Below are 50,321 nucleotides of genomic sequence, written 5' to 3'. Positions count from 1 at the left end.
CTATCAAAGAGTCGCAACCCCTTTTTATCAAAAACCACTCCCTTTTTCAAAAAATATCAATAATCAAACAATATCAACATGTTAGAGATAATTAACCTGAGGGTGAAGGCAATTGCCCGCCTGATCTCTTCGAACTTGCCTGCCTCCAAGCCCTGCAACACGTCAAGAAAGTAGCCCTCTTAAGATATGTCCAAGTTAGCGCCACCGTTTCCTGTCAAAAGCGAGGGGGGACCAGCCCTGCTTGAAACCAGTTCAGGAAACTGACGATGGAATAGACCGGCCGCCCGGTGATAGCGGATATGTCCGCAGCATAGGGTGCCAGATTCGTGCATTCCAACACGATGGCCCCAACATCCTTGTGTCTCGTGACCAGTTGGCGTGCTGTTTCACAGATCTCAGTGCGGCAGGCCTCTGGGTTCATCTCTGACCTGTCGCCAAATATGGCTTCTGCAAAGGCCCCCACCTTGGGGAGGCCGATAATCGCTGTGTCTTCTCGGGCGCCCGCGGCACGCAAATGCGCCTTGCTCAGACTGTCTTGGGATATTGTCAAAACACCTGCACGCTGATGCGAGGGCAGTGTCGCCTCGACCATTGGCAATTGCATCAAGGGGGAACTGGCAAAGGGCGCCCCCAGGGCGTCTTTCAGTTCTGCCTGCACCAAAGACAAAAATCCACAAGACGTGGTCAATCCTACGCAACCTTGTGCAATCAGATCCTGCCCGGCCTTGATGAACAGGTCCAACAGGGCACGAGGGTCTTCGTGAACAACCTTTTGGGCGCTTGCCCCGTTCACGCGGCGCATATGCACGGGAAAGGCCCAAGTCCCTTCGTTCCCAATATCACCAAGAGGACGTGGGAAACTCGTATCCAGCATAAGGATACCAACAGCCGCTTGTGTCATAAGGTGCCCCTATTTTCCGCGCACGATCGGTTTGTCGTCAGCAGTGTATGGTTGCAGCTCTGCCAGCAACAGCGCAAGAAATTCTTGGCCGAGCTGTGACAACGGGCGCGTGCCAGACGTGATCACGGCCATTTCCATCATGATTGTCGGTTCGAACCGGCGCGCAACAAAACGGTTGTCGTAATCAAATTCCAGACCAAACCGGTCGAGCAAGGCAACGCCCATGCCTTCTTTGACGAAGGCGAGAAGGTTCTTGAACAGATGCGAATGCACCTTGGCATTGAGGGGAATGTTCGCCCTTTCAAATGCGTCGCGCAAACGGCGTTGGGTGATGTGGTCCGGCCCCATCACCAAAAAGGGTTCGTTGCGCAACAGGTCGGGCGTCAACACTTCGTGCCCCGCCAATGGATTGTCTTTGTGCAGCGCAATCCGCGTTTCGACATTGATCGGATAGCTGTGCAACGTGTCGTACAACATAGGCATTTCGCAAATGCCGATTTCGAACAGACCTGACAGCACCCACTCCTGGATCTTGGTGCTGTACTGCGATTGAAAGGAAATATTCATATCCGGACGCGACTTTGCAAATTCAGCAATAAGCTTTGGCATAAAGCCAAAAGACATCGAGTGTTGTGAGGCAACCTGCAATTGCCCGGCTTGTTTGTTCTGTAAATCCACGACGGTTTGCGTGACGTGGTCCAAGCCACGAACAACCGTGTCGATTTCACGGTGCATCAGCTCGGCTTCGGGGGTGGGCACCAGCCGACCGTGCAGGCGCTCGAACAGCTTCAGTCCGGTTTGGCGTTCTAGCTCCGCCAAGAGGTTCGAAATCCCCGGTTGGGAAATGCCCAAAGCTTCGGCGGCCCCTGTCACGGTGCCGACTTCAACGATGGCGTGAAACGCCTGCAATTGTCTAAAACGTAATCTCATGTGGCCCATGTATCAGTTTGACTTATGGAATTGCTACAAATTTGTATTGGAAATGATGATGCGAGCCTGACAAGCTGTGAGTCGCGAACAAGGCGCTTTTCTTTTTAGGGACCCACAGAATGAAATCAGATCATGTCATTGTCATCGGCGCAGGCATTGTCGGCGCGGCATCTGCGATCTGGTTGCGCCGTGCGGGGTTTGAGGTCACGCTGTTGGATAAGGGCACGCCGGGCATGGGCGCGTCCTATGGCAATGGCTGTATTCTGGCGAGCGCATCCGTCGTGCCCGTCACGGGACCCGGTCTTTTGTCGAAAAGTCCTGCATACCTTGCCGATCCGAACTTTCCCTTGTTCTTGCGCTGGAGTTACCTGCCCAAACTGGTGCCATGGCTTGTCAAATACATGTCGCACGCAAACGAGGCTGATACCCGCCGGATCAGCCGGGGACTCTCAACGATTGTCGGCGACAGCCTTGAGCAACACCAAGCCCTGACATCGGGCACATCCGCGGCCAAGTGGGTGCAGGAAAGCAGCTATAGCTTCGCCTATACAGACAAGGCGGCCTTTGATGCTGATTCCTTTGGCTGGCAATTGCGCAAGGAGGCCGGCTTTGTACCCGAAGTGATCGAAGGCCGCGCCGTGCGCGAAGCGGAGCCGATCCTGTCACCAAATGTTGGATTGCTGGCGGTCCTGAAAAACCACGGTTTTATTCTTAATCCCGGCTCATATGTGCAGGACCTCGTTAAGGTGCTCGAAGAACTGGGGGGCACCTTCCGACAAGCCGAAGTCAAAGACTTTGAATTGAGCGGTGGGCAGGTCACCGCAGTAGACACGTCGAAGGGTCGCATTCATTGCGATAAAGTGGTCGTTTCCTCGGGTGTGTGGTCAAAGCCGCTTATGCAAAAGCTCGGGCTTCATGTCCCGCTCGAGGCCGAGCGCGGCTATCACATTGTGTTCAAAGAACCGAGCCAAAGGCCCAGAAATCCAATGATGCTGGCCGCTGGAAAATTTGTTGCCACTGCAATGGATCAGGGCTTGCGGTGCGCCGGAATTGTCGAATTCGGCGGATTGACCGAAAAGCGTTCAAAAGCCCCGCTCAAACTGTTGCACAAAAAGGTCGCCGAGTTTTTCCCCGAGCTGACTTACGACTCTCACGAAGAGTGGCTGGGCTATCGTCCTGCACCAACGGACAGCCTGCCCCTTGTTGGTGAATTAAGCAGCAGTGGAGTCTATGCTGCATTTGGACACCACCACATTGGATTGACCGGTGGCCCGAAAACGGGTCGTCTTGTCGCCGAAATGATTGCTGGCAACCACTCTAATCATGACATGACCCCGTTTGCGCCTTCGCGCTTTGCGGCAAGAAAATAATCAAGAACCCAAAAACAACACAGGGAAAAGCAAAATGAAGACACTATCCATACAGTTAAGCACAGCTGCCGCAACGGTGGCGATCGCAATCGCGGGCTCAGCTGCATCTGCCGAAAAATGGGACATGCCCATGGCCTATGCCGCCACGAATTTCCATTCCGAAATGGGAGTGGTGTTTGCTGACAAGGTTCGCGACTACACCGGCGGCGAAATTGACATCACCGTGCATCCGGGCGGGTCTCTTTTCAAAGGCGGCGAAATCAAACGTGCCGTTCAGACCGGTCAGGCGCCCATCGGAGAGCGCTTCATGTCTGCGCATGCAAACGAAGCACCGCTTCTGGGTTGGGACAACCTTCCCTTCATCGCCACCACCTATGAAGACAATGACAAGCTTTGGGATGCGGCCAAAGACAAGGTCAACGCACAGCTCGCCGATCTCAACCTGGTTGCGCTCTATACATGTCCGTGGCCCGGTCAGGGGTTCTATTTCAAAAAGGAAATCGGCTCGTCCAGCGACACACAAGGGATAAAGTTCCGGTCGTACAACACGGCAACAGCCACCTTTGCCGAAGAATTAGGCATGGTGCCGGTTCAGGTTGAAGCCGCAGAACTTAGTCAGGCCCTTGCGACAGGCGTTGCCGAAGCCTTCATTTCCTCAGGTTCGACAGGTTATGACCGCAAGGTCTGGGAACACCTGACACACTATTACAAAGTGAATGCCTGGCTGCCGCGCAACTATGTGATGGTCAACAAAGGGATCTGGGACGGGCTAAGCAGCGACATGCAGTCCAACGTTCAAAAAGCCGCTGACGAAACCGGCTCAGCATGCGCGGCCAAATCGGCCGAGCTCGCGAATTGGTATTTCGAGCAACTCGAAGCCAACGGCATGCAAGTCGCAGATGCCGGTCCCGAATTCCTGACCGAGCTTCAGGCCATCGGTGCGAAAATGACCGCTGACTGGTTGGCCAGTGTCGGCGAGGATGGTCAGGCCATTCTTGACGCATACAAAGCGAACTAAACCGCACGGTGGTGGCCGATGCTTTGACATCTGGCCACCGCTCACATTCCTAAGGATACCGAATGCGAGATTGGCAACCCTTTCTGGGGCTCCCTTTATGGGTTTGGCTCTTTGTTTTTCCGACGCTTCTGGCGCTGTATTGCCTTTGGCAGGGCCCTAAAGCTGCACAGTTTTTGAGACCCGTTTGGCGTTTTCTGGACAAGGTATACAACGCAGCTGGCGTGATTGCGGCATGTTTCATGGTCCTGATCTTGCTGTTGATTATCGGACAGATGATTGCACGCTGGTCCAACCTGACGTTTCCCGGATCAACCGAATATGCGGGGTATTCCATGGCGGCGACCTCGTTCTTTGCGCTCGCCTATACGCTCACTCATGGTGGACACATTCGGGTTTCTGTTCTGCTCAATCTCAATGACCACACCAAGTTCTGGCTTGATGCGCTGGCCATGTTTATCGCAGCCATCACGGCAACCTACTTTGCCCGATATGCGATCAAAACCAACGTGATGTCCGAAATGCTGAATGACCGCACCCAAGGACAGGATTTTGTTCCCGAGTGGTTACTGACTTTCTTTGGCATGTTCGCAAATGCCCCGTCCAAGTGGGGTGACATGTGGGCCCAAACCGCATCCGAGTGGGTTTATACCCCCGTCTGGTTGCCGCAACTGCCCATGTCGATCGGCACCGTCCTTCTTGCGATTGCCATCTGGGATTACCTCACGCGCTTGCTTGCTCTTCGTGAAACCCAAATCAAAGGGGAGATTCTCGAATGAGCGAGATCTACGCCATTGTCGTCTTTCTTTTTGTCCTGTTCGCCCTACTTGGCGGCTCGGTCTGGATCGGCCTTGCCCTTATGGGCGTTGCCTGGGCTGGCATGGAACTGTTCACTGTACGTCCGGCAGGTGATGCGATGATCACCACCATCTGGAGCGGCGCTTCCAGTTGGACTCTGACCGCCCTGCCCCTGTTTATCTGGATGGGAGAAATCCTCTACCGCACGCGATTATCCGAAGACATGTTTCGAGGGCTGGCCCCTTGGATGCGGTTTCTACCGGGGGGATTGCTTCATACCAATATTGCGGGCTGCACGATCTTTGCCGCGGTTTCCGGCTCGTCTGCGGCGACCCTGAATATGGTTGGCAAAATGTCGATCCCCGAACTGCGCAAGCGTGGCTATCCCGAATTCATGATTATCGGCACACTCGCCGGGGCGGCGACGCTTGGGCTGATGATTCCGCCTTCGCTCACCTTGATTGTCTATGGAGTGACGATAAACGAGAGCATTACCAAACTGTTTATGGCTGGTGTGTTCCCCGGTCTCGTACTGGCCGGTCTCTTCATGCTCTACATCATGGCATGGCACGTTTTGTACAAAGGCCAGCGCCCCGAGCCGGAACCCGCAATGCCGCTGCGCGAACGCATAGCAGAAAGTCGCTTTCTCCTGCCTTTGTTTGGGCTTGTGTTTGTCGTCATCGGATCAATGTATCTCGGCTATGCCACAGCCACCGAGGCCGCAGCCGTTGGTGTATTTGGCGCACTGGCCCTGTCCGCGATGCAGGGATCGCTTGATTGGACGACGTTTAAACAGGCTCTCATGGGGGCAACCAAAACCTCGGCAATGATTGCATTTATCCTCATGGGCGCTGCGTTCCTGTCGCTTTCCATGGGTTTCACAGGCCTGCCTCGTGCTCTGGCTGCACTGATCGACAGCTACAACCTGTCGCCCGTAGCCTTGATCGCGGTGCTTACCGTTTTCTACCTGATCCTCGGCATGTTTATGGATGGTTTGTCCTCGGTCGTTTTGACCATGGCAATTGTCGAGCCGATGATCCGCAGCGCTGGCATCGATGTCATCTGGTTCGGCATATTCCTTGTTGTCGTGATCGAAACAGCACAGGTCACCCCGCCCATCGGCTTCAATCTCTTTGTTCTCCAGGGCATGACCCGGCATGAAATTGGCTACATCGCGAAAACAGCAATCCCGATGGTGGGCCTGATGTTGTTGATGGTCGTGATCCTGGTGGTCTGGCCAGAACTCGCCACGTGGCTTCCCGATAACATCAGGCAAGGACCCGGCGGCTAAGTCACTGATCCAAGTGGCGTGATGGCCGCATAATCACGCCACTTGGTTTAGTATCATGCAGGTAAACCGTCTTTAATATAGCGTTTGTAACTGTTTGTGATGACGAAAATCGACGAAACGAGATCCCATTGGAGCTTCGCCTAATGGAAAAGTAAATGTGGTGCGGGTTTTCAGTCAACGGTTCCACATAGAAGCACCTTAGAACATCTTGAACGGCTCAGCACAGGCACCAACTATGTTCTGGGATGCCTCGAACCAAAACCTTCAATGCTTGAGCAACAACCGCTAGATTTGCTCTCTTTTCCCAAACTGGGCGCGTTGGTTTTTCTTCTTGTAAGTCCAGGCAATGAAGCGACTTGTTTTTTGCCCCTGTGCCATTTCGATGACTTTGTAGTCAGCAACCCGCGCTCTTTTTAGAATGCGCGCAAGGGGCTGCAGATTGTCTTTTTTCGACACCAACGAGGTAAACCAAAGGCACTGGTTGGCAAACTCCACGCTCTGTTCAACCATGCGGGCAATAAACTTAATCTCACCGCCGGGGCACCAAAGCTCAGCGTTTTGGCCACCAAAATTGAGTTTTGTTGAACGCCCTTTGCCAAGGCTCGCCCATTTACGTTGGGTACCCTTGCTCGCCTTCTCGATAGACCCATGAAAAGGCGGGTTGCACATGGTCAGGTGAAAGGCATCGCCAGACCGGATCACTCCGCGAAAAATGTTCTCGGGTTTGCTTTGTCGCCTAAGGCTAATTGTCAACTTGTTGAGGTCACGAATTTTCTTTGCCGATTTGATCGCGCCCGCGTCGATATCGACGCCCGTGAAATGCCAACCGTACTCGCTCTGACCCGTAAGGGGATAGACCAGACTTGAACCCGTGCCGATATCCAGCACCCTGACATGACGGCCACGCGGGATTTTCTGGTTGTTGCTGTCTGCAAGCAAGTCCGCGAGATAGTGGATGTAATCGACGCGGCCGGGAATTGGCGGGCATAGATATCCGGCGGGAATATCCCAAAACTCAATGTCGTAATGCACCTTGAGCAAAGCCCGATTAAGCATACGAACGGCGCGCGCGTCTTGAAAATCGATCGTCGTTTGACCGACAGGATTACTCATCGTGAACGGCTCAAGCTCGGGTAACTCCGCCACTAGACGTTCGAAATCATAACCTAGTGAATGTTGATTACGGGGGTGCAGTTTCGTTTTTTTGGCCATGGGGACGCCTTCATTATAGTACTACAAGCGTCTCTCGCCGGACGGATCTGTGCTTTTAGGCACTGATGCTTACATCATAAAACAAGGAGCGGGATGGAACCATCGCTGTAGCGATGCTTGGACCGTTCGTCCAGAATGCGCTCGCGGTCATCATAAACTTGGAGCTTATGTATCTAACCTGCAGCAAGTGTATCTATCAACTTCCCATGGTTGACAAGGCTCTTGCCGCTCCTTCTGAGGGCGAATATGTCATAGAGTTGCATGGGGACCGTGCTCGCCTCTGGACTTATCATCTGATACAAATCTGTTCATCCCAAAACAAACAAAGCCGCCCTTAGGCGGCTAGGAGACGAGTGTATTTGATTTGGTTGCGGGGGCAGGATTTGGCTTATACCGAACAGCGACGCATTTACCTTCGCTCAACGAGAACTTTGTGAACTTGCCCCTATTTCGACCAGACACCTTGTAGTCCTCGACTTCTCGCGGTCAGGCAAACCTATGAATATCCCCTCACGGTGGCACAGTTCCGCTATACTGTCTTCACCGTGCAGGCCGTCCAGCACGACCCGTACCTTCTCTTTAGAGGAATACTGTTTGCGGGTCGCCCGTTTGATATCTTTGACTATCTTCTCGCCAGGGCTTTTTGCGGTATTTCTCATCTTTTACTCCTGGGTGGTCAGGATGCGCCAGAAACACTCTCTTATCGAATTGCCCTATTAGGACCCATAAGCGCTGACGTCAGGCAGGATAAAATCTGGTGGTTTATCACGGGAACAAATTGGCGTTTTACTGATGCCATAACGTCAGAAAATCGGGCTTCTTCACGGCGGTTTCAGTTGCCTTACTCCCTTCTTGCTCTTGCGCGTAACCTGATACACACTTCCTTAGACAAGTGAGAGGTCCGTTTGCGGCTGGGCCAGCTGATAAACGGATCAACGCGGCACCAATCACACAGAGGAGCGCGTCATGACATCCGAGACCACAGGGACACCACCAACCAACCCGACGCCCCGTCCACAGGGCATGCCCGAGACCAACATCGTGACTGTCGATGACATCACCGCATCGCTCAAGGCCGGGTTTTCCGACTTTTTGGCGCGTCCTGTTATGAGCGGCTTTTTTGGCCTGTTTTATGCAGTGTTCGGAATAGTGTTTGTGTGGTGCCTGGTCTCGCTTGGTAAAATCTGGATGATCATCCCCGCAATTGTCGGGTTCCCGCTGGTCGCGCCGTTTGCTGCAGCGGGGCTTTATAAAATGTCGCGGCGGTTGCAGACAGGAGAGAGCTTCGGCTGGTCTGAAATCCTCTCGGTCATGGTCTAACAGCGAAAGCGCGAAATGGGCTGGATGGCCTTTACCACCCTGTTCATCTTCTGGGTCTGGGTCTACCAGGTTCGGCTTTGGCTGGCGATTATCCTGCAGGATGCATCCTTCTCGGATTTTGACGGGTTCATGCACACTGTCTTCTTTACGCAAGAGGGCTGGATATTCCTGACCATTGGCACTTGCGCAGGAGCCTTTCTGTCAGCCGTTCTGTTCTCGGTAACAGTTGTCGCGATGCCGATGTTGCTCGAACGGGACGTCGATTTCGTTACCGCAATGCTCACATCCATCCGCGTTGTCAGGGACAATCCGGTGGTCATGCTCACTTGGGCGGCCATCATTTCGGCCACAATCCTCTTGTCATTGGTTCCGGCCTTTTTAGGTCTGATCTTTACCCTGCCAATCCTTGGTCATACGACTTGGCACCTCTATCAGCGGGCCGTTCAGCCATTGGAAGATGAGCCAATCTCGGCTTCTTGAAAAAGTCCCAAAATCAGGGGGGTGCCGCCTGAACAAAAAGGTCCGAACGGCCCATTCCTGCCGTTCACCGACCAGTCAAGATGCTGCATCCGCAGCCCACTTACCGGACATTCGCGACGCGTGCGAAAACAGGAGATGCTCGAAATCACAGTCTGCGGGACAATCTTTCCGTTGACCCTCCGAAATCGAACGGCCGCTTCTTGCACATTGCAACCGCAGCGAATAGCCCCACGGGCGGATTTCAGTCATTTGCTGCAAACGCGAGCGATGCAGGAAGCTTGGCAATAACCGGTCATAGCTCGCCCAAGCAATTTCCTATCTTGAATGAAGCGCCGCATTTCTCTTCTGGGCCAATAGCTCCTGAAATTGTGTCGCGGGTAACTCGTGATGGCCGGTAGTTTCCTGACCGTCACTGTAGCGGCGTTGTGTTTTTATCAAGAAGTTCAGGAACAGCTGTCTTGACAAGGTCTGTCAGCGGAGTGCGTCGCCATGAGCGCCGCGCAAGACAAGATAGGCAGCCTAGTGTCTGCGACATGCGCATTGTTCTTTGAGTGATACGAGGTTTTGAGGCCTGGCTAATGGCCGACGATTTTCTTTCGTGGCTTACTGGGCCTTTAACCAATCGAGAATCGCTTTGGGTTGTACGTCGAGAAGTGCCAGGAGTTTGAGAGCGGGACCGCCGGGGCGACGGTTGCCCATTTCCCAGTTGTGATACCCGAATTCGCTCATGCCAATGAGCTCGGCCATATCTGCCATACTAAGCCCCAACTTTTTCCGAACAATCCCCGGCAGGAGTTCCCGCGCACAATCAGAGGTTTCGGTGCCCTCTGTGGAAGGGTGGCTGATGGCTCGCTGGGGTTTGGGATTAGTCATAAGTTCTGCTCTTTCCTTTTCTTTGTTGCGATGGTCTTGGGGCAAGGTTGTAAGCTTAGCGCTATTCAGAGAACCCTCCGCAGCCGTTTCTCAATCGCGCCAAGCTGACGCACAGATTGTGAGAGCTCTACCTTCAACTTGCGAATGTCGCGCAGAGCCGAGGACAAGTCCGTACCCAGTTCAGGTGTTTCGACAGGTTCAGGCACACCCGCACCCTCTCCGCTCAGAAGCCATGACAACGAGACGCCGAGAACGCCAGACATCATTTGTGCCTTGTTTGCACGTGGCTCGGTCCTGTCGTCTTCCCAGCCTTGTACGGTCTTGAGCTTGACGCCCAACTGCCGGGCAAGATCCTTTTGTGTCATGCCCATCGCTTCTCGCGCCGCGACGACGCGGTCTCCCAAGGTGGCAGCTTCCTCAGCGTAGTAGGCGGTGTCATTATCATTCATCATATGGGGCAATCTTCGTTGGCTTCGGGTGATTTATGTTTGCACGTCGCGTGTGTGTTGACATGCGACAGGGACTCAGGCGGCGTTTTCCGCTTCGTCTGAAAGCTGAATGGTGACTTGGTTGTCATTTTCGTGCCGGCGATGTGGTTGCAGCGCCTGCGTGAAAAAGGGCTTGATGTCCAAGCGCCTGCGCTGCCATTGCGCAAATCGGCGAAATAGGGCCCAGGTGACCTCGTCACTCGCGCTGATCGTGGTCTCCACACGGGTGATTCCAGCACAGACCTCTCGGCGCATCAATTGCCCCAACATAAGAGAGCCAAGCCCCTTGTTTTCTTCGTTCTCGTGGATCACCACATGCAGGATGTTCAGGGTTTCAGGGTCATAGGGTGGAACATAGGCCAAGACGGCGCCAACGACTTCCCCCTCCACTTCGGCAACGATCGAAGTATTCATGAACTGCTCAAAATCCGAGAGTTCACCGAGCAGCTCTCCAAAGACCTGTTTGCGGTCATCTTTCGCCAGCAATGCAACACGTTCCCCGTCTTCTGGCCGAGGTGAACGCAGGATTGGTATTGGCTGTTCAAACAACTCGAGTGAATGTTTCATTGTTGCTCCTAAACTTTGACTTTCAAACTATCACGTGAGACAGGAAAATTCAATTATCAAAGCAATTTTCCGAATTTCCTGGCGAGCTTTAGCTTTTGACGGCTGATTTTCCTTCATTATACAAAGTAAACAGCTTCAAAATTACTTGTGATCCCAATGTAAACTTGGCAATCTCAATCCACCCTCATTCTCGGAGCTTCACATGGATCGTATCGACAGCAGCCTGGTTGCATTGCGCCAGATCCTTCGAGCCACGGAAATTGCAGGGCGCGAACTGGCGCAACAGGCCGGGCTGACATCGGTACAATTCCGGGCCCTGCAAATGGTCGGAGAAACCGGTCAGACCACGGCGAAAGCCATTGCGACCCGCATGCATGTAAGCCAGGCAACCGTAACCGCATTGGTCGACAGACTGGTCACCCGCGAATGTGTCGTCCGTGAAAAGTCACTGGAAGACCGGCGCCAGACCCATATCGTCATTACTGAATTCGGGCGGCAGACCATCGAAAATGCCCCCGATCCGCTTCAGCAACGGTTTGTTCGGCGCTTCAAGGACCTCGAAGATTGGGAGCAAGCCATGCTTGTCGCGTCGCTGGAACGGGTTGCGTCAATGCTAGATGCCGAAGACCTGCCAGCAGGTGCTGTGCTGACGACGGGCGAACTGAGCAGATCCTGAGTTCCCTTTGACGAGGTGGATCAAATACAGGTTACACTAGGGAGGGCGGCACCCTGCGGCTGGCTCTTCGGTGAGGTGAAATGTTTCAGCGATAGACCCGATGATTGCGCCGCCCCCAGTCCGTGTAGAGGTCTGCCATGATGGTTCGGAACTGGGTTTCAGCCAGTTCGGACAGGATGGATGCGACATCCCCTTCGCCGAACACCCCGACGGTATCGCCAACAACGACATCTTCGATGCCAGTCACATCCGCCACGATCGCATTCATTGAAATTTTTCCCAGAACCGGCGCCAGTGTATTTCTGATCTTAACAGCACTACCCTCGTGAGCAACGCGCCTGAACCCGTTTTCATAGCCGATCGAAATGCAGGCCAGACGGCAATCTCTTTCCAGAGGGCACGCGCGGTCATAGCCGACTGTCATCCCTCGCGGATAGTCCTGTAGGCTGACGACACGGGCCTCAAGATCCATTGCCGGCCGAAATCCCAGATCTGGTTTCAATATCCCATAGAGGATCGCACCACAGCGGTACATGTCGGTGTCGATATTGAGGTCCGAAATCAACGTCAGTGAGCTGCCCGCATGTACCAGAGTTTTAGAGCGTTCCAGATCACTGTTCTCAAATACCCAGGCAGCTTGTTGCTGAAACTGGTCCGCGCTTTGCCTGAGTTGTATTGGTTCGTTGGATGGAAAATGCGAACAGATCCCATGAATGTCAGACCCCAGAGTGGCAAGAATTTCGCGGCATGTGTCCTGCCCGGCCGCCGTGGAAATTTCCAGCGCGTCGCGCGACATACCAGCAGCATTCAGTGCCAGGTGCATACCGGTCCGAAATTTCCCTGCATCCAGAAGGGCACGAAGCTGCCGCGCAGTGGCGACCGAGGCGACTTGCTCTTCTACGCGATCATCCAGTGCGCCTTCGACTTCCTGCAGTGTGGCTGCGCGCAAACGGATCAGCGCGCCGTCGAACCCTGCGCCGCGAACAGCACGCGCTTCGGCATTTGATGTGATGCCAACGGTCTCGACCCCCTGTTCCCGGATCAAGGGCACGACTTGCGCAATGCCATGCCCGTAGGCATCCGCCTTCAGCACGGCACAAAACTTGCGTCCGTCAGGGACAAGACCCCGCGCGAGTTCCAGATTTCGCGAAATCCGGTCGCGGTGAATGGTGCACCAGGATGTTGCGCTCCCTTCTCGCATCTTTACTGCGTCTCAGGGCTCAGGATGCCCCGCAAAATCTGGCAGAACAGATCGACTGCGACAGGGATGAGGGCATCGGGGAAATCATAGTCGGGGTTGTGAAGCTGGGGATGACTTTCACCAGCCCCAAGATAGAGCAAAGCAGCTTTGGCCCCATCGTCACCAAACCGCCCGAAATCCTCGGACCAGCGCATAGGGGATGGCATCTCGAGGCATTTCTGGCCCAAGGCTCTGACTGCGTTGCGGGCAATGCCGGTGGCTTCGACGTCATTAACCACGGCGCGAAACACGTCGTGCCACAGGATATCGACGGCGAGCCCCTGAGTGTATTTTTCGACCCTGTGCAGTGCCTCTTGCATGAGCGTGTCCATACGCTCGTTGGTCATCGACCTAAGTGTCACGCGCAATTCACCATCAGCCGGGGCGATGCCAAACGTCGGCTCGCCCAGGCACGCATGGGTCAAGGTCGCGAGCGAAAACGCCTCATCCCCGATGGTGCCGAAGCTCAGATCAGGCAGGCGGGTCATCAGAGCCGCCATCGCAGGTCCCGGCGACAGGCCATCCTCGGGTGCAGCGGCGTGCGAGCTTTTGCCCTCGAGCAGAATTTGCATTCCGCGTGATGCACAATTTCCCGGCCCTTCACGCAGGCCAACCTCTCCCAGAGGACGGCCGGGGACGTTGTGATAGGCAAATGCAAAGTCGGGGCGGATTTCAGGCCAGCGTGGATCATCAATGACTGCCTGAGCGCCGGCGCCGGTTTCTTCGGCGGGCTGGAACAGCAGGATGACACGTCCCTTTTGCGGACGCGTGGCCAATCGCGTCGCGACCCCCAACATTGAAACCATATGGCCATCATGGCCGCACAAGTGTCCCTTGTCCGGGATGGTCGACTTATACGGCAGGTCCGAAATCTCGCGGATGGGCAAGCCGTCGAGTTCACAGCGCAAGAGAACCGTCGGGCCATTCTCGCGCCCGGCAAACTCTGCCGCCACACCATACCCCCCAAGCCCGCGCCAAAGCCGGTCAGCCCCCAGCTTGGTGAGTTCCGCGACGATGCGCTCTGCTGTATGGGCTTCTTCGCCGGACACCTCGGGCGATTGGTGCAGTTCGTGGCGCAGGGCCACAAGATAGTCCAACTGTTCAGATGAAAGAACCTGCATCTTTGTAACCTCAGAAAATCTCGACCAAACCAGCGGCGCCCTGTCCGCCACCGACACACATGGTCACCACCCCCCATTTCGCACCACGTCTGCGCCCTTCCAGCAGGATGTGCCCCACCATGCGAGCGCCGGACATGCCATAGGGGTGACCGATTGAAATGGCGCCACCGTTGACGTTCAGCCGGTCGTCAGGAATGGCCAAGCGATCACGGCAGTAAAGCAGCTGCGCGGCGAAGGCTTCGTTGATCTCCCACAGGTCGATGTCCTGCATGTGCAGCCTGTTGCGTTCCAGAAGGCGTGGAACGGCTACGACAGGCCCGATGCCCATTTCGTCAGGCGCAACACCAGCCACGGCAAATCCGCGCAAGGCGCCAAGAGGCGCAAGCCCCCTGCGGCTGGCTTCTTTGGCCTCCATCACGACCAGAGCGGCAGCACCGTCCGAAAGCTGACTGGCATTACCTGCAGTGACGGTCATGCCTTCACCACGCACGGCGGCAAGGCTGGCCAAACTTTCTGCTGTTGTGCCTGCGCGGTTGCATTCGTCCGCAGTAATCGTGACGGTTTCGTCGTAGGTTTCCTGGGTGGCCTTGTCTGTTACGGTCTTCGTCGTCGTGACTTGAACGATTTCATCAGTAAACAGACCCGCCTGTTGGGCCTTGGCCGTTCGGATCTGGCTTTGCAGGGCATAGGCGTCTTGCGCCGCGCGGCTGATGCCGTAACGGTCTGCGACCACTTCGGCGGTATCCAGCATGGGCATGTAGTAGGCCGCTGCCACCGACGGGTCGGGGTAGCGAAACCCGTTCCAATGCGCGTTCTGCACCAGAGAGATGCTCTCCAGCCCACCGGCCAGCGCAACGTCCACCCCTTCGCCCTGCACCATATGCGAAGCAATGGCGATGGCGTTCAGACCCGAGGCGCATTGCCGGTCCACTGTGGCGCCCGCGACGCTGTCGGGCAGACCGGCGGCTTGCACAATGTGGCGCGCGACATTGACTCCGGATGAGCCCTGTGTGAGCGCGGACCCGAACACGGCCTCTTCCACGTCCCCACCGCTCAGGTGCGCACGTTCCAGCGCGGCCTTGACCGCCGGGGCGGTAAGGCTCGGGGCCTCAAGGTTGTTGAACGCACCGCGATAAGCTTTGCCAATCGGCGTGCGGGCGAATGAGACGAAAACAGCCTGTCGCATGGGCAAATCCTCAGATGGTTTCGGTGCCGCACCAATCGGCGATGAACATGACCGTTGCCTTGGTCACGCGGCGCATGCTTTCCAGTTCAACACGCTCGTTGAAACCGTGGATGGCTTCGGCGCGCGGGCCATAGACCAGCGCGGGTGTATCGGCATAAAGGCCAAAGAACCGAGCGTCGGTCGTGGCGGTGATGGCTTCGCGCACCAAGTCTTCGCCGGTGGCAGCGCGATGCGCGCTCTCAAGCGCTGCAATCGCCGAGGTGGCTTTGGCTGAACTGTCTTGCGACAGCGCATACCCTTCAGCGTGGAACCCGTGATAGACGATTTCCGGCAGGGAGTTGCGCAGGAAATCGTTCTGCCGCGCCGCCTCTAGAATGACATGCTCAATCTCGGCCTTTGCGGCATCGATGGACTGCCCTGGAAACAACCCCATGCGCACATCAAAAACGCACCAGGCCGGAACGGAACTTGTCCAGTCGCCGCCTTCGATCTTGCCGACGTTCAGGTTCAGCGCATGGTCCATATGGGTGTAGTCACTGGTCCGGTTTTCGGCTGCGTTCCAGCGGTGTTCCATGTCATGCAGCGCCGTGATCAGCGGAACGGCCGCTTCAATGGCGTTGGCACCGCTGCCTGCATAGGCCACATGGGTGGGCAACCCCTTGAGATGCACCTGAAACCAAAGGACACCCAATTGTGCCGTGACCAGATGTTCCGAAAACGGCTCGGGGATCAGGGCGGCATCTGCGGTATAACCCCGCGCGAGGCAAGCCAGCGCACCATTGCCGGTACACTCTTCCTCGACCACCGATTGAAAGAAGACATCCGCGGCAGGCGCGAGGCCACAGGCCGCCAGCGCATCAAGCGCGAACAGGTTCGACGCCAGCCCGGCCTTCATATCGCCGCCACCTCGCCCATAGAGCCAGCCGTCCTCGACACGTGGTTCGAACGGCGGGGTATCCCACATGTCCAGTGGCCCGGCGGGGACAACGTCGATATGCCCGTTCAGGATCAGCGAGCGGCCTGTTCCTGTTTGCGACCGATGCGTGCCCACGACATTCACGGCATCCTCATAAGGGCCAAGCACGGGGGAAAATCCGGGCAGGTGCTGAATCTCGGCAACATCAATCTGCCATTGATCAAGCGCGTAGCCCCGATCAGCCAGTTCCCTGGCCATGAAAGCTTGTGCAGATTGCTCATGACCTCTGGTCGAAGGATGCGAGGTGAGTTCGGCAAGAAAGGCGACTTGCTGGTCAAAAGCGGCATCCACGGCGTCGCACAAACGGGTATTGAGTACGGTCTGCATTATTACCTCAGAAAACGGGCAGTGTGGAATCGGGTACAATCAAAGACGCGCCGGTCGCTTCACGGACCTCAGCTAGGCTGACCCCCTCGGCGATTTCAGCGAGCGCAAAGCCTTTGGGCGTGACGTCAATGACCGCCATTTCGGTAAATATGCGCGAAACACAGCCACGCGCGGTAAGTGGCAAAGTACATTCGTCCTTGAGCTTCGGGTTGCCCGCGCGATCCGTATGGGTGGTTAGGATCACAACCCGACGCGCTCTCTGCGCCAGTTCAATACCGCCGCCCACACCGGGACTAAATTTGCCGGGGATCTTCCAGTTGGCCAGATCGCCCTGGCTGCTGACCTCGAACGCGCCAAGCATGGTCAAATCAAGACGTCCCGAGCGCACCATGGCAAAGCTGGTCGCGCTGTCAAAAAACGCGGACCCCGGCACGGTCGAGACATAAGCGCCGCCTGCATCTATAAGGTTTCTATTGGCCTGATCGGGTGGCAAGGTCGGTCCAATTCCGGTCAACCCGTTTTCCGTGTGCAGGCAAACTGGAAAGTCTGATGGCAGATGATCAACCACCTTGGTCGGCAGCCCGATGCCAAGGTTTACAACCATGCCCGGAACAATCTCGCGAGCAGCGCGGGCGGTCATGCGGTTTTTAGCGTTGGACAACGGCGTATTCCCCAGAAATTTCACCCAGTTCGGCGACATGATCAACAAACACACCGCTTGTATGGACGGCATCAGCTTCCAGTTCGCCCAATGGTGTCACAGTCTCGGCCTCGGCAATCACGCAATCGGCGGCCATCGCCATCAGCGGATTGAAATTCCGCGCGGTTGCGACATAGGTCAAGTTGCCAAATGGATCGGCTCGGTCGGCATGGATTAGCGCGAAATCGGCCCTTAGCGCGGTTTCAACAAGATGCGGTTTGCCGTCCACCTCAACCACCTGCTTGCCCTCTGCCAGTTCAGTGCCAATGCCGATATCGCTCAGCACCGCGCCAATACCGGCTCCGCCAGCGCGGATGCGCTCGGCCAATATGCCCTGCGCGTTGAACTCGACTTTGATCTGGTCGTTATTCATGAGGCCAATGGCATGGGTATTGAGCCCCAGATGGGTGGTGATCAGGCGCGCCACCTGACCGTTACGCAGCAGATGGTCGACGCCCATCCCAGGTTCATTTGCATCATTCTTGATCAAGGTGAGATCTCGTGCCCCTTGTCGCACCAATTCTTGGATCAGTGTCATCGGCGTTCCGGGCACACCGAAGCCGCCGACCATGATCGTTGCCCCATCCCCGATCCGGGCAACGACCTCTTCCAGCTGTGCCGTCTTGTCAGGAAGCATCATGCGCAGATCTCCTCGGCCAACCCCAGACCGGCCTCTGTTGCAAAAGCATCCAGCGCGTCGCGCAGGATGGTCATCATCTCCGAAATCTGGGCTCGTGTGATGATCAAAGGCGGCGCTACAAGAAAATGGTCGCCCACCTTCCCACCACGGGTGCGGCGGGAATAGATGATCAGCCCACGTTCATAGGCCAGTTCCACCAGACGATCATAGGCGTTCAAAGCGGGGTCTAGCGGCTCCATCGTGGCGCGGTCTGCGACAAACTCGAAGGCCGTCAACAAACCCTTGCCGCGCACGTCACCAATGAAGGGGTAGCGGTCCATTAATGCGCGCAACTCACCTATCAGGACCTCGCCCATGGCAGCGGCATTGGCGATTAGGTTTTGATCTTCCAGCTCTTCGAGTACAGCCAGTCCGGCCGCGCAGGCCAGAGGATTGCCCGCATAGGTAAACCCGTGGGCAAAACCACCGGCATCCAGGATCGGCTCGACCAAGTGCGCACTGGCAACGATGGCGCCCAACGGTGCATAACCCGCTCCAAAGCCCTTGGAGAGCGCCACGATGTCCGGGGTGATCCCCCAATGCTCTGCAGCAAGAAATTTGCCCGTACGGCCCGCACCGGTCATGACCTCGTCATAGATCAGCAGCACGTCGAATTCGTCGCAAATCTCGCGTATGCGCGCATAATAGCTGTCAGGTGCGACCAGTGCGCCGGTTGACGCCCCGCCGACGGGCTCCATCAGAAATGCCAGAACAGTGTCTGGTCCTTCCGCAAGAATCTTGTCGCGCAGAAGGTCTGCGTAATTTAAACCCCGTGCGTCTTCGCTCAGGTTGTCGCGGTCCAAATAGGTTGTAGGGGCCGCGATCTTGGGCATGCCCTCCAGCATTGGAGCGAAAGGCTCGCGCAGCGGTTCGTACCCGGTAAGATCCAAAGCGCCGAAAGTACAACCATGATAGGACGGAAAGCGAGAAATCACCTTGTAGCGTCCGGCTTCTCCCTGAGTTACTGCATATTGCCGCGCTAATTTCACGGCGCTTTCCACCGCCTCTGAGCCACCTGAGACAAAGAACACGCGGTCCAGCCCATCGGGTGTCATAGCAACAGTCTTAGCCGCCAAATCCTCGGACGGATGCGTGCGGAAATGCAGCCGGTAGCCAAAGGTCGCGCGATCCATCTGCGCCTTGATCTTGTCCAGCACGCGCGGGTTAGAGTGGCCGATATTGGACACCATTGCGCCCGAAGAGCCATCAATATAGCGCTTACCGCTTTCGTCGAACAGATAGATGCCCTCGCCTCGATCCAGAAACGGGCGTGGGTTGCGGCTTTGGTAGAACAGACAGGACTCTTCGCTCACGACGCACCTTCAATATGTTTGCGCAAGAATTCGCGGGTTCTGTCCTGGGTAGGGTTCTTGAAAAGAACGCTCGGCGGGCCTTCCTCGACCACGACGCCTTTGTCCATGAACAGCACGCGGTCACAGACCGAGGCCGCGAAATCCATTTCATGGGTGACGATGATCATAGTCATGTGCTCTTCGGCGAGCTTTTTCATCACCAGATTGACCTCCTCCACCAACTCGGGGTCGAGCGCCGAGGTGGCCTCGTCAAACAGCATCAGCTTGGGCTTCATTGCCAAGGCGCGGGCAATCGCGACGCGTTGTTTCTGACCACCGGAAAGCTGCGAGGGGTAATAGTCGATCCGCTCCAGCATTCCGACCTTGTCCAGCTGTTCCTCGGCAAGCTTGTCTACATCGGCCTGGGACAGCCCCTTGAGCAGCTTCGGTGCCATGGTGACGTTTTCACGGGCTGTCATGTGTGGAAACAGATTGAAGTGCTGAAACACCATACCAACGTTCTGGCGCATTTCGTTGATATGCTTTTCGTATTGGCGATGCGGTAGGGTCTTGTTCACCTGCACACCGTCCAGCCAGATTTCACCGCCGGTCAGCGGGTCAAGGTCATTGATCGCACGCAGCAGGGTGGATTTACCCGATCCGGACGATCCGATAATCCCGACAATCTGCCCGCGTTCGACGTTCAGGCTGATGTCCTTGAGCACCTCGAGCGCGCCAAAGGATTTCTGGGCGTGACGAATTTCGACAAAGTGTGTCTGTTCGGTCATGGTTGGCCTCTATGGTCAGCGTGAGATGGAAATGCGGCGTTCGATTTTGCGCTGCACCCATTCCATGCAAAGGTTGATGACATAGTAGAAAGCGGCGGCGAGGATGTAGAACTCGAACGGACGATAGGTCTTGCCGATCACCCGCTGTGCCGACAGCGTGAGTTCGCTTACCCCGATCACCGAGACCAGCGCGCTGTCTTTTAGGAGCGCAATCATATTGTTGCCGATTGGGGGAATGACGGCGCGCACCGCCTGCGGAATGACCACCTTGCGCAGCGCCTGACCACGGCCGAGACCCAAGGTGCGCGCAGCTTCCATCTGTCCCTTGTCCACCGCCAGAATGGCGGTCTGGATCAGTTCCGAGTTATAGACCGCAAAGTGTAGCCCCAACCCGATGATCCCGGCCACGAAGGCGGGCAGGTCAATGCCAATCTGCACCAGCCCGAAATAAATCAGGAATAGTTGCAACAAGAGCGGCGTGCCCATGAACACCCATTCGATCAGCCGGAACGGCTGGCGAATGAGCCAAGGGGCGTAGAGGGCGATAACCGCAAAGATGATACCGCCGACAAAGCTCAGCAAGGCGGCTGCAACCGTGATCCCGACGGTCCAGCCAACACCCAGAAGGATGATGTCCATATATTTGGGAATAATCGAAAAATCGAGGCCCATCTGTCTGTCCTTTCCGATCAGTTAATCTGTACTTTGCGATCCAACCAGGCAACGCCGCGGCCAGTCACATAGATGATGATCATGTAGAGAATCCCTGCGAGCAGGAACATTTCGAAGGGCTTGTAGGTTGATCCAATGTACCGCTGGGCCGTGTAGGTCAGCTCGACCACTGCAATCGCGGCCACAAGCGCGGTTGCCTTGATCAGCATGTTCAGGTTCACGCCCAATGGACGCACCATCAGGCGCGCGGACTGAGGCAGGATCACCTTGTAGGTGGCTTGCCAGCTGCTGAGCCCCAATGTGCGGGCAGCTTCGCGTTGTCCCTTGTCAATCGCAATGATCGCGCCCCGGATCGTTTCAGTCATATAAGCGCCTGCATTGATGCCAAGTCCGATCACACCCGCCTCGAATGCGTCCAGCTGAATGCCAATCTGGGGGCCGCCGAAATACAGGATAAACAACTGGATCAGCGCAGGCGTGCCTCGAAACACGCTGACATAAGCCGCGCCCAGAAAGCGCAGGAGTGCAAACCGCGAGAGCCGGGCCGCCGCCCCAAGCGTGCCGCAGATCAACCCAAGGATCGCCGTCAGAACCGACAAGACAATGGTGACCCACGCGGCCTCCAGAAAGAAGGGATAGACCTTCAACATCAGATCAATGTCCATGAGTCACTCCTTTTGGGTATCCGACCCGAAATCGTCCGGACGGCGCGATCGCAACCTCGGCACGTGTTGCTTAAAGTGTCGGATAACATTGGCGCCCGAGGGTGGACCCGTAAAGGCCATTCGGCCCTTTAGTGCCACCACGATGACGGTCCCCGCCGCCGATGGACGGCGGGGAAAGATGTTTTAGCGAATGTCAGCGCCAATCCACTTTTCGGCGATGGTCAGATAGGTGCCATCATCCATCATGGATTGCAGCGCAGCCTGCATTTCTGCGGCAAGCTTCGGGTTGCCCTCGCGGATAGCGATACCTGCGCCAAATGGTTCGGTGGTCGGGTCGCCGAACATCTCAAACTCCTGACCCTTTTCGCCCATCGCGAGAATGGCCGCGATGGAGTCGTTTACAATGGCGTCCACGCGGCCGTTTTCCAGTTCCAGCAGAAGTTCGGGCAGACCTTTGTAGGTGTTGATGTTATAGCCCTTTTCGCGCGCCCAATCTTCGTGGGTTTCACCAAGGGTCAGGCCAACTTTCTTGCCTTCCAGGTCTTCCAGGCTTGAAATGCCCGAGCCCGGTTTGCTGAAAATCGCACGTTTATCCGAGTAATAGGGACCCACAAAATCAACCACTTCATCCCGCTCTGCGGTGATGGTCATCGATCCGACAATGGCGTCATATTTGTTGGCCAGCAGGCCACCGATGATGCCGTCCCACGCAGTGGTCACGATTTCCACTTCCATGCCCATACGCTTGGCAATCTCGGTACCGATGGCGGGGTCAAAGCCAACAACTTCGTTCTGATCGTTCACGAAGTTGAACGGAGGGTAGGCGCCGGACATGGCGATGCGGATGACGCCTTTTTCTTTCAGTGTGTCGAGCTCTTCCGCGACTGCGGTGTTCAAACCAAAGACCGCCAGACCGGCGGCAGCAATGGCGGATTTCAAGATGGTACGGCGAAAAGTCATTTATCTCTCCCTGTGAGAATCAAGCCGGGGTGATCCCCGATCAAAAGACGCGGGACGCCCCGCTTGCAAAAAGGCTTGCATGACTCGCCAACATTGCGCAAACAGATAATACCTAAACTCAATATAGATGAAATCTATGAGCCTTCCGCAACAGCAACGCTTTCCCTGGAACCTGGACTGGAACCTTCTTCGCACCTTCATGGTCGTGGTAGAACAGGGCGGCATATCAAAGGCCGCCGACTTCCTGGGTCTCAAGCAACCCACCGTTTCAGCCGCCCTCAAACGCCTTGAACACGCGACTGGAAAACACCTTGTTGTCCGCAAGCCCAACGAGTTCACCATCACGCGCCCCGGACAGGCGCTTTATGTCGAATGCGCCAATATTTTCGGCACCATTTCACAGCTTCCCTCTCTGCTGGATGTCGACCGCGCTGAACTCAGAGGGCATTTGTCGATCGCCATCACGAGTTCTGTGATTTCCGACCACTTCAACGAGATTCTCGGGAATTTCGCCAAGACACACCCACATGTTACCTATTCCTTCTCGGTCCACGAAAGCGAGGATGTGGAAACGATGGTGAATCAAAACAGGGCCAGCTTTGGAATTTGCCTTCTTTCAAAAATGTCCCGGAACCTGAACTCCGTGGTCTTGTACCGAGAATTCTTTGGCCTCTATTGCGGCGCCCGCCATCCATTGTTCAATGTGGATGAAATCAATCAGAAAGATCTTGAAGGGGAACCTTTCGTCGCTTTTCAAACCGAGGCGGAAGGGGGACCACTATACGCCATCTCGCGACTTCGTGCCCGACTGGGGCTGGCTACAAGCTGGCGCGGCGTGTCCTCCAGCCTGAATGAAATTCGCCGTCTCATCTTGGCAAACGTCGGTATTGGCGCTCTACCGCTTCACGTTGCCAAACAGGACGTGGAAGCCGGAAAAATCCGGCAGTTGCCACCCTATGACGAACTGCCCATGGTCAACATCTATCTTATCACCAACCCGACGCGCCGCCAATCCGACGCCGAGGCAGCGTTCCTGTCGGCTTGTAAATCCGCATTGGACGCAATTGATATCGAAGAACGCACTTATGGTCTGGACTGATTTTTCATAAACCTGAAATCGCCGTTAGATGTGTGGTATGGCAAAACCGGTCCAGGTTCCCGTCCTGCTCTATCGAATGTGAGTGAATACACAGCAAGAGTGTTTTCATTGTGACATAGCGGCCAAGCTTTAAGTCAGTGCCAAATCAACCACATGATCTCTTTCGATCAAATCCAGCTTTCTAGGGAAATCCACATCGCAAAGGTACAGATAATTCAACGAAGCCGCTTCGACCGTTTCTTGCCTTTCACATGTATCGATCACAGCACGTCTTGAAGCAAAGGGGGCCGACCCAATGACAGATTACCTTCAAGGGGGCGTAGTTCTTGGAAAGAGGTTCGTGGCAACAAGAACAATGCGCGATAAGACAAATCGAAGCTAAAGCAAATGATAACGGCCACCCAAAAGTTTAACAGATATGTCCTCAGCGTTACATCACAGTGGCGCGAAGTCATGTGAGCGCAGCGAAAGTCCGGAATGACGGGCCGCGGTGCAGCGATGGACATCTACAGAAAGTGTCGGCTTTGATCCTTGCGGACCAACGCCAATGTCGGCAATCGGTAGCTTCGCTACTGTTTTTGCAAGGTGCCGCATCAGGAACTATGGGCTCCGAGCCGACCTGCGGCGGTGCAGAACGAAGCCCGGATTCGACTTTACCTGAATGTCGGCTGTTTCTCTACGACCCGACCGGTTCGCAGGTGCGGAGAATGACGGCAATCCGCCAATTGCGTCGATCGACATGAACTGCCCTTACCAGACTTTGGCCAAATGCGCAGCTAAGGTCGGCATTGAGCCCACAGTGTGAATTCGATTTTCGTGCTGCATGCGCTCGCAGCGTGAAAAATGCTGCAATAGCGTAAAGCTCTATGCCGCCGCGCAACAGAAAAACCGGCCATTCCTGCGTGCTACAGCGGAAACGACCCGCGCAAGGAACAAGTTGCGGACTTTGTTGCCAATCGCAACAGTTCCGTATGCGACCGCTTGGCTACAATCTCTGAAGTTGTTGAGGGATTATTTATGCCAAGCGCATGGATGATAGAATAACAGACCATCTCAGCTCGAGCACCCTTTGTACGAGACTAAGCGTCCTCAAGAACCTTACGCGCAACGCGAAAACACTCCAGCGCTTGGGGGACGCCGCAGTAGATGCCGATGACATGAATAATTGCGCGGATTTCGTCGTGGCTTACACCATTGTTAATCGCGCCACGGCAATGGATTTCCCACTCATGCATTTTGCCCAATGCGCCAATCATCGACAGGTTCATCATCGAACGGGTCTTCGCGTCGATCACGTCATCGCCCCACCCAAAGCCCCAGCACCACGCCGTCATGGCTTCTTGGAAAGGACGGGTAAAGTCATCCGCCGCCGCGAGGTTCTTTTCAACGTATTGCGCGCCCAGCGTGGATTTGCGTTGCGCTAGCCCCTTGAGAAACAGGTCTTCATCAAATGCACTCATGTCTTATCCCTTCAGTCTTATCGCGACGTTCTTCGTCTGTACGTAATTCCACAAAGCCTCGCGGCCCTTTTCGCGCCCGTAGCCCGATTTACCGTAGCCACCAAATGGCGTCTCAACCCCGCCTGCGTACCATTCATTTACAAAGACCTGTCCCGCGCGCAATTGTTGTGCGGCCCGCGTTGCCCGATCAAGGTTACTCGTGAAAACGCCCCCAACCAATCCATAGGGCGTCCCATTGGCGATCTTGATGGCCTCGTCGTCGGTTGAAAATTTCAGAACGGAGAGCACAGGCCCGAATACTTCGTCGTTGGCGATGGTCATTTCAGGCGTGATGTCCGTTAGGATGGTTGGTTCAAGGAATGCTCCGGGGATGTTCATCTTGCGCCCGCCCGTTGCGACATTGGCCCCTTGCGCCTGTGCATCGCTCACCATTTGGGCGGCACGGTCACGCTGGCTTTCGGATACCATCGCGCCCATTGTCGGCCCGAATTCAGGCTGCTCGACACCCGGCTTCACAGTCAATGATTGTGCAACCCCGACCATCCGGTCCACCAGCGCGTCATGAACGCTGTCATGGACAATCACGCGGCTCATCGCAGAGCAAACCTGACCTGCGTTGAAATAGATGCCCCAACGTACATCATTCTCAAACGCCGCGAGGTCGGCGTCATCATGGACGATGGCCGCGGACTTGCCGCCAAGTTCCAGCACGCAAGGCACGACGTTCTGGGCGGCGGCCGTGGCAATGGCGATCCCTGTTGGCACCGATCCGGTAAAGACGATCTGGTTTACATGCGGGTGTGCCGACAGCGCGGCACCAGCGTCATGGCCCAAACCGCACAGGATGTTCACCGCACCTTTGGGCAAGCCCACAGCCTCGGCCGCATTGGCGAACCACGCGTTGCTCAGCGGCGTCAGTTCGGGTGTTTTGATGACACAGGTGTTGCCGGTTGCCAGCGCCGCAGACAGGGATCGCGCCATCATTTCAACAGGGTAGTTCCATGGGATGATCTGGGCAGAGACGCCAAAGGGCTCGTAGGTCGTGAAGTCGAAATAGTCTTTGCCAAGCGGGATGGAGCGGCCTTCGACCGTTTCCGCTTGATTGCCATAGTATTCGAAATACCGCGCAGCGCCTTCTACTTCGATCCGCGCCTCCCAAAGTGGTTTGCCCTGTTCCAATGTCAGAACCTGCGCAAGTTCGTCGATGTGATCGAGCAGATAACGCCCCATGGCTTGCACTATGCGCCCGCGTTCAACGGGGCGCAGGTCAGACAATACACCAGCTTGATGCACGCGCTGTGCCGCCATAACCGCACGGTCCACGTCACCCGCATCAGCAAGAGCTTGTTCCGCTAGCTTCTCGCCTGTGCCGGGGTTGATCACATCGATCCGCCCCGCGCCGCCGTCGACCCACGCGCCATCAATGTAGTTTTGCCAATAGGTCTTCATTTGGGTTTGATCCGATGCTGAAAGAGGTGATCGTAATGTGGCTTCATCCGGCGGTGCACACGGCGTACCCGTTCGGGGGCATCCGCCACTTCGACATAGCGGCGCACCTGCGGCGTCAGGCCTGTTGATTGGGCGAGATTGGCGTGAAACGACCCGCCGTCCCACCAGCTGTGCGCAGAGGGGTCGCCGCCCGGTTTCCAAGACATGGCGTCTTTTATGAACGGGATACCAACCGCATCGCAGAATGCCGCGACCATTTTGTCGGGGTCCTCAAGTAGATCGTCACTGTCAATCACAGGGGGCGGGGTGCCGTTCAAGGCTGTCAGCAGGTCGAACAACGCGCGTTGTTCGGGAAAGCCGACCTCTAGCTCATCGAAATCGGGCCATTTGTTGTACATGCTTGAGATCGTCTTGGCAGGATCGCGGATCAGGAAAGCATGGGTGAAATGGCCCAGAAATTCCGGCGTCCACATGTGGTTGATGTAGTGCGGGAAGTCTTTGAGGAAGACGGGACCCTTCGCGGCGCGGTTCTGAATATCGTCCCAAACGCTTTCGATGCTCAGGCCTTTGGTGGTTTTCTCATCCTCTTTAAAGCGCGGCCAGAACGGATCTTCGCCCTGATACCACGCCTCGCCAAAAGGTTCGTGCAAACAGTCCAGATCGCCACGCTGGCGCATCATCCATTCAAACGCGGTGGAGGTGGATCGCGGGATGGCCCAAAGCGCGATGATCTTATGCATGCAGGCTCTCCAACAACATACTTTGCGGCGTGGTTGGCGCGATGCCCAGATCTTTCATGATCCGCCAATACAGCGCCGTGTCATGGCCAATGACGGGCTTACCCAACTTGGCCTCCATATCGCGGGCAAGGTGCAAAGGGCGTTGCGGCAGGCCGTTCGGTCCACAGCGGAAATTACACATACCATTGATCAGATAAGCGTCTGCATTGGGGGCCTGTTCGGCCACGTAGGAAAAGCTGCGATCAAACAGATCGCCGTCGAAAATCCAGCGTTTGGCGTTCACGGCCTCTTGATCGGGAAACCAGCCCTGATCGACGAAATTGCCGGCCCAAAGCACGTCAAACCCCGCCTCGCGCAGGAACCCAGCGGTGCCCTGCCACCACGCAGGCCAATGATAGGCCCCGTTTAACGCAACCTTTTCCACGCCTAGGTAGCGCAAGGCTTCAACCATGGCATATCCCGCCATATGAAAACGGGTCTCGTATTTCTCGGACAGATCGGCGCAATGCTGGCGTATGCCTTCAACACCCAGCCCACTAGCATGGACCCAATTGGACCCGACTTGCCCACAGACATCGACGCCGTTGCGCGACATGCAGTGCACAAAATCCTCCATCATCCCGAAGTTCTTTTTGCGCTGATCCAACCCGTGCACGTAATCCGGCACATGCAGCATCCAGCCATGCACACCGACGCTTTCCGGCGACATGCGCAGGAAGTCGGACGGGGCCGCGTCGTAATCAAACGGTGGGCAGGTAAATCCGACTTGGTGTGGGAACAGCTTTTGATCTGCTGTCCATTTTTCAGGCATTGCGAAGTCAGCCATCAATTGCGTCTCTCATCCAACGTTGCAGGTGCATAACAGGGTGTTCTGAATTCACGCCGCCTTTGGGATCAACGACTAGGGGTCCGGGTTTGTAACCGCGTGACCCAAGGCCGCGTTGCACTGCCTCAACCAGATGAATGTCTTCTTCCACTGTCGTTTCACGGTCTTGCACCGCAAGCGAGCGCACCTTTTCGTCCTCTACACCACCGACGGAATACCACCCGCGCCACACCACCACATGATAGGCGTCAATGGCACGCCAATGATAGGTGTTCAGCACATTGCCGGGGTAGACTTGAAACGAGAACATCGGCCAGAGGAACCAGCTTGAGTATTCATATTGATGCGCAAAGCCTGAATGGACATCATAGGTCATATCCTCAAGGCTTTGACATTCGGTTGTGTGACGCAAGCACTTGCCTTGCGGCTGGATGTCATAGGTTTCGGGCTTGACCACGCCGTTGGCAAAGGTCGGATGGTTGAGCGAACAGTGATAGCATTCCGAATAGTTTTCGACCGAGACTTTCCAGTTGCAATTCTCCGGGATGTCGACCCATTCCAGTGGTTTGAGTCCAGCCCAATTGGGCACCCATTCTTCCAACTCAGCGCGTGCGTTCGGGAACCATTCCTCCATGGGGGCAGCATCTGGGTCGAGGTTCACAAAGACGAACCCCACAAATTCTTCCGCACGCACTTCCGTCAGACAAATGCCGGATTTATCAAAGCCTTCAACGGCATTGATATTCGGCCCTGCACGCAATTCCCCTGTCAGTTCGTACGTCCAAGCGTGATAGGGGCAGACGACGACGCGGGTTGTGCCCGTGCCGCTGACCAGTTGGTGCGCGCGATGTTGGCAGACGTTATAGAACACACGGATTTTGTCGTCACGCCCACGGATCGCAAACAGGCTTTCGCCCGCGATTTCAAACGTGGCGTAGTCGCCTGTTTTTGCCAGTTCTGATGCATGGCACCCAAATTGCCACGTCTTCGCAAGAAGGCCCGCGCTCTCGACCTCAAACACCTGAGGGTCCGTGTAGTATCGCGCGGCCAATGATCTGATTGGATCGGTCATGTGTCCTCTTGGTGATAAAGGCCCAGTTGGTGGCGGCGTTTGTGGAAGGTCTCAACCCGCTCAGGGATTTCGTCGCTGGCCACGGCAATCACGAACGACAAAAGCGTTTCTAACAAAGCGATGATGCTCACCGACGATGGAAAAAACTGTGGGGTTTCGACGGAGACGACAAAGCCATGGTCCGCCATTCGGATGATCGGGCTGGCAGGGCTGTCCGACAGGGCCACGATAGTCATACCTTGCTCTTGCGCGATTTCGACGGCCTCGACGACTTCGGACCGATAAGGCTTGCAGGTGACTGCAATCAGCATGTCGTTGCCATCGGCCCAAGCGAGATCATCGACTGGCGTGGACCCTGGGCGCGGTATCGCGTGAAATTCGGTCATACCCGTCGAGGCCAAATAGGTGAAATTGCGTGCGACTGAATTGTTGACCCCAACCCCCAAGGTGAAAACACGTCGTGCGTCCCAAATCGCCTCAGCCGCAACCTTCATGTCTTCAGTTGAAATGCCTGCGAAAGTCTCCTCGATGTTGGTCATCACATCGCGCACCATATCGGCGTAAAGGCCGCCAAGATCGCCCGATTTTGAGATATCTTGCAACCACCGCGCGCGGTCAGGGAAATCTGCGGCACCGTTGCGAATGGCGTCCCGAAACGGTTCGCGGAAATCTTCGTAGCCTTCAAACCCCACTTGTCGCGCCATTCGAACTACGGTGTTGGGCTTTACATTCGCGGCTTGCGCAATTTCGCGCACAGTCGACACCCCCACGTCACGCGGGTTTTCCAACACGTAAGTCGCGGCCTTACGCGCCTCTGGAGTTAGCTCCGACAACTCGCCCGCGAGGCGGTCCAGAATCGTATTTGATACATTTGTCCCATTCATGATTGACGATGGTACTTTTGTCCGCATAGCCTGTCTACAGAAAATACGACTCATATGGAGATGTTTCCCGTGGCCACTGAATTCCCAACCACCGCACGCGTTGTCATCGTTGGGGGCGGTGTCATGGGTGTCGGACTTGCGTACCATCTTGGCCATGAGGGCTGGGGCGATGATACTGTTCTACTCGAAAAAGCCGAGCTTACATCGGGCAGCACATGGCACGCAGCGGGACAGATTACACATTCCACGTCCAGCTTTGGTTTGGGCAAATGCGTCGACTACAACATCGGCCTCTATTCTGGCGGGCTTGAGGCAGAGACAGGCCAACCCGTCACATGGCACGGCTGCGGGTCGTTCAGACTGGCCTACACCGAGGACGAGATGGACTGGCTGCGCCACACTCTGTCTGTGGGTCGCTCGCTTGGCTTCAACATCGCATTGGTCGGGCCTGAAAAGGTGGCTGAACTGCATCCGTTCTATAACCTTGACGGGGTTCTGGCTGCGCTGCACACGCCAGACGATGGGCACGTTGACCCCACCAATGTGACGATGTCGATGGCAACAGGTGCGCGTCAAAAGGGTGTGAAAATCATCCGCCAATGCCGTGCGACGAATATCGCGCAGCTGCCATCCGGCGAATGGCAGGTCGAGACGGACAAGGGCACGATCACTTGCGAACACGTGGTCAATGCAGGCGGCACTTATGCGCGGCAAATGGGTGAATGGTCTGGACTGCAACTGCCGATGACGTCGATGACGCACCATTATTTTGTCACCGAACCGGTACCAGAGTTTGAGGCGCTTGAGACGGAACTGCCTGTCATTCGCGACGACAAAAAGGTGTCTGGCTACATCCGGATGGAGCAAAAGCGTGGGCTGATCGGGATCTACGAGAAGGAAAACCCGAACTCCGTCTGGCACGACCACTGCCCTTGGGATTATGAAAACTGGCTGTTTGATGCCGATTATGACCGCATTATGCCTTATCTTGAGGAAAGCCTGAACCGCATGCCGATCTTTGCGGAACTTGGCATTCAACGCGAAGTCCACGGCGCGATCAGCCACCCACCTGACGGCAACCCGTTGATTGGCCCCGCTCCGGGCGTACGCAACTACTGGTGCTGTTGTGGCACGCAGATCGGCATCGGCTGGGGGCCAGGCCTGACGCGGGAATTGGCGCGGTGGATGGTGCATGGTGCAGCTGATATCTCGATGCGCGACTATGACCCGCGCCGCTTTGGCAGCTACGCCACGAAGGAATGGCAGGTGGTGAAGGCCGAAGAAGACTACTGCCTGCGCCACGAGATTCCGTTTCCGCATTTCAACCGTTTGGCTGGGCGGCCAATCAAGCCATCGCCACTGCACGATTTGCTGAAATCCAAGGGGGCTGTGCACGAGGAAGTCTACGGATTCGAGCGCCCGCGTTTCTTTGCCAAAGGGATCGCGCAGGAAGATCACTATTCGTTCAACCGCACCCCTGTAGACGGCATGGTCGCGGCTGAGGTGAAAGCGGTGCGCGACAACGTCGGCATCATGGATGTGACCGCGTTCACCAAAGTGCTGGTCGAAGGCCCCGATGCCTATGCCTTGCTGGACCGTCTCACAGCGAACCGTATGCCGCAAAAAGTAGGATCCATTACGCTGACGCACATGCTCAATCGGGCTGGACGGATCGAGTTGGAAACAACGATTGTACGCATGGCTGATGACCAATTCTATCTGGTGTGTGCTGCGTTCTTTGAACAACGATTGCTCGACCATTTGGCACAACAGCGCGACGCGGAAGACGTGACGATCACCCCGTTGTCATCTGACTGGTCCGCCTTGTCGCTCAATGGCCCTAAGGCACGGGATGTTCTGGCCGCTTGCACGGATGCCGATTTGTCAAACGCGGGGTTCCGGTGGCTGTCTGCGCAGCAAATCACTGTCGCGGGCCACGGCATCTGGGCCTTCCGCATGTCCTATGCGGGTGAGTTGGGCTGGGAATTTCACATGCCACATACCGCTTGTCTCGACGTCTACACCGCATTGTGGGCAGCGGGAGAAGCGCACGGGATCGCGGACTACGGCTCCTTCGCGATGAACGTCATGCGGATGGAAAAAGGCTTTAAGGGCGCAGGAGAGCTGACCAATGAAGTGACGCTCGCTGAGGCGGATGTGCTGCGCTTTGCCCGCACGGACAAAGACTACTTGGGTCGTGACAAGACATTGAACACCGATCTGAAATGGGTTTGCGCCTATCTTGAAATTGAACCCGACGGCAAGGCAGATGGACATGGCGGCGAAGCTGTGATGCAAGACGGCAAAGTTGTCGGGTCAACCGCATCTGTAGCTTACGGGCCGACTGTCGGCAAAATTCTGGCCTTCGCGTATATCAAACCCGAAGCCGCCGTTCCCGACACCGCGTTGTCAGTGGTCATTCACGGAGAACCTAGGGCCGCGCGGGTCTTGGGCGCTCCTGCCTATGACCCTGACAGCCTGAAAGCTCGAATGGACGCGCCATGACCCTGCCTAAAACAATGCGCGCCATGGTCACGATGGGCCACGGCGACCTCGATCAAATGGTGCTGCATGAGGATTGGCCATGTCCTGAACCCGCCGCCGGAGAGGTCTTGATCCGCGTCGGCGCTTGCGGGTTGAACAACACAGACGTGAACACGCGCTCGGGCTGGTATTCCAAGACCGTGACCGACGCCACAACGGGTGGCGCGTTTGAGGACGTGGGCGAGGATGACCCCACTTGGGGCGGTGCACCGATCACATTTCCGCGCATCCAAGGGGCCGATGTCTGTGGTGAGATCGTGGCTGTTGGTGAAGGCGTTAACGCGGCGCGCATCGGCGAACGGGTGATCACAGACGGTTGGCTGCGCGATGTGGACGCCTCGACTGACATGAACAAAACGGGCTATTTCGGGTCCGAGCGTGATGGTGGCTTTGCCGAATACACCACGACGCTTGCGGCAAGCGCGCTTGCCATCACATCAGAGCTGTCCGATGCCGAACTCGCCACCTTTTCGTGCTCATACTCCACTGCTGAGGGTATGCTGACCCGCGCGCAGGTGACATCGGCGGATACCGTTCTGGTCCCCGGTGCTTCGGGGGGTGTTGGTGGTGCTCTGGTGCAATTGGCCAAACGGCGCGGCGCACGCGTGATCGCGATGGCCTCCGAGGCAAAGCACACCGAGGTGCTTCAGCTAGGCCCCGATATGATTTTGCCCCGCGCGTCTGAGAACCTGCGCGCAACGTTGGGCGATGAAAAAATCACCGTTGTTGCGGACATTGTCGGCGGCCCGTACTGGCCAACCCTGATCGACGTTCTTGAACGCGGCGGCCGCTACACCTGCTCGGGCGCAATCGCCGGACCGATGGTTGAGCTGGACCTGCGCACCTTCTATTTGCGCGACCTGACCTTCACGGGCTCGACCGTGATCACGCCCGAGGTCATGCCAAACCTCGTCCGCTATATCGAAAACGGCGAGATCAAACCCGCCTTGGCTGCGAGCTACCCACTGGTTCAACTGCGAGAGGCGCAAGCTGCGTTCATTGCCAAAGAACACACCGGCAACATCGTCGTGACACCATGAAAATCACCCGCATCCGTATTTACAAAACAGACCTACCCTATGTGGGTGGTGCGTATGTCTGGGGTGGGGGCAATGCGATTGAAACGGCGCGGGCCAGCGTCGTTGTCATCGACACGGATGCGGGCCTGCAAGGCTGTGGCGAATTCACGCCCTGTGGCGAAAACTACATGGTGGCCCATTCTGAGGGGGTCGAGGCCTTTGCCCGCCTTGCTGCGCCAAAACTGCTGGGCGAAGACCCGCGTCAGGTTGCACGCATTGAGCAGCTCATGGATCATACCGTGCAAGGGCACGGATATGCTAAGGCTCCGTTTGATGCAGCATGTTGGGACATTTTGGGGCAAGCCTGCGGTCAGCCCGTCTGGATGCTTTTGGGTGGCAAGCTGAACGATGGGGCGCCGATGTACCGAGTGGCCCCGCAAAAGGGCACGGATGAAACGCTTGCTGAAATGGAACGTTATCGCGGCGACGGGTACAAACAGTTCCAAATCAAAGTGGGCGGTGATTGGGCCACCGATATCGACCGGATTAAAGCAGGTGTTGGGCTCCTAAAATCGGGTGAAAAGGCGATGGCCGACGCAAATCAAGGATGGCGTGTGGACAATGCCATTCGTGTGGCCCGCGCGACGGCTGATCTTGACTACATCCTCGAACAGCCCTGCCAGACCTATGAAGAATGTCAGCAAGTCCGGCGCATTGCCCAGCAACCGATGAAGCTGGACGAATGCGTTACCGGCATGGCTGCGGCGCAGCGCATTGTTGCGGATCGCGGAGCAGAGATTTGCTGTCTGAAGGTTTCAAACCTTGGTGGAATTTCCAAAGCGCGGCGCGTGAGGGACTTTCTGGTCGACAACCGTATTCCTGTGGTCAGCGAAGACACGTGGGGCGGTGAAATCACGACTGCTTTGGTCGCGCACTTCGCGGCCTCTACCCCGCCTGAATACCTGCAAAACACGACTGACCTTATGAATTATAACACGCGGTCAACGGGCATTGACGGGGCTTGGTCGGAGGGCGGCAAACTATACGCACCAGATACACCGGGCCTCGGCGTGACACCTGATTTTGAAAGCCTTGGCCCGCCCGTTTCGGAGTATACCCTATGAAAATCACACGCATCTCGGTTCACCAAGTCGATCTGCCACTAGAGCATCCCTATTGGCTGTCTGGTGGGCGGCTGAAGTTTGAAATGCTGGACGCAACACTGGTCAAGATCGAGACAGACGCTGGCATCACAGGTTGGGGTGAAGGCACGCCGTGGGGTCACACCTATGTGCCTGCGCACGGACCCGGTATTCGCGCAGGGGTCGAGACGATGGCCCCGTTCATCATGGGGCTTGATCCGCGCAAGGTGCTGGACGTGGAACGGGCGATGGACCTGGCGCTGCCCGGTCATCTTTACGCCAAAAGCCCCATCGACATGGCGTGCTGGGACATTGCGGGGCAAGCAGCAGGCATGCCCATTGCCGATCTGATGGGAGGTGGATCACGTACACCGCGCCCCATTGCGTCTTCCGTGGGGGCCAAGACGGTCGAAGAAACCCGCGCTGTGATCGACCGCTACCGCCAGCGCGGCTACATCGCGCATTCGGTCAAGATTGGCGGCGATGTGGAATGCGATATCGCAAGGGTGCGTGACGTTGAAGACATCCGGCGCGAGGGGGAAATCGTCCTGTATGACGTGAACCGTGGCTGGACCCGCCAACAGGCGCTGCGGGTGATGTCCGCGACCGAGGACCTGAACGTGATGTTTGAGCAGCCTTGCGAAACGCTGGATGATATTGCCGCGATTTCCGGCAAACATTCAGCGCCTGTCTCGGTAGATGAGGCGTTGGTCACCCTCCAAGACGCTGCCCGCATCGCGCATGATGGCTTGGCCGAGGTCTTTGGCATCAAGCTCAACCGTGTCGGTGGCCTGACTAAAGCGGCCCGCATGCGCGACGTTGCCTTGGCGCACGGTATCGACATGTTCGTGATGGCGACGGGCGGTTCGGTCTTGGCTGACACCGAAGCATTGCATTTGGCGGCCACGATCCCTGATGCAAACTGCCACGCTGTGTGGGCTTGCCAGGATATGCTGACAGTGGACATCGCGGGCGGACGCGGGCCGCGCAACAAGGACGGTCATCTACAATTGCCCGAAACGCCGGGTTTAGGCGTGCATCCTGATGAAAATGCCTTGGGTGATCCCGTGGCGACCTATACATGAAGGTTAACCGTATCACGCTTTGGTCGATCGATCTGACCAGCCATGAGACATATTACATGGCCGACGGGAAAACATGCGATACGGTCAAAACCCACGTGCTGTGTCTGGCAACCGATACTGGGCTGAAAGGATGGGGCGAGGTGTGTCCGATCCCGCATTACTTGCCTGCCTTTGCAGATGGCGTGCCGAGCGCTGTTCAAGAAATGGCCCCCGAAATTCTGGGCATCACGCCCACGGGTATCGATGCCCCTATGCGCAAACTGGATGGGTTCTTGCAGGGGCATCTGGCGGCGAAATCCATCGTCGATATGGCATTGTGGGACCTATACGGCAAAGCAACCAACCTTCCGCTCTATCAGCTTTTGGGCGGACGAACCCGCCGCGACATGCCACTGTATCATTCGATCACCTGCATAGCGCCTGACGAAATGGCGCGGATCGCCAAAGAGGCTTACGCCACCGGCATTCGCCAGTTTCAGGTGAAACTCGGGGCGGACGCGGATTGGGAAGCAGACGCGGAACGACTGACGAAGGTGCGCGAGGCTGTAGGCCCTGGGCCGTTGGTTTATGGCGACTGGAATTGTGGGGCCACGAAGCTGCAGGCCACGCGCACGGGGCGCGCAGTGGCTCACCTTGATGTAATGCTGGAACAACCCTGTAAAACACTCGAAGATTGTGCTGCCGTGCGACAAGCGACTGGCCTGCCGATGAAAATCGACGAAGGCGCTTATGATCCGGCGTCCCTCATGCGAGCGGCGGAACTTGGCGTTTTGGACGCAGTCGCGCTGAAGCTGTCGAAATTCGGGGGGCTTTCAGCTATGCGCCGTGCGCGTGATCTGAGCGTGCATTTGGGGGCCGAAATTTGCGCCGAATGCACGTGGGGGTCGGACATCGTCACAGCCGCCTCGCTGCATTTCGCAGCCTCGACACCGCATGGCGCGCTGCTCAACACCTGCGATTTGTCGTCCTATGTCGCACCGCGCATCGCCCCCGACTGCCCGACCCGCGAAAACGGCCGCATCGCCCCGCCGGACGGCGCAGGTCTTGGTGTAACACCTGACGTAGACCGCCTTGGCACTCCCATTTTGGAACTGGACTAAGACATGCAAAAACTGACATCTCAAGCCGATTGGATCGCACGCGCTGGGGCCGTTTTACCCGCGGGTGGTTTTGGAAACTTCGACCCCGGCATCATGATTGCGCGGGGGGAAGGCAGCCACGTTTGGGATGAGGACGGAAACGAATATATCGACTACCTGATCGGATCTGGCCCTATGCTGTTGGGTCATGGCCACCCAGAAGTGATGGAAGCGGTTCTGGAACAACTCCCTAAAGGTATGACATTCTTCGCCAACAATTCCAAAGGTGTCGAACTGGCAGAGGCTATCGTGGACGCCGTGCCGTGCTGTGAGCAGGTTCGCTTTGTCGCATCAGGCGGTGAGGCCGACATGTATGCCATCCGCCTTGCCCGCGCTTACACTGGCCGCAACAAGATCCTGAAATTCGAAGGCGGTTATCACGGCATGAGTGCTGAGGCGCAGATGAGCCTTGCGCCATCGACCCGCGTAAATTTCCCACAAGCCGTCCCCGACAGCGCAGGCATCCCGCAGGGTGTTGCGGATCAAATGTTGATTGCGCCGTACAATGACTTGGCAGCCGTCGAGGCGCTTTTGAATGAACACAAAGACGTTGCAGCCATTATCGCAGAACCTTTGCAACGGATCATTCCAGCCGAACCGGGGTATCTGCAAGGCTTGCGTGACCTCTGTGACAAACACGCGGTGTTGCTGATCTTCGACGAAATCGTCACCGGATTTCGACTGGCCTATGGCGGTGCGCAGGAACGTTATGGCGTGACGCCTGATATCTGTACCTTGGGCAAAATCATTGGCGGCGGCTTCCCCCTTGCAGCCCTAGGGGCCAGCGCCGAGATCATGCAGCATTTCGACAAGGCAGTCGTCGGTTCTGACAAATGGCTCATGCAGCTCGGGACCTTGTCTGGAAACCCAATTGCCGCGGCGGCGGGCCTCAAAACGATGGAGGTTCTGCGCCGTAAAGGAAGCTATGACAAGCTGCGCGCCATTGGTAAATCCCTTCAAGACATGCAAAGCGACGCGCTGACCAAAGCGGGTGTCCCACACCAAATTTGCGGCGACGAAACCCTGTTTGATATCTTCTTCACAAAGGCTGCCTGTCGAGACTATCGTTCAGCAAAGCACGACGACCCTGCGCATAATGTAGCATATAACGCTACCCTGCGCAGAAATGGCATCTTCAAATCGCCCGGTAAACTCTATCCATCTCTCGCGGTCACCGAAGCGGATTTGGAACAAACACAGGACGCCGTTTTGAAAGCCGTAGAGGCAGCTTTCCTAGACTAAGGCCGAGTTAATACCTCGCCAAATCTGATTAGCCGCCTGATGAGGTATCGCGACCATTTTTGCATCCAGCAGCATCGGTGCATGTGGGTTCGAAGCGGCCGAATGATTGTGCGGAAACACTTGGCGGTCAGGCCACTACAAAGCAAACGTAAGAATTTGGGTTATAGTATCCCGTCAGCGCTGTGCTGATATCTGGGTTTGGAGGGAGGATCGGAGGGCATTTATGCCAAGAGTTCAACTTCCCGCAGTCACCCCAAAACACAAAGCATGGAACAAAGGGAGGATCATCGGCCAGAAACGACTGCTGCTTCCCAAACAGGTGTGGGCAATCCGTGCGCGGCTCGAACTTGCAGCCTACCTTCGCGACCTTGTGTTGTTTAATGTTGCGATTGATAGCAAGTTGCGCGGCTGCGATCTGGTCAAACTAGCCGTGACTGATTTGGTCAAAGATGATCGCGTTCGCGAACGCGTTTCGGTGATCCAAAGTAAAACCAAGAAACCGGTTCAGTTTGAACTGACTGAAAACACACGAGAGTCCGTCATTGCTTGGGTAAGATCACCCGAGATGATCGGTTGCCGCTTCATATTTCCTAGCCGCGTTCATGAGCGTCCTCACATCTCTACGCGCCAGTACGGTCGACTTGTGCGTGACTGGGTGACAGCGATTGGTCTGGAATCAAGCGGATACGGAACGCACTCGATGCGCCGCACCAAAGCTGCGGAGATTTACCGCAAGCCTGGCAATCTGCGCGCCGTGCAACTTTTGTTAGGCCACACAAAGGTCGATAGTACAGTGCGTTACTTGGGCGTTGAGTTGGAAGATGCGTTGAGCATCGCTGAGCGTATCGACATCTAATCAAGGTTGGCGAACGGTCACTGTCGTTCGCTAATTCAAACCAGCTCTTGGTACATCTCGCAGCAGTCGGCAAAATTGAGCCCAATCTGACCAATGCTGCAGCGCCTACCAACGTCTGCTGTCCCACTTTTCGAGTAGATAGATCGAAGCTGGCGCTCGCAAATTATGTCGGGCTACTTGTCGGCCTAAAGGAAAGCTAAACCTGCTTCGCGTTCATTGTTACGGTGGTCGCAAAAGATTTCGGTTGGGTAGCCATCGGCCAAAAACATAAAAATGGTGTCTATTTTTGTATAGCGACTTCCCAAGATTTACTTAGACTGAACCAATCTTGGGAGGGACGACATGAAAGACTCTGACGCAATTTCACATGGCTATGATCCGGACCCATCGCGCTCAAGCTCGTTGCGGGCTGACGCTTACACGCAAGACAAATGGTTTGACGCTGATCTGAAATCCGTCCTTTCCAAAACGTGGCAATGGGTTTGCCATGTTGAAAAAACGAGGGAACCTGGAGCCTTTGTAACTGTCGAAATCGCCGGACAACCCATCGCCGTCGTGCGTGACAAAGAAGATCTGCTGCGCGCGTTTTACAATGTCTGCAAGCACCGTGCACATGAACTGTTGTCGGGCGAAGGCAATACCAGCCGGATCATGTGCCCCTATCATGCGTGGGTGTACAAGCTGGACGGCCAATTGACCCGCGCGCCGCACACCGAGAACCTTGAGGATTTCAATACCGGCGACATTTGCCTCGACCAAGTTCAGGTCGAAGAGTTCTGCGGTTTTGTCTTCGTCAATCTGGACCCCAATGCGACATCCTTGTCGGCGCAATCCGGCAACTTGGAAACTGAGGTGCGCCATTGGGCACCGGATGTGGATCAACTCACGTTCGGCCACCGGTTGACCTATGACATCAAGTCAAACTGGAAAAACGTCGTTGATAATTTCCTCGAATGTTACCACTGCCCGACGGCGCACAAAGACTTCTGCGATCTGGTCGATATGGACACTTACAAGGTCACGACCTACGGGATTTACTCCAGCCATATGGCCGATGCAGGCAATAGTCCGAATGCGGCCTATGACGTCTCAAATGCTACTGTAAAAACCCACGCAGTGTGGTGGTTGTATCCTACGACCTGTTTAATGCGCTATCCGGGGCGGTCCAGCATGATTGTGCTCAACATCATACCCGTGGGGCCGGACCGGACACTGGAAACCTATGATTTTTTCCTTGAGACGCCCGAACCGGACACAATGGAGCTGGACGCGATCCGTTACCTCGATGAGGTGCTGCAGGTCGAAGACATCGGGCTAGTGGAAAGCGTGCAACGCGGGATGAATACGCCTGCCTTCAGCCAAGGGCGTATCGTAAATGACCCCGATGGATCGGGAAAATCCGAACATGCCGTGCATCACTTTCACGGGCTGGTTCTGGATGCTTATGCCAAAGGTGCTGCGTGACGCAGCCCAATATCCTCGTGATTATGGCCGATCAGCTCGCGCCGCAATTCACAGGAGCTTATGGGCATAAGGTCGCTAAAACACCGCACCTTGATGCGCTCGCCGCGCGGGGTATGCGCTTTGATGCGGCATACTGCAACTCGCCGCTGTGCGCGCCGTCGCGATTTGCTTTTATGTCAGGCCAGCACATCAGCCGGATCGCGGCCTATGATAACGCGTCCGAGTTCAAGGCCTCTGTTCCGACCTTTGCGCACTATCTTAAATCGCTGGACTACCGGACGTGCCTGGCAGGCAAGATGCACTTTGTCGGGCCTGATCAGATGCACGGGTTTGAAGACAGGGTGACGACCGATATTTACCCAGCCGATTTTGCATGGACCCCCGATTGGGAAGCGCCGGATGAGCGGATCGACAAGTGGTACCACAATATGCAAACCGTCAAGGAAAGCGGTGTGGCGCATGCGACGTTCCAGATCGACTATGACGATGAGGTTGGGTTTGCCGCCAAACGCTGGCTCTTTGACGCTGCGCGGGACAAGGCGCTCGGCAAAGGTGCGCCCTTTGCGATGATAGCCAGCTTCATCCACCCCCATGACCCTTATGTCGCTCGGCCCGAATGGTGGAACCTCTATTCAGACGACGAAATCGATATGCCTGAATTTACCCCCCCGCCAAAGGATCAAGACGCGTTTTCGCGCCGCTTGATGGATGGCATTGAAGCTTCTTATGTCCCTCTGACCGACGAGGAAGTTCGCCGCGCGCGCCGCGCCTATCTGGCCAACGTCAGTTTCTTCGATAGCAAGATCGGGGAACTGGTTCAAACTCTGGAAGAGACCGGTGAATTAGAAAATACCATTGTGATCGTCACTGCTGATCACGGTGACATGCTGGGCGAGCGTGGGCTGTGGTACAAGATGAACTTCTTTGAACACTCCGCCCGCGTGCCAATGGTGATGGCGGGGCCGGGCGTGTCGATTGGTACGGCGCAAAACGCGGTATCTTTGGTGGATTTGCTGCCGACATTCATTGAGATCGGTGGCGGCGATCAGGCCATGATCGGAGAGCCGATTGACGGCCGTAGTCTGATGCCACTTGCGCGTGGCCAAGATGATCCGGTTGATGAGGCCATTGGCGAATACTGCGCCGAAATGACAGGATATCCCATTATCATGATCCGGCGCGGTGCGTTGAAATACATCCATTGCGACAGCGACCCGCCGCAGCTTTACGACCTCAGCTTAGATCCCTCGGAGCGCGTAAATGTCGCTATGGATCCGGCCTACGCCGACGCATCCAAAGCCTTTGCAGATGAAGTCGCGGCCCGTTGGGACGGTGACGCTTTGCGGACCAAAATCATAGCGACGCAAAAATCCCGCCGTGCCCTTCATGCCGCGATGGAGGCAGGCGCAAGCGCGCCGTGGGACTACAACCCACCATCCGACGCTAGCCAACAATATGTACGCAACAACATGGATTGGACGGTCGCCGCAAACCGCTACCGCTATCCGCCGATAAAGGATCAAACCGAATGACGCTTCAGGGAAAAATCGCACTCGTAACTGGCGCGCGTGGCGGCATCGGCCGTGCCATCGTCGCCCGTTTTCTCAAAGAGGGTGCGGCGGTCTATGTGGCTGACTTAACGCCCGAAGGGTCGCTGGACAAACATGACGATGACGGCAGCCACTTCGTGAAGCTGGATGTGACTAAAGAAGCCGATGCCATTGCGGCTATGGACCACGTCCGCAGCACGCATGGCAAGTTGGATATCCTCGTGAACGCGGCAGGGATTGAGATTGAAAAGACAGTCGAAGAAACCACGCTTGAGGAATGGAACCAAAGTTTTGCTGTGAATTCGACGGGTACCTTTCTGACCTCAAAATACGCGATCCCTTTGATGCGCGCAGCAGCTAAGTCTGGCAGCAGCGCTAGCCTGATCAACTTCGGCTCCTATGACGGGTTTATCGCTGATCCGGGCCTTGCAGCTTATTGCGCGACCAAAGGTGCCGTGCATGCGCTGACCCGTGCAATGGCCTGTGACCACGGCCCCGAAGGTATCCGCGTCAACGCGATTTGCCCCGGTTATATCGACACGCCAATGTTGCAAAGTTTCTTTGAAGGTGATGGCTCAGGTGGTGGGGGTGGCAACATAGAGACGCTGCAAAAAGCGGTGCGGGATGTGCATCCAATGCGCACCTATGGAACGCCGACTGACATTGCCAATCTTGTAAATTGGCTGGCCGGAGACGAAGCGCGCTATGCCTCTGGCCAACTATGGGTTTTGGACGGGGGGCTGTCTGCGCAAGTGCAACAGATGAAGTTATAGTGGCAAAGTCAGTTATTATAACCTGCGCGCCAACGGGTGGTATTCACACGCCGTCCATGTCGCCACACCTGCCTATCACGCCGGCCGAAATCGCCACTGCGAGTATTGAGGCGGCCGAAGCCGGTGCGTCGATCATCCACCTGCACGCGCGCCACCCCGAAACGGGCAAACCCGATCCAAGGCCAGAGCTGTTTGCTCAGTTCCTCCCCGTGATCAAGCAATCTACCGATGCGGTGATGAACGTCTCAACGGGCGGTGGTTTGGGCATGTCGATGGACGAACGGCTGTTAGCCGCAACGTCTGCCAGCCCTGAAATGGCCTCGCTGAATATGGGGTCCATGAACTTTGGCATCTTTCCAATGCTTCAGAAATACACGGACTTCCAACACGATTGGGAACGCCCTTTCCTTGAGATGACCGAAGACTTCATCTTTCCCAACACGTTCAAAACGATACGCTATGCCATCGAAAAGCTTGGCGGTGATCACGGCACGAAATTCGAGTGCGAATGCTATGATCTTGGCCACCTCTACAACGTCAAATGGTTCGTCGATCAGGGGCTGATCAAACCGCCATTCTTTATCCAGATGGTCTTTGGCATCTTGGGCGGCGTTGCAGCGGATCCCGATCATTTGAACCATATGCACAACACTGCGGACAAGCTGTTTGGGGCTGAGAATTACGAATGGTCGGTTTTGGCTGCGGGCCGTCATCAAATGCCTTTCGCCACTCAAAGCGCGATGCGCGGTGGTAATCTGCGTGTAGGTCTCGAAGACAGCCTGTTCATTGGCAAAGGCGAGTTGGCAAAATCCAATGCGAAGCAAGTGACCCGCATCCGTAGAATTATCGAAAATCTGGGCCTTACGGTCGCAACACCGACTGAGGCGCGGGAACGGCTCGCGCTGAAAGGTGGCGATCAGGTCGGGTTCTAAGGAGACAAACATGCAGACGAAAATGTTGATCAACGGCGAAATGGTTCAAGGCGACGGCGAAGGCTTGGACGTCCTTGATCCGGCAACGGGAGAGGTCATTGGCAAAGTGAATGAGGCCAGCACCACGCAAATCGAAGCGGCTGTGCGTGGCTCTCAAGAGGCGTTTGAGACGTTCTCGTTTACACCACCAGCCGAGCGTGCAGCGATATTGTTGCAAATTGCAGACGTGATCGAAGCCCACAGTCAAGAACTGGCGGAACTGGAAAGCCTCGACGTGGGCAAGCCTTGGCCCTCTGCTCATGACGACGAGATGCCGCTGACGATTGATGTGTTCCGCTTCTTCGCCGGGGCCGCGCGCACGATGATGGGCTCTGCGGCAGGGGAATACGTGGCGGGCCATACCTCGATGATCCGGCGCGATCCGATTGGCCCCGTCGCCGCGATTGCGCCTTGGAATTATCCGCTGATGATGGCGTCTTGGAAACTTGCAGCTCCTATCGCGGCGGGGTGTTCTGTCGTGTTGAAACCTTCTGAGATCACACCGCTGTCGACGCTGCGGCTGGCCGAGCTTCTGCAAGATGTTCTGCCGAAAGGCGTGTTGAATGTAATTCATGGGCGCGGGCCAAGTGTCGGTGATGCGTTGATCAATAGCCCACAGATGGAAGGGATCAGCGTCACAGGCTCGCCAGCAACGGGGAGGGCCGCAATGCGCGCGGCGTCGCAACAAATCAGGCATGTGCATCTGGAACTGGGCGGCAAGGCCCCGGTCATTGTTTTCGATGATGCGGATCTGGACGCAGTGGCCGAGACCATCCGCTATGGCAGCTATTTCAATGCGGGACAGGACTGTGCGCAGCCGTGCCGTGTGATGGTGGCAGACGGTGCCTATGACAAACTTGTTGCGAAGATTGCAGACCAAGTTGGCCAGATACAGATCGGAGCACCAAAAGCCGAGAGCACAGAAATGGGCCCGCTGGTCTCTGCCGCGCAAAGGGCTCGCGTCGCTGGTTTTGTAGATCGCGCCAGAAGCAATTTAGAGATCGTCACAGGCGGTAGCGCCGGTGAAGGGAACGGTTTTTTCTACCACCCGACTGTGATCGCCAATGTAGAAAACAACGCCGAAGTGGCCTGTAGCGAAGTCTTCGGACCGGTCGTAACCGTATCGCGGTTTTCCGACGCGGAGGAGGCTCTAAAGATTGCCAACTCTGGGCCGTATGGCTTGGCGTCGTCGGTCTGGACTAAAGACGTGGGGCGCGCGATGCAGATGAGCTCAAAGCTGCGCTATGGCTTCACGTGGGTCAACACGCACGGGGTCGCTACGCCAGAGATGCCATGGGCCGCGATGAAAGGTTCAGGTACAGGCAGCGACATGTCGGTCTATGCGCTTGATGCCTATACCGCGATCCGTCACGTCATGGTTGCGCACTGATGCGGTTGTCGGGGAAACGCGCCTTTGTCACGGGCGGTAGGCAAGGCATCGGACGTGGCATTGTTGACATGTTCATGACTGAGGGGGCCGAAGTGATCACCTGCGGGCGCGGACCCGCACCGGATGGTTTGGATGCTGGCTGGTTGTCTTTGGATGTTTCTGATGCGCAGGCAGTGAATGCCGCCGTGCGGGAACTCGGTACGCTGGATATCGTGGTGAACAACGCCGGCGTGCAGGTCGAAAAGACAGTCGTGGACAGCACAGATGTCGACTGGGATTTGGTCATGGGGGCAAACGCCAAGGGCGTCTTTAATGTCTGCCGAGCAGTGATCCCACAGATGCGCGCTGGCGGCTCTATCATAAACATCGGGTCAATTTCAGGTAATGTTGCAGACCCATCTATGGCGCTCTACAACGCGTCAAAGGCTTTTGTTCATGGGCTTACGCGTTCTATCGCAGTGGATCACGGACCGACAGTGCGGTGCAACGCAATCTGTCCGGGATGGATCGAAACGGGCATGTTGGACGCAGGGTTCGACCTAGCGAAAGACCCAACAAAAGCCAAAACAGATGCTCTGGCCCGGCATGCGGTCAAACGTTTTGGCAAACCAGATGATATTGCTGCGATGGCGCTTTGGTTGGCCTCAGACGAGTCGTCTTTTGCAACAGGTCAATTGTTCACAGTGGACGGCGGCATGACTGCTGCTTCGCCCTTAAATCCTGGGTTGTTCTGATGTCTCAGGTTGAAAGAACAGCAATTCTCGGAGCGGGCGTGATCGGCGCAAGCTGGGCCGCAATTTTCCTTGCATCGGGACGCAGTGTCACTGTCTTTGACCTTGATCCGAATGCTGAGGCATCTGTGCGTGCCTACATTGAAAAAGCATGGCCTGCGTTAGATGAATTGGGCCTGACGGCATGCGCCACGCCTGACGCAATTCGGTTTGCGCCAACTGCAGGTGAAGCCGTAAGAGGCGCACAATTCATCCAAGAAAACGTGCCCGAACGCCTTCCGATCAAACACGCGACCTATGCTGAAATCGAACCTGAGCTTGAAGATGACGTTATCGTCTCTAGCTCGACATCCGGGCTGACGCTGGAAGCCTTGCAGGAGGGCTGGCGCGATCCCAAGCCGCTCATCTTGGGCCATCCTTTTAATCCGCCGCACTTGATCCCTTTGGTAGAGCTAACTGCAAATGAGAAAACGGGATCCGGGATTCTTGACCGCACAGAAGCGTTCTATGAAGACATAGGAAAAGTCACGATCCGCATCAACAAAGGCCTGCCAGGACACGTTGCTAACCGTCTGCAAGCTGCCGTTTGGCGCGAGGCCGTTCACATGGCGGTGGAAGGTGTTGCAAGTGTTGAAGATATCGACAAAGCGATGTGGGCTGGACCGGGATTGAGGTGGGCAGCGATGGGACCAACGACGCTATTTCACCTGGGCGCTGGCAAAGGTGGGTTGCAGGCGTTTTGTGACCATTTCAAAGACACGTTCAACGGCTGGTGGGATGGTCTGGGCGATCCGCGTTTGGACGATGATGTGATCAAACAATTGGTCGATGGCATGGCTGCACAGGCGCAGGGACAAAGCCCCAAAGAGCTGTCAGCGCACCGTGATAATATGCTGATCGCGATGCAAAAGGCGACTAAGCACCTTCGGACTTAAGATCGGGTTTGAACATCGGCCAAGCCCGAAACTCGAACGGTACGCGGCCCTCAACGCGGTCGGCGGTCGGTGTCAGGCCAAAACGCTGGCGGTAGGCGCGGCTGAAATGTACCTGCCCGTTAAACCCAGAGGCTTGCGCAATCTCACTAAATTTCAGCTCGGTTTGCGTGACCAATCCACGGGCCCGATCTAGCCGGATATCGCGGTAATATTCGACCGGTGATTTATGGACATATTGCTGGAACAGTCTGCCCAGCTGCCGTTGCGAGACCTGTAAACGTTCCGAAATTGCAGGGATCGACAATGTCGTTTCTAGGTGAGCTTCCATAAGATCGATTGCGCCGCGGACGAGGCCAGATGTGACATAACCGAGAGGCTCAATCTTTTTAGGGTTTTGAGATTTCCCCTCACCGCGTACTTCGTGATGAAATAAGTAGCGTGCAGATGCATTGGCGATGCTTTCACCGGCAACTGAATGGACCAATCGCAGTCCAAGATCGGTGGCGGCGGTCCCACCACAGCATGTAAAAACCTTGCCATCTGTGACGAACATGTTCTCGGACACAGTGGTGTTTGGGGCAACTTCTGCGAAGGCATCGATGTGCTCATAATGGACCGTCGCAGTTTTGCCTTTCAGCAGTCCTGCGTTTGCGAGCACAATTGCACCGGTGTCTAATCCTCCGAGAACTGCGCCACTCGCGTTCCAGTTCTGAAGGGCTACTTTGAATCGAGGCGTCCCGTGACGTTCGGGCGTCCAACTTGTGCTAACGAGAACAAGCCAGGGCTTATTCTTGATTACGTCGTTCAATGGGGTTGTCTCGACAACCAAACCACTGCTGGATTCTACGTGACCACCTGTGTCCGAGACATAAGTCCACGTGAACCGCGCCGTTCCAGATAGGTAGTTCGCTATCCTGAAAGGGTCGACAAAGGATGTCGTCGCCGAAACATTGAAGTGAGGGCTTACCAACACGACGATGTCTAGCTTTGGTTTGCTTAGTTTCACCATGGCGAATTTTGTAAAATAACGGCCAGAATTGTCAACGCATGCAATTATAACTTTAGAAACTAAAATCTATTTGCGTTTTCTACGCCTGAAGTTGCAGTGACGCATTCATGCGCATACTTGAAATGCCGAAAGCAGACTTTGGAGAAACTACGGCGGAATCTGGCTTCTCCCGCATCTCTCAAATTCATGCAAGGCGCAGCTAAAGGTCAGTTTGATATCCGTTGCAGTTGGCCCGCTTGAACGGCCGCTTCGGTGAAATCCGCCGCACTGCCGCAAGCGCGCTGCTGCACGTGCGAAGAAATGCTGCATCAGCAAAGGCAGGAAACTGAACGGCGGGTTTGTCCCGCGTTGCAGACCTTGGTGAAAAGTGCAGCGAACGGCAGTTCACCGCCCAATTTGCCGAGGAAGGCAAACGGCCCATTTCTGACATTCGCGAGTTGGGCTGACGTTGCGCTGTAACTACCATGAAGCGGACATTTCTATGTTGCAGGTTGTAGCTGAGGTATGACTGGGCACGGGCTCCCATAAATTGACGTTTTGACCATTACTCACCTCTTACATCGTTGGAAAAAATGGCCGTCAAGGCACTTAGGTCAAAACAGAGACAACTGTGTCTGACTGGTCGCCTTTGCCTCCTTCAATTTCTTTGATGACCGTTTTCGGCTTCCCAATTTTGTGAAAACAACTTTGGCTTGTGCTTTGAAATCAGTGCTCTTACGCACATCCGAGATGCGTTTCTTGGCATGTCTTGCAGCGATTTACGCCCGTTATTCGTAGGCCATGCAACGGGAAGCTTCAATTTAGGATCAATTGCACGTTTGCAAGGAACATGCAAATCGCCTGGGCTGGACCGTCAGGGATGTATTTTCAGACAAAGCCATCTCTGGTTCCAGCATGCTGCGACCCGGTCTTCAGTCTTTGCTGCGCGAAGTTCAGGGTGGCGGCGTGGATATCATTCTGGCTGAAGCATTGGACCGCCTGAGCCGCGATCAGGCGGATGTTGCGGCCATCTACAAACGCCTGAGTTTTGCCGGAGTGTCTATCGTCACCCTATCTGAAGGGAAGATTTCCGAACTACATGTTGGCCTCAAAGGCACGATGAACCAGCTCTTCCTAAAAGACCTTGCCGACAAGACGCGTCGCGGGCTGCGCGGCCGCGTCGAGGGCGGGTTCTCCGGTGGCGGCAACAGCTATGGGTATGATGTGGTCCACCGCCTAGAACCGGACGGTGCGCCTGTCACGGGTGAACGCTTGATCAACGAAGAACAAGCCAGCATCATTCGTCGGGTTTTTCGGGAGTTTTCTGACGGGCAATCGCCCAAAGCTATTGCATTGGGACTGAACGCTGAAGACGTGCCAGGTCCAAGGGGCAAGCTCTGGCGTGACACTGCGATCCGCGGTCACCGTCAGAGGGGGACCGGTCTTATTAACAATGAACTCTATATCGGACGCCTTGTCTGGAACCGGCTACGTTACCTCAAAGACCCCGACACCGGTCGTCGCGTTTCAAGGCTTAATCCCGAGGCTGATTGGATCATCAAAGACGTGCCACACCTACGCATTGTCAACGATACCCTCTGGCAAGAGGTCAAGGACAGGCAGGGCGAGATTGCTGCGGAACCGCGGGTGCAGGCGATAAAGGCTACCAAATTCTGGGAGAAGCGCCGCAAGGTCCACCTTCTGACAGGTCTGGCTTACTGCGGGCAGTGTGGCAGCCGCCTGAGTGCCGTTGGCAAGGAATATCTGGCGTGTTCAGCTGCGCGCAAACTTGGCACCTGCGACCAAATCAAATCCGTGCGCCGCCCTATTCTGGAAGACGCGGTTTTGAACTTGCTCCACAACCGGTTCATGCAGCCAAAAGCTGTCGCGGAGTTTGTGAAGGCCTTTAGCAAAGAGGCTAATGCCCGGGCTGGAGAAACCGAGACCAATCGCAAGCGTCTGCAGACCGAACGAGCCTCGACTGTACGCAAATTGGACGGCCTCTATGAGGCAATTGCAGATGGTCTACGCACTCCGGGGCTCAAAACCAAACTGGAAGAGCTGGAAAGCAAAGTCGCAACACTGGACACCGCATTGGAAGCGCCGGCCCCGTCTCGGGTCCGGTTACACCCAAACCTGTCCGAGCTTTACCGTCAAAAAGTGTCCACATTATCAGAGACTTTGAGCGATCCTGAGATCCGAACACGCGGTCTCGAGGTCATCCGGAGTTTGATTGAACGGGTGAGTGTTACGCATGAGGGGGAAGGGATCAAACTCGAACTCGAAGGCGCGCTGTCGACGATGATTGAGTTGGCGCAGCCTGCAAAACACCCACCCCGGGCTGGGGTAAGCGGTGACTGTGTCTCGAGTTCGGTAAAAGTGGTTGCGGGGGTAGGATTTGAACCTACGACCTTCAGGTTATGAGCCTGACGAGC

General features: G+C 55.9%; 45 protein-coding genes and 2 pseudogenes. 22 read left to right on the top strand and 25 right to left on the bottom strand.

Annotated features, from left to right (window positions below; all coding sequences use genetic code 11):
* Positions 1 to 214: 214 nt before the first annotated feature.
* Both PH7735_RS20190 and PH7735_RS20185 read right to left on the bottom strand, forming a co-directional pair.
* Entirely contained in the window at positions 215 to 901 is a 687-nt protein-coding gene (locus tag PH7735_RS20190; protein WP_058313252.1) for an aspartate/glutamate racemase family protein, read from the bottom strand.
* Positions 902 to 910: 9 nt separating this feature from the next.
* Entirely contained in the window at positions 911 to 1,831 is a 921-nt protein-coding gene (locus PH7735_RS20185) for a LysR family transcriptional regulator (protein WP_058313256.1), read from the bottom strand.
* A gap of 119 nt (positions 1,832 to 1,950) precedes the next feature.
* Between PH7735_RS20185 and PH7735_RS20180 the strand changes: the two genes are divergently transcribed.
* From PH7735_RS20180 to PH7735_RS20165, 4 genes are all read left to right on the top strand, one after another.
* The gene (locus PH7735_RS20180) at positions 1,951 to 3,201 is read left to right on the top strand and encodes an NAD(P)/FAD-dependent oxidoreductase (protein ID WP_058313251.1); all 1,251 of its coding nucleotides are present in this window, start codon (positions 1,951 to 1,953) and stop codon (positions 3,199 to 3,201) included.
* 34 nt (positions 3,202 to 3,235) lie between these two features.
* The gene (locus tag PH7735_RS20175; protein WP_058313250.1) at positions 3,236 to 4,219 is read left to right on the top strand and encodes a TRAP transporter substrate-binding protein; all 984 of its coding nucleotides are present in this window, start codon (positions 3,236 to 3,238) and stop codon (positions 4,217 to 4,219) included.
* Positions 4,220 to 4,281: 62 nt separating this feature from the next.
* On the top strand, positions 4,282 to 4,995 hold the full coding sequence (locus tag PH7735_RS20170; protein ID WP_058313249.1) for a TRAP transporter small permease: 714 nt from the start codon (positions 4,282 to 4,284) through the stop codon (positions 4,993 to 4,995).
* Positions 4,992 to 6,305: a TRAP transporter large permease gene (locus PH7735_RS20165; RefSeq protein WP_058313248.1), complete on the top strand. Its 1,314-nt coding sequence runs from the start codon at positions 4,992 to 4,994 to the stop codon at positions 6,303 to 6,305. The genes PH7735_RS20170 and PH7735_RS20165 overlap by 4 nt, the downstream gene beginning before the upstream one ends.
* A 285-nt stretch (positions 6,306 to 6,590) precedes the next feature.
* On the opposite strand, the gene rlmF is transcribed toward PH7735_RS20165, so the two are convergent.
* Together rlmF and PH7735_RS20455 are read right to left on the bottom strand one after the other, a co-directional pair.
* The gene (rlmF, locus tag PH7735_RS20160; RefSeq protein ID WP_058313247.1) at positions 6,591 to 7,517 is read right to left on the bottom strand and encodes a 23S rRNA (adenine(1618)-N(6))-methyltransferase RlmF; all 927 of its coding nucleotides are present in this window, start codon (positions 7,515 to 7,517) and stop codon (positions 6,591 to 6,593) included.
* Between the two features lie 503 nt (positions 7,518 to 8,020).
* Positions 8,021 to 8,176, bottom strand: a pseudogene (locus PH7735_RS20455) (IS3 family transposase); the annotation flags it as partial.
* 307 nt (positions 8,177 to 8,483) lie between these two features.
* Between PH7735_RS20455 and PH7735_RS20145 the strand changes: the two are divergent.
* Positions 8,484 to 9,317 (top strand): annotated as a pseudogene (locus tag PH7735_RS20145) (DUF2189 domain-containing protein).
* A 603-nt stretch (positions 9,318 to 9,920) separates the two neighbouring features.
* Here the strand turns inward: PH7735_RS20145 and PH7735_RS20140 are convergent.
* The 3 genes from PH7735_RS20140 to PH7735_RS20130 all read right to left on the bottom strand — a co-directional run bounded on the left by PH7735_RS20140 (position 9,921) and on the right by PH7735_RS20130 (position 11,245).
* Entirely contained in the window at positions 9,921 to 10,190 is a 270-nt protein-coding gene (locus PH7735_RS20140; protein ID WP_058313244.1) for a helix-turn-helix domain-containing protein, read from the bottom strand.
* Positions 10,191 to 10,255: 65 nt separating this feature from the next.
* Positions 10,256 to 10,639, bottom strand: a complete 384-nt coding sequence (locus tag PH7735_RS20135) for a helix-turn-helix domain-containing protein (RefSeq protein WP_058313255.1) — start codon at positions 10,637 to 10,639, stop codon at positions 10,256 to 10,258.
* A gap of 75 nt (positions 10,640 to 10,714) precedes the next feature.
* The gene (locus tag PH7735_RS20130; protein ID WP_058313243.1) at positions 10,715 to 11,245 is read right to left on the bottom strand and encodes a GNAT family N-acetyltransferase; all 531 of its coding nucleotides are present in this window, start codon (positions 11,243 to 11,245) and stop codon (positions 10,715 to 10,717) included.
* A 202-nt stretch (positions 11,246 to 11,447) separates the two neighbouring features.
* On the opposite strand from PH7735_RS20130, the gene PH7735_RS20125 reads away from it, so the two are divergent.
* Positions 11,448 to 11,921 (top strand): MarR family winged helix-turn-helix transcriptional regulator, encoded by a 474-nt coding sequence (locus tag PH7735_RS20125; protein ID WP_058313242.1) that lies wholly within the window; start codon positions 11,448 to 11,450, stop codon positions 11,919 to 11,921.
* Positions 11,922 to 12,006: 85 nt separating this feature from the next.
* Here PH7735_RS20125 and PH7735_RS20120 read toward each other — a convergent pair whose 3' ends face one another.
* The 11 genes from PH7735_RS20120 to PH7735_RS20070 form a co-directional block, all read right to left on the bottom strand.
* Positions 12,007 to 13,122 (bottom strand): alanine racemase, encoded by a 1,116-nt coding sequence (locus PH7735_RS20120; RefSeq protein WP_058313241.1) that lies wholly within the window; start codon positions 13,120 to 13,122, stop codon positions 12,007 to 12,009.
* Positions 13,123 to 13,124: 2 nt separating this feature from the next.
* A complete protein-coding gene (locus PH7735_RS20115; protein ID WP_058313240.1) occupies positions 13,125 to 14,282 on the bottom strand; it encodes an amidohydrolase in 1,158 nt (385 codons plus the stop codon).
* Positions 14,283 to 14,292: 10 nt separating this feature from the next.
* On the bottom strand, positions 14,293 to 15,468 hold the full coding sequence (locus PH7735_RS20110) for a thiolase family protein (RefSeq protein WP_058313239.1): 1,176 nt from the start codon (positions 15,466 to 15,468) through the stop codon (positions 14,293 to 14,295).
* A 10-nt stretch (positions 15,469 to 15,478) separates the two neighbouring features.
* Positions 15,479 to 16,771 (bottom strand): ArgE/DapE family deacylase, encoded by a 1,293-nt coding sequence (locus PH7735_RS20105; protein ID WP_058313238.1) that lies wholly within the window; start codon positions 16,769 to 16,771, stop codon positions 15,479 to 15,481.
* A 7-nt stretch (positions 16,772 to 16,778) separates the two neighbouring features.
* On the bottom strand, positions 16,779 to 17,432 hold the full coding sequence (locus tag PH7735_RS20100) for a 3-oxoacid CoA-transferase subunit B (RefSeq protein ID WP_058313237.1): 654 nt from the start codon (positions 17,430 to 17,432) through the stop codon (positions 16,779 to 16,781).
* Entirely contained in the window at positions 17,419 to 18,111 is a 693-nt protein-coding gene (locus PH7735_RS20095) for a CoA transferase subunit A (RefSeq protein ID WP_058313236.1), read from the bottom strand. Before PH7735_RS20095 ends, PH7735_RS20100 begins: the two co-directional genes overlap by 14 nt.
* Positions 18,108 to 19,463 carry an aminotransferase family protein gene (locus PH7735_RS20090; RefSeq protein WP_058313235.1) on the bottom strand — a complete coding sequence of 452 codons (1,356 nt, stop codon included), beginning with the start codon at positions 19,461 to 19,463 and terminating at the stop codon, positions 18,108 to 18,110. The genes PH7735_RS20095 and PH7735_RS20090 overlap by 4 nt, the downstream gene beginning before the upstream one ends.
* Positions 19,460 to 20,230 (bottom strand): amino acid ABC transporter ATP-binding protein, encoded by a 771-nt coding sequence (locus PH7735_RS20085; protein WP_058313234.1) that lies wholly within the window; start codon positions 20,228 to 20,230, stop codon positions 19,460 to 19,462. Before PH7735_RS20085 ends, PH7735_RS20090 begins: the two co-directional genes overlap by 4 nt.
* Positions 20,231 to 20,245: 15 nt before the next feature.
* Positions 20,246 to 20,902: an amino acid ABC transporter permease gene (locus PH7735_RS20080; protein WP_058313233.1), complete on the bottom strand. Its 657-nt coding sequence runs from the start codon at positions 20,900 to 20,902 to the stop codon at positions 20,246 to 20,248.
* 17 nt (positions 20,903 to 20,919) lie between these two features.
* Positions 20,920 to 21,567: an amino acid ABC transporter permease gene (locus PH7735_RS20075; protein WP_058313232.1), complete on the bottom strand. Its 648-nt coding sequence runs from the start codon at positions 21,565 to 21,567 to the stop codon at positions 20,920 to 20,922.
* A 183-nt stretch (positions 21,568 to 21,750) separates the two neighbouring features.
* Complete coding sequence (locus PH7735_RS20070; RefSeq protein ID WP_058313231.1) at positions 21,751 to 22,527, bottom strand: transporter substrate-binding domain-containing protein; 777 nt, start codon at positions 22,525 to 22,527, stop codon at positions 21,751 to 21,753.
* A gap of 136 nt (positions 22,528 to 22,663) precedes the next feature.
* Between PH7735_RS20070 and PH7735_RS20065 the strand changes: the two genes are divergently transcribed.
* Entirely contained in the window at positions 22,664 to 23,626 is a 963-nt protein-coding gene (locus tag PH7735_RS20065; RefSeq protein ID WP_058313230.1) for a LysR family transcriptional regulator, read from the top strand.
* Positions 23,627 to 24,705: 1,079 nt separating this feature from the next.
* On the opposite strand, the gene PH7735_RS20060 is transcribed toward PH7735_RS20065, so the two are convergent.
* Genes PH7735_RS20060 through PH7735_RS20035 form a run of 6 tightly spaced genes read right to left on the bottom strand, consistent with a single transcriptional unit; the run spans position 24,706 to position 30,057 of the window.
* Complete coding sequence (locus PH7735_RS20060) at positions 24,706 to 25,086, bottom strand: carboxymuconolactone decarboxylase family protein (RefSeq protein WP_058313229.1); 381 nt, start codon at positions 25,084 to 25,086, stop codon at positions 24,706 to 24,708.
* Between the two features lie 3 nt (positions 25,087 to 25,089).
* Positions 25,090 to 26,535 carry an aldehyde dehydrogenase family protein gene (locus PH7735_RS20055; RefSeq protein WP_058313228.1) on the bottom strand — a complete coding sequence of 482 codons (1,446 nt, stop codon included), beginning with the start codon at positions 26,533 to 26,535 and terminating at the stop codon, positions 25,090 to 25,092.
* Positions 26,532 to 27,275, bottom strand: coding sequence for a sulfotransferase-like domain-containing protein (locus tag PH7735_RS20050; RefSeq protein WP_058313227.1), 744 nt, complete (start codon positions 27,273 to 27,275; stop codon positions 26,532 to 26,534). The genes PH7735_RS20055 and PH7735_RS20050 overlap by 4 nt, the downstream gene beginning before the upstream one ends.
* Positions 27,268 to 28,101 carry a hypothetical protein gene (locus PH7735_RS20045; protein ID WP_058313226.1) on the bottom strand — a complete coding sequence of 278 codons (834 nt, stop codon included), beginning with the start codon at positions 28,099 to 28,101 and terminating at the stop codon, positions 27,268 to 27,270. The genes PH7735_RS20050 and PH7735_RS20045 overlap by 8 nt, the downstream gene beginning before the upstream one ends.
* Complete coding sequence (locus tag PH7735_RS20040) at positions 28,094 to 29,173, bottom strand: aromatic ring-hydroxylating oxygenase subunit alpha (protein ID WP_058313225.1); 1,080 nt, start codon at positions 29,171 to 29,173, stop codon at positions 28,094 to 28,096. The genes PH7735_RS20045 and PH7735_RS20040 overlap by 8 nt, the downstream gene beginning before the upstream one ends.
* On the bottom strand, positions 29,170 to 30,057 hold the full coding sequence (locus PH7735_RS20035; protein WP_058313224.1) for a MurR/RpiR family transcriptional regulator: 888 nt from the start codon (positions 30,055 to 30,057) through the stop codon (positions 29,170 to 29,172). Before PH7735_RS20035 ends, PH7735_RS20040 begins: the two co-directional genes overlap by 4 nt.
* 69 nt (positions 30,058 to 30,126) lie before the next feature.
* Between PH7735_RS20035 and PH7735_RS20030 the strand changes: the two genes are divergently transcribed.
* The 14 genes from PH7735_RS20030 (at position 30,127) to PH7735_RS19965 (ending at position 46,898) form a co-directional block, all read left to right on the top strand.
* Positions 30,127 to 32,562, top strand: coding sequence for an FAD-dependent oxidoreductase (locus PH7735_RS20030; protein ID WP_267885820.1), 2,436 nt, complete (start codon positions 30,127 to 30,129; stop codon positions 32,560 to 32,562).
* Positions 32,559 to 33,641: an alcohol dehydrogenase family protein gene (locus PH7735_RS20025; RefSeq protein ID WP_058313223.1), complete on the top strand. Its 1,083-nt coding sequence runs from the start codon at positions 32,559 to 32,561 to the stop codon at positions 33,639 to 33,641. The genes PH7735_RS20030 and PH7735_RS20025 overlap by 4 nt, the downstream gene beginning before the upstream one ends.
* Positions 33,638 to 34,744 carry a mandelate racemase/muconate lactonizing enzyme family protein gene (locus PH7735_RS20020; protein WP_058313222.1) on the top strand — a complete coding sequence of 369 codons (1,107 nt, stop codon included), beginning with the start codon at positions 33,638 to 33,640 and terminating at the stop codon, positions 34,742 to 34,744. Before PH7735_RS20025 ends, PH7735_RS20020 begins: the two co-directional genes overlap by 4 nt.
* The gene (locus PH7735_RS20015) at positions 34,741 to 35,847 is read left to right on the top strand and encodes a mandelate racemase/muconate lactonizing enzyme family protein (RefSeq protein ID WP_058313221.1); all 1,107 of its coding nucleotides are present in this window, start codon (positions 34,741 to 34,743) and stop codon (positions 35,845 to 35,847) included. The genes PH7735_RS20020 and PH7735_RS20015 overlap by 4 nt, the downstream gene beginning before the upstream one ends.
* Positions 35,844 to 36,947: a mandelate racemase/muconate lactonizing enzyme family protein gene (locus PH7735_RS20010; RefSeq protein WP_058313220.1), complete on the top strand. Its 1,104-nt coding sequence runs from the start codon at positions 35,844 to 35,846 to the stop codon at positions 36,945 to 36,947. The genes PH7735_RS20015 and PH7735_RS20010 overlap by 4 nt, the downstream gene beginning before the upstream one ends.
* A gap of 3 nt (positions 36,948 to 36,950) precedes the next feature.
* Positions 36,951 to 38,228 (top strand): aspartate aminotransferase family protein, encoded by a 1,278-nt coding sequence (locus PH7735_RS20005; protein ID WP_058313219.1) that lies wholly within the window; start codon positions 36,951 to 36,953, stop codon positions 38,226 to 38,228.
* 223 nt (positions 38,229 to 38,451) lie between these two features.
* A complete protein-coding gene (locus PH7735_RS20000) occupies positions 38,452 to 39,084 on the top strand; it encodes a tyrosine-type recombinase/integrase (protein WP_058313218.1) in 633 nt (210 codons plus the stop codon).
* Between the two features lie 342 nt (positions 39,085 to 39,426).
* Positions 39,427 to 40,548 carry an aromatic ring-hydroxylating oxygenase subunit alpha gene (locus tag PH7735_RS19995; RefSeq protein ID WP_058313217.1) on the top strand — a complete coding sequence of 374 codons (1,122 nt, stop codon included), beginning with the start codon at positions 39,427 to 39,429 and terminating at the stop codon, positions 40,546 to 40,548.
* Positions 40,545 to 42,080, top strand: a complete 1,536-nt coding sequence (betC, locus tag PH7735_RS19990; protein WP_082645345.1) for a choline-sulfatase — start codon at positions 40,545 to 40,547, stop codon at positions 42,078 to 42,080. Before PH7735_RS19995 ends, betC begins: the two co-directional genes overlap by 4 nt.
* A complete protein-coding gene (locus PH7735_RS19985; protein WP_058313216.1) occupies positions 42,077 to 42,871 on the top strand; it encodes an SDR family NAD(P)-dependent oxidoreductase in 795 nt (264 codons plus the stop codon). Before betC ends, PH7735_RS19985 begins: the two co-directional genes overlap by 4 nt.
* Positions 42,871 to 43,803, top strand: a complete 933-nt coding sequence (gene kce, locus PH7735_RS19980) for a 3,5-dioxohexanoate:acetyl-CoA acetone transferase (RefSeq protein WP_058313215.1) — start codon at positions 42,871 to 42,873, stop codon at positions 43,801 to 43,803. The genes PH7735_RS19985 and kce overlap by 1 nt, the downstream gene beginning before the upstream one ends.
* 10 nt (positions 43,804 to 43,813) lie before the next feature.
* Positions 43,814 to 45,232 (top strand): gamma-aminobutyraldehyde dehydrogenase, encoded by a 1,419-nt coding sequence (locus PH7735_RS19975; RefSeq protein ID WP_058313214.1) that lies wholly within the window; start codon positions 43,814 to 43,816, stop codon positions 45,230 to 45,232.
* The gene (locus PH7735_RS19970) at positions 45,232 to 45,966 is read left to right on the top strand and encodes an SDR family NAD(P)-dependent oxidoreductase (RefSeq protein WP_058313213.1); all 735 of its coding nucleotides are present in this window, start codon (positions 45,232 to 45,234) and stop codon (positions 45,964 to 45,966) included. Before PH7735_RS19975 ends, PH7735_RS19970 begins: the two co-directional genes overlap by 1 nt.
* On the top strand, positions 45,966 to 46,898 hold the full coding sequence (locus PH7735_RS19965) for a 3-hydroxyacyl-CoA dehydrogenase NAD-binding domain-containing protein (protein ID WP_058313212.1): 933 nt from the start codon (positions 45,966 to 45,968) through the stop codon (positions 46,896 to 46,898). Before PH7735_RS19970 ends, PH7735_RS19965 begins: the two co-directional genes overlap by 1 nt.
* Here PH7735_RS19965 and PH7735_RS19960 read toward each other — a convergent pair.
* Positions 46,879 to 47,907: a GlxA family transcriptional regulator gene (locus tag PH7735_RS19960; protein ID WP_058313211.1), complete on the bottom strand. Its 1,029-nt coding sequence runs from the start codon at positions 47,905 to 47,907 to the stop codon at positions 46,879 to 46,881. The genes PH7735_RS19965 and PH7735_RS19960 overlap by 20 nt on opposite strands.
* Before the next feature lie 810 nt (positions 47,908 to 48,717).
* Here PH7735_RS19960 and PH7735_RS19955 point away from each other — a divergent pair.
* Positions 48,718 to 50,310, top strand: a complete 1,593-nt coding sequence (locus tag PH7735_RS19955; RefSeq protein WP_233488363.1) for a recombinase family protein — start codon at positions 48,718 to 48,720, stop codon at positions 50,308 to 50,310.
* The last annotated feature ends 11 nt before the right edge of the window (positions 50,311 to 50,321 follow it).

The sequence above is a fragment of the Shimia thalassica genome (assembly GCF_001458215.1).
GTDB classification, from domain to species: Bacteria; Pseudomonadota; Alphaproteobacteria; order Rhodobacterales; family Rhodobacteraceae; genus Shimia; species Shimia thalassica.
This window is presented reverse-complemented; position numbering and strand designations above follow the sequence as displayed.

Excerpts from the sequence above, each read along its gene's own strand:
- PH7735_RS20190 (WP_058313252.1), bottom strand. The coding sequence starts at position 901 with ATGACACAAGCGGCTGTTGGTATCCTTATGCTGGATACGAGTTTCCCA.
- PH7735_RS20185 (WP_058313256.1), bottom strand. The coding sequence starts at position 1,831 with ATGAGATTACGTTTTAGACAATTGCAGGCGTTTCACGCCATCGTTGAA.
- PH7735_RS20180 (WP_058313251.1), top strand. The coding sequence starts at position 1,951 with ATGAAATCAGATCATGTCATTGTCATCGGCGCAGGCATTGTCGGCGCG.
- PH7735_RS20175 (WP_058313250.1), top strand. The coding sequence starts at position 3,236 with ATGAAGACACTATCCATACAGTTAAGCACAGCTGCCGCAACGGTGGCG.
- PH7735_RS20170 (WP_058313249.1), top strand. The coding sequence starts at position 4,282 with ATGCGAGATTGGCAACCCTTTCTGGGGCTCCCTTTATGGGTTTGGCTC.
- PH7735_RS20165 (WP_058313248.1), top strand. The coding sequence starts at position 4,992 with ATGAGCGAGATCTACGCCATTGTCGTCTTTCTTTTTGTCCTGTTCGCC.
- rlmF (WP_058313247.1), bottom strand. The coding sequence starts at position 7,517 with ATGGCCAAAAAAACGAAACTGCACCCCCGTAATCAACATTCACTAGGT.
- PH7735_RS20140 (WP_058313244.1), bottom strand. The coding sequence starts at position 10,190 with ATGACTAATCCCAAACCCCAGCGAGCCATCAGCCACCCTTCCACAGAG.
- PH7735_RS20135 (WP_058313255.1), bottom strand. The coding sequence starts at position 10,639 with ATGAATGATAATGACACCGCCTACTACGCTGAGGAAGCTGCCACCTTG.
- PH7735_RS20130 (WP_058313243.1), bottom strand. The coding sequence starts at position 11,245 with ATGAAACATTCACTCGAGTTGTTTGAACAGCCAATACCAATCCTGCGT.
- PH7735_RS20125 (WP_058313242.1), top strand. The coding sequence starts at position 11,448 with ATGGATCGTATCGACAGCAGCCTGGTTGCATTGCGCCAGATCCTTCGA.
- PH7735_RS20120 (WP_058313241.1), bottom strand. The coding sequence starts at position 13,122 with ATGCGAGAAGGGAGCGCAACATCCTGGTGCACCATTCACCGCGACCGG.
- PH7735_RS20115 (WP_058313240.1), bottom strand. The coding sequence starts at position 14,282 with ATGCAGGTTCTTTCATCTGAACAGTTGGACTATCTTGTGGCCCTGCGC.
- PH7735_RS20110 (WP_058313239.1), bottom strand. The coding sequence starts at position 15,468 with ATGCGACAGGCTGTTTTCGTCTCATTCGCCCGCACGCCGATTGGCAAA.
- PH7735_RS20105 (WP_058313238.1), bottom strand. The coding sequence starts at position 16,771 with ATGCAGACCGTACTCAATACCCGTTTGTGCGACGCCGTGGATGCCGCT.
- PH7735_RS20095 (WP_058313236.1), bottom strand. The coding sequence starts at position 18,111 with ATGATGCTTCCTGACAAGACGGCACAGCTGGAAGAGGTCGTTGCCCGG.
- PH7735_RS20085 (WP_058313234.1), bottom strand. The coding sequence starts at position 20,230 with ATGACCGAACAGACACACTTTGTCGAAATTCGTCACGCCCAGAAATCC.
- PH7735_RS20080 (WP_058313233.1), bottom strand. The coding sequence starts at position 20,902 with ATGGGCCTCGATTTTTCGATTATTCCCAAATATATGGACATCATCCTT.
- PH7735_RS20075 (WP_058313232.1), bottom strand. The coding sequence starts at position 21,567 with ATGGACATTGATCTGATGTTGAAGGTCTATCCCTTCTTTCTGGAGGCC.
- PH7735_RS20070 (WP_058313231.1), bottom strand. The coding sequence starts at position 22,527 with ATGACTTTTCGCCGTACCATCTTGAAATCCGCCATTGCTGCCGCCGGT.
- PH7735_RS20065 (WP_058313230.1), top strand. The coding sequence starts at position 22,664 with ATGAGCCTTCCGCAACAGCAACGCTTTCCCTGGAACCTGGACTGGAAC.
- PH7735_RS20060 (WP_058313229.1), bottom strand. The coding sequence starts at position 25,086 with ATGAGTGCATTTGATGAAGACCTGTTTCTCAAGGGGCTAGCGCAACGC.
- PH7735_RS20055 (WP_058313228.1), bottom strand. The coding sequence starts at position 26,535 with ATGAAGACCTATTGGCAAAACTACATTGATGGCGCGTGGGTCGACGGC.
- PH7735_RS20050 (WP_058313227.1), bottom strand. The coding sequence starts at position 27,275 with ATGCATAAGATCATCGCGCTTTGGGCCATCCCGCGATCCACCTCCACC.
- PH7735_RS20045 (WP_058313226.1), bottom strand. The coding sequence starts at position 28,101 with ATGGCTGACTTCGCAATGCCTGAAAAATGGACAGCAGATCAAAAGCTG.
- PH7735_RS20040 (WP_058313225.1), bottom strand. The coding sequence starts at position 29,173 with ATGACCGATCCAATCAGATCATTGGCCGCGCGATACTACACGGACCCT.
- PH7735_RS20035 (WP_058313224.1), bottom strand. The coding sequence starts at position 30,057 with ATGAATGGGACAAATGTATCAAATACGATTCTGGACCGCCTCGCGGGC.
- PH7735_RS20025 (WP_058313223.1), top strand. The coding sequence starts at position 32,559 with ATGACCCTGCCTAAAACAATGCGCGCCATGGTCACGATGGGCCACGGC.
- PH7735_RS20020 (WP_058313222.1), top strand. The coding sequence starts at position 33,638 with ATGAAAATCACCCGCATCCGTATTTACAAAACAGACCTACCCTATGTG.
- PH7735_RS20015 (WP_058313221.1), top strand. The coding sequence starts at position 34,741 with ATGAAAATCACACGCATCTCGGTTCACCAAGTCGATCTGCCACTAGAG.
- PH7735_RS20010 (WP_058313220.1), top strand. The coding sequence starts at position 35,844 with ATGAAGGTTAACCGTATCACGCTTTGGTCGATCGATCTGACCAGCCAT.
- PH7735_RS20005 (WP_058313219.1), top strand. The coding sequence starts at position 36,951 with ATGCAAAAACTGACATCTCAAGCCGATTGGATCGCACGCGCTGGGGCC.
- PH7735_RS20000 (WP_058313218.1), top strand. The coding sequence starts at position 38,452 with ATGCCAAGAGTTCAACTTCCCGCAGTCACCCCAAAACACAAAGCATGG.
- PH7735_RS19995 (WP_058313217.1), top strand. The coding sequence starts at position 39,427 with ATGAAAGACTCTGACGCAATTTCACATGGCTATGATCCGGACCCATCG.
- PH7735_RS19985 (WP_058313216.1), top strand. The coding sequence starts at position 42,077 with ATGACGCTTCAGGGAAAAATCGCACTCGTAACTGGCGCGCGTGGCGGC.
- PH7735_RS19975 (WP_058313214.1), top strand. The coding sequence starts at position 43,814 with ATGCAGACGAAAATGTTGATCAACGGCGAAATGGTTCAAGGCGACGGC.
- PH7735_RS19970 (WP_058313213.1), top strand. The coding sequence starts at position 45,232 with ATGCGGTTGTCGGGGAAACGCGCCTTTGTCACGGGCGGTAGGCAAGGC.
- PH7735_RS19965 (WP_058313212.1), top strand. The coding sequence starts at position 45,966 with ATGTCTCAGGTTGAAAGAACAGCAATTCTCGGAGCGGGCGTGATCGGC.
- PH7735_RS19960 (WP_058313211.1), bottom strand. The coding sequence starts at position 47,907 with ATGGTGAAACTAAGCAAACCAAAGCTAGACATCGTCGTGTTGGTAAGC.